Genomic DNA, 56331 nt, shown 5'->3' on the forward strand with positions numbered 1-56331 from the left:
AGTAGTCTTTTTACCACCTGCTTATCCCGAAAGCCGTAGTATTCCGCCACTTCCCGCTGTGTCTTTCCTTCTGCCAGCATGGCCTTGATCTCGGGCAGCAGCGCTTGAATGTGTGTATAATTTCGTTTCTTCATAATAAGACCCCCTGATGTAGTCTATTTTCCTACATCAGGGGGTCTTTTGTCACTGTCCGTTTTTACTGGACCTGTTCACTTCTTCTCCAGGGCTTTTTTATGTTGTTTTCAGATCTCTTCTTTTTTGAAATTGTCGGCATAAAGCAGTTTGCCGTAAAGAAGCATAAAGGAAAAATAGAAACCGGAAGTGACGCTGAAAAGGATGTGTCCGGCCATGACCAGATAGACGGCGCACAGGCCCAGACTGCAAAACACTGCAAAGGCCACCATGGTGCGCTCCTTGATGAATTTCAGCACAAAGCCGAATCCCAGCTTCAGATAGGGCCACAGCATAAAGACCGCACCCACCAGGCCGTAATAGAAGAGCACTTCAAAGACATCCATTTCGATGATGGCCTTCTGGCTGCCGCGGGTGATGCCGAAGAGCCATTTGTAGACCCCGCCTTCCCGGAAGTCCTGGAAAGCCTCTCCCAGCTTGTTCTGCCGGCCGCTGAGCAAAGCGGTGGTGACGCCTTCCCGACGGGCGATGTTGCCGGTGTTGTTCAGAGAGCTGCTGATGTCGGCAAAGAGATTGCCGGAGAAAAGGGCCAGAATGCCCAGCAGGATCAAACAGGCCAGCGCCATGATCACCAAACGGATCAGGGGTGTCTTTTGCTTTTTGGCAATGAGCAGATACAGGGAATAGCCCAACAGGCCTCCGCAGGCCACGCCCACAGCGGCAAAAGCGGTTTTGGTGCCGATGAGGCACAGGGTGGCGATGGTGGCCGCCGGGGTATAGACCTGGTAAATATACCGGACAATGCCGCATTTTTTCCGGTCCAGCAGCAGAAAAGTGCAGATGCACACCGGCAAAAGGACCATCAGCACGGCAGTGATGTCATTGCCCGAATAGAAGAACCCCCGGGTGCCCCGCAGGCCGAACCGGTCGGCATAGGTGGTGTAGCCCATGCCGGCGGCATAGGCCACCAAAATGGAGGTGGACAGCACCGCCAGGGAAAAGGTGATCACACGGTTGATCTGGTGCAGCAGCCGCTCCCGGCTGAGTTTTTTGTGCTGAAAGACCCGCCAGTAGACAAAGAGCACCACCAGATTGTAGCCAAAGCGGGCAATGTACTGCAAATCGGTAAAGGGGCTGAATTGGTCCATTGGCCAGAAGATCTGCCCGGCCACCGAAAGCGCCCACACTACGCCAATGGGCACGATGGTCAAAAGGGCCCGTTTATCCCAGCTGAGCAGGAGATAAAGTCCCAAAAGCACCAGCACCGTCATGCGGATGAGCAGGCTGGGAGTAAAGGCCAGATTGATCTGTTCCCAGGTCCGGTCGTACAGACCTTCCATCACCATGATAAAAAGGCCGTTGCCGATGTCCAGGAAAGGGTTGATGAAGAGGAACAGCCAGAAAAATTCTTCCAGCTTGTTCGTCACTTTCTGCATTGTATCACTCCTAAGATATCACACGCTTGCATTTACACACAGTTTATAGTATTTTAGCATAAAAACGCCATAGATACAATGTCAATTTTGACGAAGGATTTGGAAAGAGAGAAAATTTCGTTGCCAAGAAAGGCAGAGAAGGGTACAATAAAAACATCCAATGCAATGGAAGGAGAAAAACAATATGGAAATCAAGCGCTATGAGGGCACTGGCCGGATGAGCCGGGCCGTCGTCCATGGGGACACCATCTATCTCTGCGGCCAGACCAGCCGGGAGGAAGCCGATGTGCAGGGCCAGACCAAAGCGGTGCTGGGCAAGATCGAGGATCTGCTGGGCAAATATGGTTCGGATAAAGATCATATCCTCAGCGCCACCATCTATCTGAAGGATATGTCCCTGTTTGACAGCATGAATCAGGTGTGGGACGCTTGGGTCAACGATGGCCATGAGCCGGCCCGCTGCTGTGTGGAGGCCAAAATGGCTGCTGACTGCATCCTGGTGGAGATCTCCATCATTGCCGCAGTAAAATAAAAAACGAAAAGACGCCGGTTTGCTCCGGCGTCTTTTTTTATCCGGACTACCGGGGCAGGATCAGGCCGATGAGAAGCAGCATCCCCACCAGCAGGAGGAAGGCCCAGAAGCTGACAGCCAAAAGGCAGATCCAGGGACGGCGCCGGTCGCAGAAGGGGACTTTGCTCCAGATGTTCCGGTAATTGCCCAGCCAGAGGGTTTCAACCAGAAAAATCAGGAAAACGCCCACCTGAAAGACCCGCAGTGTGGCCTTTGTTCCCTCTTCCAACTGGATGGAAGAGCACATGGACAAAAGCAGCAAATACCATAAAACGCCCAGACTGACCCGCCAGACCCGGCCGCTGCGCAGGCCAGGAGGAAGCCAGCTTCGCCAGCCGCTCCGTCCTTCCAGGGGGTGGGGCCACCGGCGGCGCAGGGCCCGGGTCAGTTCTGTTACCGATTGGAAGCGCCGGGAAGGCTCCATGGCCAGGCATTTCTGCATCACCTGGGCCAATGGGCCTTGGTAAGTGGGAGGGGAGGGCAGCTGCCCGGTGAGCATTTCGTGGAGCAGCACCCCCAGGGCATAGATATCCGCCGTAGGCTGGGAGGGCGAAAAGCCGTATTGTTCCGGGGCGGCATAGCCCGCCGTGCCGATGAGCACCGTGTCCTGTCCCTTTCCGGGAGAGACCGCCTTGGCTGCATTGAAATCCACCAGAAAAAGCTGGTTCTGAGAGGTGAGGATCAGGTTGCTGGGTTTGATGTCCCGATGAACAATGGGGGGAGAAAGGGCGTGCAAAGGGCGCAGGATGGCGCACAGCTGGCACAGGATAGAGATGGCCTCATCCCCAGGGAGAGCCCCTTTTTCCTCCAGAATTTCTTTGAGAGAGCGGCCGGAAATATATTCTTCGATGACAAACAGCGGTCCGTCTCCCTGGACCAGCTGGAAAATGCGGGGAATACCTGGCTGGGGATTCTGCTGAAGATAGCGATACACTTGCAGATCGTAAACCTCCAGGGCTTTTTTTACATATATTTTTTGTGTTTCGGTGTGCTGTACCAGCCATACCCGGTGATTCTCATTGAGCAGGGCGATCTCCCGGTAATAAGACAGCTGCAGCTGGCTTTCCAGATCCATCTCTTGACCCATCCTCCAGTCCTTGGTAATATAAAGGGACAAAGCTATGATACCATAAGGGAGGAACGGATGAAAGAGCCAAGAAAGGACAGCACCTCTTCTTTGCTGGAAGTGCTGCGATCGGCCCACCCGGAGGACATTGGCGAATACCATCGCCGGTATCTTCAGGGAAAGGTGCCCACCTTTGCCGGTTGGGTGGATGAGATCCTGGAGAGCAGAGGAATGACCCGGCAGGAGATTTTCCAGCGGGCCGACATCCCTCAGAAATACGGATATAAACTGCTGTCGGGAGAAAAGCACACCACCGACCGGGACAAGCTGCTGCGGCTGTTTTTTGCCATGGAGCTGAAACTTTCCCAGGCTCAGCGGGGCTTGGAGCTTTACGGCCTGGCAGCCCTGTATCCCCGCAAAAAGCGGGATGCCATATTGATCATTGCTTTCAATCGAGGTATATCATGGGTGGATCAGGTGGACGATCTTCTGATCCAGCATGGCGAACCACCTCTTTCCCGGTGCCGGGACTGATTTCCCCCTGTTTGGGGGAAACAGTCCTGGCTTTTTTTGTTATGATGCACATTGCAAAGAGCAAAAAGCACAAAGCAAAGGAAAGGAGGAAGAAAAATGGATGGCAAGACCCTGGCCGGTATCCTGTGGGAAAAGTATCAGGGAGCCAGCCGGAACGAAGCGGCCTGTCAGGTGCATTTGTTCGGCATCCAGTATGCCGAAGCCCTGCGGGAATGTTCCTGGCCTCTGCGGGAGATCGTCAAAGAGTCGGGCATCGGCATGGGGTATCTGTCCGAGGTGAACAAAGGCATCAAGCTGGCCCGGTATGTCCAGCTGAAAGAGGAGGTCGTCTCAGACGATGCTCCCACGCAAAATGGGAAACTGTAAGGGAAAGAGAGGAAAAACAAATGAAAACAGCAAAGCTGATCATCGGCATCATCAGCATCGTTCTCACTTTTTTGGTGCTGTTCCAGTCCTGCGCCGCCGGATTGGGGGACGCCATGATGGATGAAGGAGGCACCAGCGGCTTTTCCGGCCTGCTTGTGGCCATTCTGATGCTCATTGGCGGTATCGTGGCCATTGCGGCCCGCAACAGCCGGGGCGGTGGGATTTTCTGCACCATACTGTATGCCCTGGCCGGACTTCTGGGCATAACGGCTCAGGGGATCTTCGAAGATCTGGTGATTTGGGGTGGATTGTGCCTGATTTTTGCCGTGATCTTCCTGATCTCGGTGATCCGGTGGAAAAAGAACCCCCAGCAGCCGGTGGGAAAAGAGGAAAAGGGGAAAACAGAATGAAGAAAAGATGGATCGCTCTTCTTTTGGCCCTTGGCATGATCTGGACTTTGTCCGCCTGCACCGGGGAAACTCCCTCCCGCAAGCCCATCCAGGAAGATGAAGCCGGCGGTCAGCAGCAGGAACAGGCAGGGAAAGAGGAAGAACAGCCGGAAGAAAAGGAAGAGCAGGGTCTTCCCACGGTGGAAAAGCAGGTGGTTCTGGATCAGGATGGGTTGATGGTCACAGCAGTGGAACTGGCGGAAGATCCCATTTGGGGCATTGGTCTCAAGCTGCTTGTGGAAAACAATTCTCAGCAAAATTATGCTCTCCGGTGCGATACCCTGGCGGTCAATGGCTATATGATGAGCACATCCTTGTTTTCCGCCGATGTGTCTGCGGGAAAAAAGGCTAATGAGACCATGTATTTTTCCGATGGCGATCTGGAAGCAGCAGGGATCGAGACGATCATGGATATCACCGCCCGGTTTACGGCCTATGATCCCGACTCCTATGAGGACCTGTGGGGGCCGGTTGAGGTAACACTTCCCACTTCGGCAGCGGGAAGTGAGAAGCAGCCGGCCATGGACCAGGGAAAAGAGCTGTATCACCAAAATGGTGTGCGCATCGTGGGCAGCTATGTGGAGGAAGATACTTTCTGGGGCGCCGGTGTGGTGCTGTTTGTGGAAAACACCGGGGAAGAGGATGTGGTGATTTCCTGTGATGATATGTCTGTCAATGGCTTTATGGTCACGCCGTATTTTCATTGCCAGGTGAATGCCGCCTGCCGGGCTGTGTCCCATATCACTGTGATGGAAAGTGATATGGAAGCAAACGGAATCCAGGCGGTGGAAAACATTCAGCTGGCCTTCCGGGGATATTCACCGGACAGCTATGATACTCTGTTTGAAACTGATCCCGTGGATTTTTCGGTGGCGCAATAAAACAAAGCCCCAGGTGCTTACCTGGGGCTTTGCCATATAAAAAGGCGGGCACCCGAAGGTGCCCGCCTCATTTTATTTACCTGTTACGGCCGGAGAAAGGGGAGATTAGTCCCAGTTCTCGGTGGCGCGCTTGGTCAGGCGGTTGTACTTCTTCTTGGCTTCTTCCGCAGCCAGGGAGTACATAGCCTCAGCCTTCTCGGGGAAGGAACGGGCCAGAGCGGTGTAACGGACTTCTCTCTTGATGAAGTCTTCGTAGTTGCTCTTGGGCTCCTTGCTGTCCAGCTGGAAGGGGTTCTTGCCCTCGTTCTTCAGTCTGGGATCATAGCGGAACAGATGCCAGTAGCCGGCTTCCACAGCGGCCTTGATCTCCAGCTGGCTGTTGCCCATGCCGCCCTTGATGCCGTGCATCTCGCAGGGAGCATAGCCGATGACCAGGGAGGGACCGTGATAGCTTTCGGCCTCAACCAGAGCACGAACGGTCTGCTGGTAGTTGGCGCCCATACCGATCTGAGCCACATAGATGTAGCCGTAGCTCATGGAGATGGCAGCCAGATCCTTCTTCTTGATGGCCTTGCCGGAAGCGGCAAACTGAGCAACCTGGCCGATCTGAGAGGCCTTGGAAGCCTGGCCGCCGGTGTTGGAGTACACTTCGGTGTCGAAGACCATGATGTTCACATCTTCGCCGGAAGCCAGCACATGGTCCACGCCGCCGTAGCCGATGTCATAGGCCCAGCCGTCGCCGCCGAAGATCCACACGCTTCTCTTGGCCAGGAAGTCCTTGTCCTTCAGGATCTCCTTGGACAGCTCGCAGCCAGCCTCAGCAGCCTTCTCCAGTTCGGGGATCAGGGCATCGGTGGCCTTGCGGGAAGCAGCGCTGCTGGTCTGGGTGTCCAGATAGGTCTGGCAGGCTTCCTTCAGGGAGCCTTCGGCCTTCTCCATCACCTTTTCCACCTTGGCAGCCAGGCGCTCCCGCAGCTGACGGGTGGCAATGGCAATGCCCAGGCCGAACTCGGCGTTGTCTTCAAAGAGGGAGTTAGCCCAGGAAGGACCGCGGCCCTGCTTGTTGACGGTGTAGGGAACAGCAGGTGCGCTGCCGCCCCAGATGGAGGAACAACCAGTGGCGTTGGCAATGCTCATGCGGTCGCCGAACAGCTGAGTGATCAGGCGGGCATAGGCGGTCTCAACGCAGCCGGCGCAGGCGCCGGAGAACTCAAGCAGAGGCTGCTTGAACTGGCTGCCCTTGACAGTTTCCACAGACAGGCCGGTATCCTTCTCGCTGATGTGCTTGACAGCGTAATCGAAGGCTTCCTGCTGATCCATCTGGCTGGCCAGGGGCTTCATCACCAGGGCCTTGTTGGGAGCCGGGCAGATGTTGGCGCAGAGGCCGCAGCCCATGCAGTCCAGAGGATCGACCTGCATAACAAAGGTGTAATTCTCGCAGCCCTTGCCGATCATCTTCTTGCCCTTCATGGAAGCGGGAGCATTCTTCATTTCTTCCTCGCTCACAGCATAGGGACGGATGGTGGCATGGGGGCAGACGAAGGAGCACTGGGTGCACTGGATGCAGTTTTCGGGGATCCACTCGGGAACATCCACTGCAACACCGCGCTTCTCATAGGCGGAAACGCCCATGGGGAAGGTGCCGTCGGCGGCCTTCTCAAAGGTGGAAACAGGCAGCTGGTTGCCCTTCTGCTCGGAGATGGGAACCAGAACATCCTTCACAAAGTCCACCAGCTCGGCCTTGCCCTCGTAGGTCTTTTCCACGGGAGCGTCCACAGCGGTCTTCCAGGACTCGGGCACATTGATCTCGGTGATGGAATCCACACCGGTGTCGATGGCCTTGTAGTTCATCTGAACGATGTCCTCGCCCTTGCGGCCGTAGGTCTTCTTGGCAGCTTCCTTCATGTACTGAACAGCGTCATCGATGGGGATGATGTTGGCCAGCTTGAAGAAGGCGGACTGGAGGATGGTGTTGGTACGCTTGCCCATGCCGATCTCACGGGCCTTGTCGATGGCGTCCACGATGTAGAACTTGATGTTGTTGTTGGCGATGTAGCTCTTCATGGAAGCGGGCAGATGAGCGTCCAGCTCTTCAGGCTTCCACTGGCAGTTGAGCAGGAAAGTGCCGCCGGGCTTGACATCCTGAACGATGTCGTACTTGTCCACATAAGAGGGGTTGTGGCAGGCGACGAAATCCGCACGGCTGACCAGATAGGGAGAGCGGATGGGAGACTTGCCGAAGCGCAGGTGGGAAACGGTCAGACCGCCTGTCTTCTTGGAGTCGTAGTCAAAGTATGCCTGAGCATACATATCGGTGTGGTCACCGATGATCTTGATGGAGTTCTTGTTGGCGCCCACAGTACCGTCGCCGCCCAGGCCCCAGAACTTGCAGGAGATGGTGCCTTCGGGGGTGGTGTCAGGAGCGTTCTCAGGATCCTTCAGGGACAGGTTGGTCACATCATCGGTGATGCCGATGGTGAACTTGCGCTTCATATCCTGGCTGTTCATGTTTTCATAGACAGCGAAGATGTTGCTGCTGGGAGTGTCCTTGCTGCCCAGGCCGTAACGGCCGCCGATCACATCGATGTTCCGGCCGGTCTGCTGCAGAGCAGCCACCACATCCAGATACAGAGGCTCGCCCAGAGAGCCAGGCTCCTTGGTGCGGTCCAGAACGGAGATGGTCTTGACGCTCTCAGGCAGAGCAGCGGCGAACTTCTCGGCCACGAAGGGGCGATACAGACGAACCTTCAGCAGGCCGACCTTCTCGCCGTGAGCCATCTTGTAGTCGATGACTTCTTCGATGGTGTCGCACACAGAGCCCATAGCCACAATGACATGCTCGGCATCGGCAGCGCCATAGTAGTTGAACAGCTGATAGTTGGTGCCGATCTTCTCGTTGACCTTGTTCATGTATTCCTCTACGATGCCGGGGATGGCTTCATAGTAGGGGTTGCAGGCTTCGCGGGCCTGGAAGAAGATGTCGGGGTTCTGAGCGGTGCCCCGCAGAACGGGATGCTCAGGATTGAGGGCGCGGGCACGGAAAGCCTGCACAGCGTCCATATCCACCATTTCCTTCAGGTCTTCGTAATCCCACTGAGCCACCTTCTGGATCTCGTGAGAGGTGCGGAAACCGTCGAAGAAATGCAGGAAGGGAACGCGGCCCTTGATGGCGGACAGATGGGCAACAGCGCCCAGGTCCATGACTTCCTGAGGATTGGTGCTGGCCAGCATGGCAAAGCCGGTCTGACGGCAAGCCATAACGTCCTGATGGTCGCCGAAGATGGACAGAGCGTGGGAAGCCAGAGCACGGGCGGAGCAATGGATGACGCCCGGCAGCAGCTCGCCGGCAATCTTGTACATGTTGGGGATCATCAGCAAAAGGCCCTGGGAGGCGGTGTAGGTGGTGGTCAGCGCACCAGCCGCCAGAGAGCCGTGGACAGCGCCGGCAGCGCCAGCCTCGGACTGCATCTCAACGACGCGGACTTCCTGTCCGAAAATGTTCTTCTGACCATTGGCAGACCACTGGTCGGCCAAGTCAGCCATTACGGACGAGGGAGTGATGGGGTAAATCGCAGCGACATCTGTGAACGCATAGGACACATGAGCCGCAGCGGTGTTACCGTCCATGGATTTCATTTTTCTAGCCATGGGGATCTCCTCCTTCAAAAATATATGAAAGCTACCTAAATAACCGTATCTATTTTAGCAGATTCTTTCCCAAGTGTCCACAAAAGGCGGGTAAAAAAATAAAAAATTCACTGAAGTGAACAGAACACCGGAAATAGTGAAAAAATTTTGGCCCCCTGACGAAAAACCGAAAAGCTGGTGGGAGAAAGGGGAAGCATGGGGGAAAAACCGAAAAAATAGGGTGTTTGACACCGGCGGAGCCCTATTGTATCATGGATGCAGAGAAAATTGGAAGCTTTCGGAAAGGAAGCGGGGAAGGAGAGAAAAAAGATGGTATCCAAGGTCATGGCCGCCGGATTGCGGGGAATCCAGGGAGTGCCGGTTTTGTGCGAATGCGACCTGGCCAACGGCCTGCCCGCCTTTGAGATCGTGGGTTTGCCCGATGCCTCGGTGAAGGAAGCACGGGACCGGGTGCGCTCAGCGGTGAAAAATTGCGGTTTTGATTTCCCCTTGCGGCGCATCACCGTCAACCTGGCTCCCGCCGACCTGAAAAAAGAAGGGCCGGTGTATGATCTTCCCATTTTGCTGGGGATTCTGCGGGCGTCGGGGCAGATCCCGCCGGTGAGTCCCCGGCAGGCCTTTCTGGGAGAACTGAGCCTGGATGGGGCGTTGCGGACGGTGACCGGTGTGCTGCCCATGGCCCTGGCCTTGGGGGAAGAAGGGGTGGATACCCTGTTTGTGCCCCAGGAGAATGGGGCGGAAGCTTCGGTGGCGGCGGGAGTGAAGGTCATTCCCGTGTCCCATGTAAAAGAGCTGGTGGACCATCTGCGGGGAGAAGCAAAGCTCCAGCCCCTGCCGCCTTATGATTATGCCGGGCGGCGGGAAGAGGGGCCGGATTTTTCCGAGGTGATGGGCCAGGAAAGCGTCAAGCGGGCGCTGGAGGTGGCCGCCGCCGGTTCCCACCATGTGCTGCTCATCGGTCCGCCAGGGGCCGGCAAGAGCATGCTGGCCCGGCGTCTGCCCTCTATCCTCCCCGATCTTTCCTATGAAGAAGCCCTGGAGACCACCAAGATCTTTTCGGTGGCCGGGCTGATGGAGCCGGGAGAACCCATGGTGGTCAGCCGTCCTTTCCGTGCGCCCCATCACACCGTCTCGGCCGCCGGTCTGTCGGGCGGCGGGAAAAATCCCCGGCCCGGGGAGATCTCCCTGGCCCATAACGGGGTGCTCTTTCTGGATGAGCTGCCGGAGTTCCGGCGGGATGCCCTGGAGGTGCTTCGCCAGCCCTTGGAGGACGGGGTGGTCACCATCTCCCGGGTGGCGGGAGCCTGTTCCTATCCCAGCCGGTTTATGCTGGTGTGTGCCATGAACCCCTGCAAATGCGGCTATTACGGTCATCCTTCCGGCCGGTGTACCTGTTCGGAACAGTCGGTGCGCCGCTACCGGCAGAAGATCTCCGGGCCATTGCTGGACCGGATCGACATCCATGTGGAGGTGCCCTCGGTGGGCTATGAAGAGCTGCGCCAGCGGAAACCGGCAGAGCCTTCCGCCGGCATCCGGGAGCGGGTCAACAAGGCCCGGCGCATCCAGCAGGAGAGGTACCGGGGATCGGGCATCCATTGCAACAGCCGCCTGACACCGGGGCTGATGGACCGGTATTGCCGGCCGGACCGGGAGGGAGAGCAGCTGTTGCGGGCGGCTTTCCAGACCCTGGGGCTGACGGCCCGCTCTTATGACCGGGTGCTGAAGGTGGCCCGTACCATCGCCGATCTGGCCGGGAGCGAACAGGTGGGAGCCGAGCATATTGCCGAGGCCGTTCAATTCCGCTCCATGGACAAAGAGCGCTTTCATTAAAAAAAGCTTTCATAACATCCTGTTTATACACCGATGGATAGCCTGTTGTGGGCAACAGGGTGTAAACTGTGGACAACTCTGTGGATACTGTGGACAACTTGTTGACAGCACATGATTTCCTCATTTATCCCCAATCTGTGGAAAATGGAAAAAGAAGGGGAAAGAGGTCGGAAATTCAACAAAAAGTAATCAAAACTTTACAAGCAGGCTCTTTTTGTCAAGGAAAAAAGAAAAGAGAGCAAAAAAAGCAAAGTTTGAAGGGAGGAACCCATGGAAGTTTACTTTGGTGTGGACATCGGCACTTCCAGCCTGCGCTGCGGAGCTTTTGACCAAGCGGGGCGGCGGCTGTGGATGAGTCAGCAGGAGCTGAATCTGTTTACCGACAGTCAGGGAGCGGCCCAGCAGGACACGGAAGAAGTGTGGCAGGCTTTTTGCATGGCTTTGAATCAGTGCGCGGCAAAGGGAAAGCCCCGGGGTGTGGGGCTCAGCGTTTATATGCACTCCCTCCTGGCGGTGGACGGGGATTGGAATCCTTTGACCCCGGTTTTCACCTGGGCCGACAGCCGGGCAGCGGGGGAAGGCCGGATGCTGGGAAATCTGCCCCAGACTCCCTCTCTTTACAAAAAGACCGGTTGCCGCTTTTCTCACCCCATGAGTCCGGCGGCCAAAATGCTTTGGCTGAAGAACAACCGGCCCCAGGTGTGGGAAAAAGCCGCTCATTTGGTGACGCTGAAGGAATTTCTGGTGCACCGGCTGTGGGGAGAAAATGTGGTGGATCTGTCCGACGCATCCTCCATGGGGCTGCTTCACATGGGCCGGGGAGAATGGGAGGAAGAGATGCTGGCCCTGGTGGGGGCGGGAAAAGACCGTTTGGGGGCGCTGCGTCCCTGCACCAGCGCTCTTCCGCCTCTGCCTGCCATGATGGCGGAAAAGCTGGGGATTCCGGCAGATACCCCCTTTGTGCTGGGATCCACCGATGGTGTGCTGGCCAATGTGGGAGCGGGGGTCTTTTCGCAAGAAAGAATGACCACCAACATCGGTACCAGCGGCGCTTTGCGCACCATGCTCCCTGTGCCCTATGAGGATGAGGGGCTGAGCCTTTGGTGCTATGCCTTCCGGCCGGAGATGTGGGCGGTGGGAGGCTCCATCAACAATGGAGGGCTGGTGCTCAAATGGCTGCGGGACCGGTTTCTTCTGCCCCTGGGTGGGGATCGGGCGGGGGCCTATGCCCTGTTTGACCGGTGGGCCGAAAAATTGCCGGTGGGATGTGAGGGGCTGGTGATGTCCCCGGCCCTCACCGGTGAGCGCTCCCCCGACTGGAACAGTGCCGTAACTGGCGGGATACACGGCCTGCGTCCCTTCCACGGCATCGAGCATATGGCCCGGGCCGCCATGGAAGGGGTGCTCTTCCGGCTGTACAGCATTTACCGGCTGTTGGGAGAGCGGGGATTTGTCCCGGGAGAACTGGTGGCCGGGGGCGGCTATGCCCGCTCGGAAGTGTGGCTTCAGATGCAGGCCGACCTCTTTGATTGCCCCATCCAGGTGCCTCGGGAGACCGAGTCCACATTGCTGGGAGCGGCCTACTTGGCCATGGAAAATCGGGGAAAAGTGCAGTTCGGTCAGCGGCTACGGGGAATGGAGCCGGTGCGCCGCTATGAGCCACGGAAGGAAAACAGGGGCGTATGGCAGGAGGCCTATGGCCGCTACCAGGAGCTGTATCGCCGTTTGGAACAAGGGAAAGGGGAATGATCATGGAAAGGGAACAAACCTGTCAGGGCGGGCTCATCGGCCTGGGGGTGATGGGCTGGAATCTGGCCCAGCAGCTGGGGGAAAAGGGCGTGTGTCTGGGGATCTATAACCGCACCGGTCAAGTGACCGATGAACGCCTGAAGGGGTATGGTGGAGAAAATCTGCATCCCTTTTACACCCTGGAAGAGCTGTGCAGTGCTTTGGAGCGGCCCCGGAAAATCATTCTGATGGTCAAGGCCGGGCAGGCAGTGGATGGGATTCTGGACAGCCTTCTGTCTTTGCTGGAGCCAGGGGATGTAGTCATCGACGGCGGAAACTCCTATTTCAAGGACACCCAGAACCGGGCAAAGCGGTGCCGGGAGAAAGGGGTCGTCTTTGTGGGAGCCGGGATCTCCGGCGGCGAGGAAGGGGCCAGACACGGGGCGGCCATCATGCCGGGATGCTCTCAGCAGGTGTGGCCGCTGATCGCGCCCTTGCTTCTTCCTGCCGCGGCTCAAGCGGAAGGAGAGCCCTGCTGCACGCCTCTGGAAGGGGACGGCGCCGGCCATTTTGTGAAAATGGTTCACAACGGCATTGAATATGCCGATATGCAGCTGATCGCCGAATGTGTTTATCTGCTGCGCCGGGGGGCAGGCTGGACGCCGGAAAAGCTGGCGCCGCTGTTTGAAGAATGGAATAAGGGAGAGCTGGAAAGCTATCTGGTGGAGATCACCGGTCATATCCTCGCCCAGCGGGACGAAGAGACAGGCAAGCCCATGGTGGATGTGATCCGGGGCCGGGCAGGGAACAAAGGCACCGGCAAATGGACTACCATGGAAGGGCTGGATCTGGGCCAGCCGGTGCCCACCATCGCCCAGGCCGTCTTTGCCCGGTACCTTTCCGCTCAGGAGGAGGAGCGGCAGAAGGCATCCCTGGTGCTGGAAAATGGAACGACTGCTTTTGTGATGAAAGAAGAGCAGGATATGGCGGAAGCCCTGCGCCGGGCTTTGTATTGTGCCAAGGTCTGTGCCTATGCCCAGGGCTTTGCTCTGATGAGCCGGGCTGGGCAGGAATATGGCTGGAAGCTGAAACTGGACCGGGTGGCCGCCATGTTCCGGGGTGGATGCATCATCAGAGCACGGTTTTTGAATGAAATCCGAAAGGCCTATGAGCAGCAGCCGGATCTGTCCAATCTGCTGCTGCATCCGGCTTTTTCCAGGAAGATGGGAGAGTATGTCCTTTCCCTTCGTCAGGTGGTGGCCTGGGGCGCTCTCAGCGGGATCGCCCTGCCTGCCTTTTCCAGTGCCTTGAGCTATTATGACGGCCTGCGGGATCCGGTGGGGTCAGCTTCCCTTATCCAGGCCCAGCGGGATTATTTCGGCGCCCACACCTTCCAGCGGGTGGACAGGGAAGGAATGTTCCATCGCCAGTGGTTTTAACAGAAAAGAGAGCCCCAGGCTGCGGCCTGGGGCTCTCTTTTGCTTGGATCAGGGTACATATTGCTGCTGAATCTGGGTGACTGCGCCTTGCTGGACGGTGATCCAGTAGGGGCTTGCCTGGAAATAATCCTGGCTTTCAAATAACTGGGCAAATTGTGAAAAATCTTCACATTCCCGGCTTTCAAAATTGCCCTCCGGGTCCAGGTAAGTGCAGGTCACCTGGGGACTCACCGAAACACTTTCCCACTGGGTTTCCGGATTGTGGAGATAAAATCCGCCCGGCATATCTTCCAGGGAGATCCCCGCTTTCTCCATTTCCTGGGTGTCGGTATCGGTGATCCACTGGGCCTTGTCCAGGGAGAGAGAGGAAGAGGCAGGGTCTGGCCCGGACAGAAAAGCCAGGTACCGGCCGTCTTCGGCCTGGGCAGAGGGGGAAGACCGGGGGCTGAAGAGAAAAAACAGGCACAGAATCAGAACGCCTGCCGTCAGAAGGGTCAGGATCCAGGCGGCGGGTTTGCGGAAAGAAAGCACTCGCCGGATACGCTTTTGGGGGCTGATCTGTCCGAATGCGGGAGAAAATGGAGTCCGGCCCGGCGCCGACAGCGCCAGCAGGGAAAAAGAATAGCCCTTTTTTTCTTCCGAAGAAAACGAGCGGATGGTTCTTTCGTCGCAGGCCATCTCCATATCCTGGGCAAAGAGGAAAAAGGAAATCCACACCAGGGGATGGAACCAATAAATGCAGGCGGCCAGATAGAATAAGGGTTTGAACACATGATCCAGTCGGGCGATGTGGCTTCTTTCGTGGGCGATGACAAAGGGACGCATGGCTTCCGGTGTGTGGGCAGGAAGAACGATCAAAGGCCGGAAAATTCCAAAGACAAAGGGAGTGGGGATGGGAGAGGAAAGAACCACATTGTCACATAGTTTCTGGGCTCCTTGCAGCCTCTTTTTCAAAGAAAGAAGGGAAAGCAGTCCTTTCAGTAGGAAAAGAGCCAGCCCGATCAGCCAGAGGAGGGACAGCAGGCCCAGCCAATCGAAAGATCCGGCGGCCGGTGCAGCCTGAGGGGAGGCGGTGAGGGCCTGCGGCAGAAGGATGTCCGGTGCGGGGATGGCCGGAAGAGGGCTTGCGGCCTTTGGCAGAGAAAAGGGGCAGAGAAGGCGAAACAGCACACCCAGCCACAAAAGGCAGGTGAGATACTTGGGGAAGGGGCGGAGACAAAGCCGCAGCAGAAGCACAAGGCCTACGGCCACAGCAATCTCCAGCCATCCCTGGCTCAGGGTTAAAAAGAGGGTCTTGATCACAGCGATCACTCCTTCCATTGTCGGATCATCTGTTCCAGGCTTTCGATTTCCTCCGAACTCAATTTTGTGCGGGAAGTGAAGGCGGCGAGAAAATGGGGCAGGGAACCGCCAAAGGTCTCTTTCACAAAATCCTGGCTTTGCAAAGCCAGAAAGTCCTCCCGGCTCATTAGGGGACGCACCTGCCCGTTCCGGTTTTCGAAAAGGCCCTGCTGGCACAAGCGGCGCAGCATGGTGTAAGTGGTGGATTTTTTCCATTGAAAAGCATCGCTGCACAGGGTTACCAGTTGGCCGGAGGGCAGTGGGGCATGGTCCCAGATCAGCTGGGCCAGCCGTTCTTCCATCACGCCCAGTTTCCGTTCCATACAATCACCTCCTTGGTTTAATGGATTTAAACTACAATTTGAGTTTAACATCATTAAACCAAAAAGTCAAGAAAAAACACCCCCATTTCCAGGGTGATTGAAATGGTTGGAAGCCTATATAGTAAAAAACTGTTGGTCCTTCGTTTATCAATTCGTAAAAACCGGCGACCTGTGCGTCGGTTTTTACACTTCTCAAGGGGCCAGTGTACGCCAAAGGCGTGCATGCAGCCCCTTGCAAAAACTCGGAAAAATGGCCTTTGCCACTTTTTCGACACAAAAAACACCCCGGTTCTGGGGTGTTTTTTTATGGATCTTCCTGGCAAAAGCGGCCCAGTTTCAGTAGGTTTTCTTTCAGATCGCCGCCCACCGGCAAAGCCCGATCTCCCAGCTTCTCGGGAGTGGAGGGGTAGTCCCGGTTGAAGCGGATCAGCCGGGCGTTTGGCCATAGCCAGGTGAGGCGCTGGAAATAGTGACGGATCAGGCCAGGGGAGTTGAAACCCACACCCAGTTCCAGAAACAGGGTGGAGGCCTGTTCCGCCTCTTTCATAAAGTCCTCGAAGGGTTGTTTGTTCTTCATGGTTTCCCGGGGGATAAAGCAGTCCGGGCCCCGCAGGTTCTGTACCAGGGGAGCGCCGCAGTGAGGGCAATGAGGGATGTCCTCCGGCGGGCAGGAAAAGGAAACAGGGTCAATATCCCGGGCGATCTGCCGGTAAAAAGGTTCTCCGTCCCACAGGGTATCGCAGCAGGGACGGGAACACTGCAAAAGGGCAATGGAGCCTTGGGGTTCAAAGACACGCCGGGGATCAAAACCCCCTTTGATGAACTGGCCGTCAATGTTGCTGGTGAGGACAAAATAGTCCTTGTCTTTCAGGATGTGGAGCAGATGGGTATAAGCGGGAATCACCGGGTAGTCAAACCGGGCCCAGAGAGCTTCGGCAGCCAGCATGGCCCATTTCTGCTCCTGGGTACGGTCCGGGTCCCACAGAGCTTTCCACAAATGGTCATATCCTCTTTTTGAAAGCTGGGGAAATACCTGTTCCAAAGTTTCATGGCTCATATAGTCCATCCCGCCGGCAGCCGAAAGACCGGCAGCCCCGCCCACCACGATTTTATCTGCTTCTTTGATCCAGCGGGCGGCCTGACGCAGCGTGGGGGTGTTGTCCTGGGAAGCCAGAAGGGCCGCATGACGGGCATAGGCTTCCATTCGCTCTTTGTAAGTGCTCACAGTTTTTCCCCCTTTTCATCGGATAGTAACAGCATACCGTTTTTGGGGACAAAAATCAAACAAAAAAAGAGGGCGGAATGGTTTCCGCCCGAAAAACAAAAACGCAGCAGCCCACAGCTGCCGCTATCATAAAACTGCCGAAGCAGTGGATGACCGCCGGAAGGCCCGGGTTACTTCTGGCTCACATAAGGGGATTCCCCACCGAAGATGAAATCGTCCAGATCGCCCACAGAAATGGCCTTGATGGTATTTGTGGTGTTTTTCATAGGTTCCTCCTTTCTTCCTTATTGCAAATACAGCATAGCGGGAATTTGTGTATTTTCCATAAGGATAATGTAAAAAAATCGCAAATCTGCACAAGCGTCAGCGGGTCCATAAACCATTGTATGCAGTGGGAAGGCAATTAGTACAGAAAACGGAAATTGGCAGATCGGATAGGAGAGAAAAAACAGAGCGATGATTTTTGGGTATCTTGCGACAAAATCCCATCTTCCAGTGAATTGCGATTGACAGGGACGGAAGGGAAAGATACAATATATAGCGGATTGCAAAAAGAGAACATACAATTTGAGGGAATTGCCGGGCCCTTGGGGGCTGCGGCAGGAGGAGTGGAGGAAACCATGAATATCACGGAAAACGCCAAAACGGTGTTGGAAAAACGCTATTTGATCCGGGATGCCCAAGGCAAAGCGCTGGAAACGGTGCCCCAGCTGTTTCAGCGGGTGGCCAGCGCCATCGCCCAGGCCGACCGGAATTACGACCCCCAGGCCGATGTGGAGAAAACGGCCCAGGAATTTTACGATACCATGACCGATCTTCGCTTTTTGCCCAATTCTCCCACCCTGATGAATGCCGGGCGGGATCTGGGACAGCTTTCCGCCTGCTTTGTTTTGCCGGTGGGTGACAGCATGGAGGAAATTTTTGAAGCGGTGAAGCAGGCTGCGCTCATCCATAAATCCGGCGGCGGCACCGGCTTTTCCTTCTCTCGTCTGCGTCCCCGGGGCAGTGTGGTCAACTCCACCGGCGGCGTGGCTTCTGGTCCCATCAGCTTTATGAAGGTGTTCAACACCGCCACCGAAGCGGTGAAGCAGGGCGGTACCCGCCGGGGGGCCAATATGGGCATCCTCCAGGTGGACCATCCCGACATTCTGGATTTTATCTCCTGCAAGAGCGACAACAGCGAGATCAATAATTTCAATATTTCCGTGGCCGTTACCGAAGGCTTTATGCAGGCCGTGCACGCCGGGGAGGATTATCCTCTCATTGACCCCCGCACAAAGCAGGAGGTGGGCCGTCTCAATGCCCGGGAGGTTTATGACAAGATCGTGGATGCCGCCTGGCGCAACGGCGAGCCGGGTATTGTCTTTATCGACCGGCTCAACCGGGACAATGTGGTGCCCTCCCAGGGCCGCATCGAGTCCACAAACCCCTGCGGCGAACAGCCGCTGCTGCCCTATGAATCCTGCAACCTGGGTTCCATCAACCTGGCCCAGATGGTCAAGGGGGAAGGGAAGAAGGAGATCGACTGGGACAAGCTGGGGCAGACAGTGGACACCGCCATCCATTTTCTGGACAATGTGATCGATGTGAACAAATACCCCATCCCGGAGATCGACCGGGTGACAAAGCTCACCCGGAAAGTGGGACTGGGAGTCATGGCTTTTGCCGATTTACTTATGCTGCTGGGCGTACCCTATAACTCCCAGGAGGGCGTGGAGATCGGCCAGCAGGTCATGGGCTTTATCCAGCGGCGGGCCAAGGAACAGAGCTGCCGCCTGGCCGAACAAAGAGGGGCCTTCCCTCTCTTCGGGGAGAGCATCTACAAAGACGAAACTCCCATCCGCAATGCCACCGTCACCACCATCGCCCCCACCGGCACTCTGTCCATCATCGCCGGGGTTTCCGGCGGGGTGGAGCCGGTATTTGCCTTTGCCTTCATCCGCAATGTGATGGATGGGGACGAGCTGATCGAAGTCAATCCCCTTCTCCGCCGGCGCCTGGAGGAGCGGGGCCTTTACAGCGACGAGCTGATGAAAAAGGTCATTGCCCAGGGCTCTTTGCAGCACATCGACGAGATTCCTCAGGACATTAAGGATGTGTTTGTCTGCGCCCACGATGTGTCCCCTCAGTGGCATATCCGGATGCAGGCCGCTTTCCAGAAGCACACCGACAACGCTGTGTCCAAAACGGTGAATTTCCCCCATTCGGCGACAAGGGAAGATGTGGACAAGGTTTATCAGCTGGCCTATGAACTGGGCTGCAAGGGTGTCACCATTTACCGGGATGGCAGCCGCGGCTCCCAGGTGCTCAACATCGGCAAGGTGAGCAAGGAGGCCAAAAGCGATGAGGAGCCTCAGGCCGAACCCAGCTCGGCACAGCAGCAGAACCGTCTGGAACCCCGGCCCCGTCCGGCGGTGACCATGGGCATCACCGAAAAGGTGAAAATTGGCTGCGGCAATCTGTATGTGACGGTAAATTACGATGAAAACGGCATTTGTGAGGTCTTTACCAACACCGGCCGCCACGGAGGATGCCCCAGTCAGTCGGAAGCCACCGCACGCCTGGTGTCCATCGCTCTGCGCAGCGGCATCGATGTGCAGACCATCATCGGTCAGCTGAAGGGCATCCGCTGTCCCTCCACCATCCGCCAGCCGGGGATGAAGGTGACCTCCTGTCCCGATGCCATCGCCCGGGCCATTGAAAAAGTGATGCGCAGCCAGAATGGGGGCCAGATGCCCTCGGCCGTGCAGGAAATGGAGCGGGAGCTGAACCAGGGGGCCAGGGAAGAGGAAGTGGATCACTCCATTGCCGGAATGCGCTTCTGTCCCGAATGCGGCGCACCGGTGGTGCATGAAGGCGGCTGTGTCATCTGCCGTCAGTGCGGCTATTCCAAGTGCGGTTGATTCTTTTTCTCTGTTTACAATTTAGCTATTCATACAGCATAAAAAAGTGGTAAACTAAAAGGACCGGGGAAGATCTTCCCCGGTCCTTTTGCCAAGGCAACAAATGATAAGAAAACACCGCCTTATAGCGGATGGAGGGACAACGATGAAAATTCAGACAACCCGCCTGCTTCTGCGGGATTATCGTCCGGAGGATCTGGACGCTTATTTTGATCTGCATTCCCAGCCCCAGGTGTGGGAGCAGAGCCGGGAGAAGGCTATTTCCCAAAAGGGAGAGGCATCCAAGATGCTGGGAGATCTGATCTCCCACCAGATTTCCAGCGATGTGGGCTATCGGGCTCTGTGCCTGAAGGACGGCACCTACATCGGGGAAGCGGGAATCCTGCAAGTGGAAAAAGAATATGGCCGCTGCCGTCTGGGATGCAATCTCCTGCCGGAATACTGGGGGCAGGGCTATGCCGCAGAGATTACCCAGGCTCTTTTGCATCTGACTTTTGCCATGCTCAAACTGGAGAGGGCAGAAGCCTATGTCCTGTCAGACAATGCCCGGGCCTGCCGGGCCATGGAAAAGGCGGGACTTATGAAAGAAGGGGTATTGCGCCGCTACCATCGGGAAGGAAAAAACTACCGGGATGTGTGCCTTTACGCCATGATCCGGGAAGAATGGAAAGAATAGAAAAAAGAAAAACGCCGCAGAGATTTTCTGCGGCGTTTTGATTGAAAATCGCTTATTTGTTTTTGCTGGCGGCCCGGAGACGCTGGGCCCGATCCAGTTCCCGCTTGCGGATACGCAGGCTCTTGGGGGTGACTTCCAAAAGCTCGTCATCGCTGAGAAATTCCAGGCTGGCGTCCAGGCTGAGAACGGTGGGAGGGGTCAGACGCAAAGCTTCGTCGCTGCCCGAAGCACGCATATTGGTGACATGCTTCTTTTTGCACACATTCACATCCAGGTCCTGGGATTTGGGGGAATACCCCACCACCATGCCGGCGTAGACCGGGGTGCCGGGGGTGATGAACAGAGTGCCCCGTTCCTGGGCATTGTAAAGGCCATAAGTCACCGCTTCGCCGGTTTCAAAGGCGATGAGGGAGCCGGTATTCCGACGGGCGATGTCTCCCTTGTAGGGCTCATAGCCGTGGAAAATGGTGTTCATGATGCCTTCGCCACGGGTGTCGGTGAGGAACTCGCTGCGATAGCCGAAGAGACCCCGGGAGGGGATGAGAAATTCCAGCCGTACCCGGCTGCCCTGGGGGGTCATATGGGTCATTTCCGCCTTGCGGGAGCCCATTTTTTCCATGACAGAGCCCAGAGCATCCTCGGGAATGTCGATGACCAGCTCTTCAATGGGCTCGCACTTGACCCCGTCGATGGTCTTGTAGAGCACCCGCGGGGGGCCTACCTGAAGCTCATATCCTTCCCGGCGCATATTTTCCACCAGAATGGACAGGTGCATTTCGCCCCGGCCCAGCACACGGAAGGCATCGGCTGTGTCGGTCTCTTCCACACGCAGGGATACATCCCGCAGCAGTTCCCGCATCAGACGGTCGCGGATCTGGCGGGAGGTGACAAATTTGCCTTCCCGACCGGCAAAGGGACTGTCGTTGACCGAAAAGACCATTTCCACAGTGGGTTCGGAGATCTTTACAAAAGGCACAGCTTCCACAGCGGCGGGGTCGCACACGGTGTTGCCGATGTTGATGCCGGCAATGCCGGAGAAGGCCACAATGTCTCCGCCGGTGGCCTGGGCCACAGGCACCCGCTGCAAGCCTTCAAACTGGTACATGGATACGATCTTGGCTTTGTAGGATACATCGGGATTGTGATAATCCACCACAGCCACTTCCTGGTTCTGGCGCAGCTGGCCCCGTTCAATGCGGCCAATGGCGATACGGCCCACATAGTCGTTATAGTCGATGGAGGAGACCAGCACCTTGGTGGGGCCTTCCACATATTCCGGAGCATCGATGTGGCTCAGGATAGTTTCAAACAAAGGCACCAGATCGCTGCCGGCGTCGTCGGGAGCCAGGGAGGCGGTGCCCTGACGGCCGGAACAGAAGATGACGGGGGATTCGATCTGCTCTTCTGTGGCGTCCAGATCCAGCAGCAGTTCCAGCACTTCGTCCACCACTTCCAGGGGACGGGCATCGGGGCGGTCTACCTTGTTGACCACAACGATGATCTTGTGGCCCAGTTCCAGCGCCTTTTGCAGGACAAAGCGGGTCTGGGGCATGGGGCCCTCAAAGGCGTCCACCAGCAAAAGGACGCCGTCCACCATTTTCAGCACCCGTTCCACTTCGCCGCCGAAGTCGGCGTGGCCGGGGGTGTCGATGATGTTGATCTTCACATCCTTATAGTGGACAGAGGTGTTCTTGGCCAGAATGGTGATGCCACGCTCCCGTTCGATGGCGTTGTTGTCCATCACCCGGTCCTGCACAGCCTGGTTTTCGCGGAAAGCGCCGCCCTGCTTGAGCATTTCGTCCACCAGGGTGGTTTTGCCGTGGTCGACATGGGCGATAATGGCGATGTTGCGCAAATCGTTTCTCAGCAAGTATGTCACTCCTCAAAAGAGAATAAAATCACAGAAAGGGCGGAGGATGTCCTCCGCGCCATTTTGACAAATTATTATATCACAGCTTCGGGGTGTTTGCATCCCTTTTTTCAAAAAAGTTCTCCAAATCTTTTGCAGGAAAGAGAAACTCGGTAATGGAAAATATTATTGAACAATAATGATTGACAGTTTCGCCTTGAGAAGGTATATTAAATAGTAAAAGAACTGTACAAAATAGGGATAGAAAAAGGATGAGACGAAAATGATGAGATTGACCAAAAGTGAAATGGAAATTATGACCGTTTTGTGGGAAGCGGATCATCCCCTGTCCCGGACAGAAATTCTGGAACATTCCAAGGAAAAGAGCTGGAAGGACAGCTCCATTCATATTCTGCTCAACAGTATGCTGGAAAAGGGCGCTGTGGAAGTGGCCGGATTTGAGAAAATGGGCAGCCATTATGGCCGGACTTATGCACCGGCTCTCAGTGAATCCCAGTATGCGGCCCAGCAGATCAAATCCATGTCTTCTTATAAAAAGTCCCAGGGCCAGGCTATGCGGTGTATTTTCAGTGCTCTGTTGGATGACAGCAATGTGGATGATGACACCCTTCGGGATCTGGAAAAAATGTTGCGGGATCGGCGCACGAAAAACAAGTAACCAATTTTTGCTTTGCACAAGTTGATCTTTCCTATATTGTAATCAAAGCCTCGCTGCGGTATTTCTGCGGCGAGGCTTTTGTTTTGCTTTTTTACATAAAATGAAAGGAAATTTTTCTCACATTCTGTCCATATTCAATATTTCCGAAATGTGATACAATGTTGAAAAATAGTTTAAATGTCTATTATACAAAAATAATTTAAGAAACGAAAAATTAAAAAACACAGATAAGAGAATGAAAATACGCCAAAGGAGGAATCGGGATGAATCAGAGAAAAAGAATGTGGAGTTTGCTGCTGGCCGGACTGGTTTTGCTGTCGGCCTGCCAGAAAAGCGATCCGGCCCCCAAGGAGGACACAGCACCGGAAAAGCAGGAGGAGGAGACTGATCAGAAGGCTTTTGACCCGGCCTCCTACACCAATGCCATGATGTTGGAAGACTATGATTTTTTCTGGACTACTCTGGAAGAGAATTGCGCCACATTGGGATTGATGGAAACAAAAAGGCCTTTGAAAATAGAGCAGCTGAAAGAAGAATACCGGGAGAGAGTGGCTGCGGTGCCGGATGGACAGGCGGAGACCTTTTTGCGCATTATGGATGATTTGAATGGAAAAATACGAACTTTTGCTCATATCCAGGCAGTCAGCCCCATTGTTTATCGCCGGTATCTGGATGGTGATGTATGGGAAAGCGACACCCAAGAAGAATTGTTTGCCTCACCATTGGTGCAGGGGTTTTACAGCTGGGCAGAGTCCCTTCCCAGCGTGAAGAAAGAACTGGAACAGGTGCAGGAGACGGAAACGGTGGAAGACAATAGCGATTACGCGTCCAATGTTCTTTTATCCCGGGAGGGAGACACGGCGATCATTCAGCTGAAAACGCTTGTGTTTTTTGGGGAGGAAGCAAACCAAGCTGTGATAAAAAACTTGAAAGATTTTTGCCTCGAGAACTTGGATGCGCAGGATTTTATCATCGATATCACTGGAAATTCCGGAGGCAACAGCCAGATCTGGGCGGAAGGCTTGGAGCCTTTGTGGGCTGGAAAGACATTCACTCATAGAGAAGTAGCAGCTTACAAACTGGGAGATGTCAATGTTCAGATGTGGGATGGTTGGCCGGAGAACGACCCGGATGTGGAATTGAAATCGGTTTCTGACCTGACTACCATGGACTATCCCAAGCTGGATATGGAATCTTTGAAGGGCTGCGATGGGGTGGCCATCAAGACTGTTGTGGATGATTACACCGATGTGGAGAACCCGGATGGAAAAGAATTTGAAGGTCGGATCTGGATTCTGATTGATGGAGGTGTGGCCTCGTCCTCGGAACTTTTGGTTCACTTTGCAAAAGGAAATGAGCCTTGCACTTTGGTAGGTACTCAAAGTGGAGGTTCGAGCGGCGGCATGACACCGCCCTATAATATGGATGCTGCGATGCCCAACTGCGGCATGTTGGTGCGGTACGATCCTTTCTATTTCATCAATGAAGATGGCGTTTGTTTGGACCTGGAAGGTACCCACCCGGATATCGAGATCGAGTCCGGTGAGACTGCTATGCAGCGGTGCTTGAAGGAGATCAAAAAGCTGCAAAAATAAGAAATATTCCTGCCGCCCGGTTCGGATGGACCGGGCGGTATTTGCTTGTTTACAAGATAACGATTGAAGAAAAGAAAAAAACCTGCCATAATAAAAAATAAAATGAGCGAAACATTGGAAGTGATAATATATTATGGATTCGGTTTGTATCGGGATCCTGGCCCATGTGGACGCGGGGAAAACCACTTTGTCGGAAGGAATGCTGTATCAAAGCGGCCAGTTGAAAAGGCTGGGGCGGGTGGATCACAAGGACGCGTTTCTGGACACCGAGGAACAGGAGCGGCAGCGGGGAATTACCATTTTTTCCAAGCAGGCGGTGCTTCAGCTGGGGGACAGGCCGGTAACTTTGCTGGATACCCCTGGTCATGTGGATTTTTCCAGTGAAATGGAGCGAGTGCTCAGTGTGCTGGATTATGCCGTGCTGGTCATCAGCGGCACCGATGGAGTGCAGAGCCACACCCGCACTCTATGGCGGCTTTTGCGCCGGTATCATATTCCCACATTTTTGTTTATCAATAAAATGGATTTGCCCGGTACTCACCGGCAAAGCCTGATGGAGCAGCTGCGCCGTCAGTTGGACGGCGGCTGTGTGGACTTTGATCCCCATCGTCCGCCGGAAGAGCTGTGGGAAGAAGCGGCAGTGTGCGATGAGGACGCAATGGCCGCCTATCTGGACAGCGGTTGTATGGAGACAGAGGATCTGTCCAGCCTGATTGCCCAGCGGAAGCTGTTTCCCTGTTATTTTGGGTCGGCTCTCCGGCTGCAGGGGGTGACGGAACTTCTGGAAGGGCTGGAGCGGTACACCGCCCCCCGGACCTATGGGCAGGAATTGGCCGCCCGGGTTTATAAAATCGGACGGGACCCCCAAGGCGCCCGCCTGACCTATCTGAAAGTGACAGGGGGTACTTTGCGGGTGAAGGCCCTTCTGTCCGGCAAAGGCCGGGCTGGGGAGGAACCATGGGAAGAGAAAGTGGATCAGATCCGCATTTATTCCGGCGCCCGGTACCGGACCGTAGATCAGGCTACGGCCGGGACGGTGTGCGCCGTTACCGGGTTGAGCCGCACATGGGCCGGAGAAGGTCTGGGGGTCGAAGCGGGAAGCCCCCTGCCGGTGCTGGAACCGGTGCTCACTTACCAGGTGATCCTGCCGCCGGATAAAGACCCCCATACTGCTCTGTCCCAGCTGCGTCAGCTGGAAGAAGAGGATCCCCAGCTTCATCTGGTATGGAATGAGCAGCTGCGGCAGATCCACATCCAACTGATGGGACAGGTGCAGCTGGAAATTCTGCAGAAGGTCATCGCTCAGCGTTTTTCTATGGAAGTGTCTTTCGGTCAGGGGAACATCGTATACAAAGAGACCATCGCAAACAAAGTGGAAGGAGTAGGACATTACGAGCCTCTGCGCCACTACGCCGAAGTCCATCTGATTCTGGAGCCGGGAGAGCGGGGCAGCGGCCTTTGTTTCGATGTCCAGTGCCCGGAAGAGGTGCTGGAGCGTTCCTGGCAGCGGCTGGTGCTCAGCCACCTGGAGGAAAAGACCCATCTGGGAGTGCTCACCGGCTCCCCCATTACCGATATGAAAATCACCCTGGTGGGAGGTCGGGCCCATGAAAAGCACACCGAAGGGGGCGATTTCCGTCAGGCAACCTATCGGGCGGTGCGGCAAGGGTTGATGCAGGCCGAAAGCGTGCTGCTGGAGCCTTGGTATGATCTGCGGCTGGAGCTGCCTCCCGGATCTGTGGGACGGGCCATGGCCGATATCCAGCGGATGGGCGGCGTGGTGTCGCCGCCGGAAAATCAGGGAGAAGAAGCCGTGCTTACCGGCCGGGCGCCGGTATCGGCCTTGGGGGATTACGCCGCCCAGGTGACGGCTTACACCAAAGGCCAGGGCCGCCTGTCTTTGGCATTGGGGGGATATGCTCCCTGCCACGATCAGCAGCAGGTGGTGGAGCAGATGGGTTACGATCCACAGAGGGATCTGGAAAACAGCCCGGATTCGGTGTTCTGTGCCCACGGAGCAGGGTTTGCCGTCAAATGGGATCAGGTACCGGAATATATGCACCTGCCCTCTTTTTTGGAAAAGAAGCGGGAGGAAACCGTAGAAGCAATTCCCGCCGCTCCGGCGGTTTCCCGGTATACCGGCTCTTTGGAAGAGGACAAAGAGCTGATGGCCATCTATGAGCGGACCTACGGGCCCATTCGCCGCCGGGATTTCGAAAGCCGGGCCAAAAAGCCGCCGGAGAAGTCAGAGCAGCCAGAGGAAGAAAAGCCAGCCATGCGGCAGACCCTTTCCGGTCCAGGGCTTTCCCGCCGGGAGGAATATCTGCTGGTGGACGGCTACAACATCATTTTTGCCTGGGACGAGCTGAAGACCATCGCCCAAAAGAGCATGGACACCGCACGGCAGATCCTGATGGATATCCTCAGCAATTACCAGGGCTACCGGGGAAACCATGTGATATTGGTTTTTGACGCCTATAAAGTGCCGGGGAATCTGGGAAGTGTCAGCCGGTATCATAACATCCATGTGGTCTATACCAAGGAAGCGGAGACGGCAGACAGCTATATTGAAAAAACCACCTATTCCATCGCCCGGCACCACAAGGTGCAGGTGGCCACTTCGGACAACCTGGAGCAGGTGATCATTCTGGGTCATGGTGCGCTGCGCATTTCCGCTGCTGAACTGCGCGCCCAGGTGGGACAAGTGAAGCAGCAGATCGACCAGATTCTGGAGGAGAGCCGCCGGGGAAAGAATCAGGCCCTGGGGCATGCTTTGGAAAAGGCCAGGGAAAAATAGAAGAGATAGAAAAGCCGCCCCAAAAGGCGGCTTTTCAGATTGTCGATAAACCGATGTGGCCAGAGGAAAGGGGTTTCTTTACCTCTTATTGATTCGCAAAAACTCGAAAAAGCCGCCCCAAAAGGCGGCTTTTTTCTTTTACAGTTCAAAATCTTCCTTGGTGAATTTTTTCTGGGAAGGGTTTGCAGGGGGGCGGGGGATGCGGCGCAATGGATCGTAGCGGTAATGGCGGCAGCAGAAATCAAAATCCACCGGGCCTTTCAGACTGCAAAGCACCAGCCGGTCATCCAGATCGGAGGAGTGCTCGCAAAAGGCGCAGCAGCGCTTAATCTCAGGGTCAAAAAGCATAGGCTTTTCCTCCTTCCGGTTTGTGTTATCCTACCCTGTCTTTTTTCTATTATACCGGCTTATGAGGGGTGTGACAATGGTTTTTCCCCATTTTCCTTTTCCCAGGCGGGTGAGAAACCAGAGGATCAGGCAAAGCAGGCTGGAAAAGAGAAAAATGGACAGGGGAGACAGGGAAGCGGGACCGGTCTGGAAGAGCAGACCGCCGGCTGCGGCAGTCTGGGCCGGAAGGCGCAGGGCGATAAAATAGGTAAACAGAGCAGACAGCACGCCATGGGTCATTTTCCCCAGAAAATAGGGGACGGCAGAAAGACCGCTGCTGGTCAAAAAAGACAGAGACTGGAAATGGACGCTGAGACCGCCGAAAGCCAGGAGAAAAGCGGCGGCAGAAAGGCGAAGGGGCAAGGCACCGGTCACTTCCGAAAGCCCCCAGATGCCGGTGGTCATTTCCAGGCACCCGGACAGAACCGGCGCGGCAAAATCCTGGGAGACTCCCAGTCTTTCCAATAGCGAGAGAAGAAATCCGGTGATACCCATCTGTTCCAGCAGGCCGATGCACAAACCGAAAAAGAGGACAAAGGCGCACACATTGAGCAAAGAGGACATGGATGAGGTGACGCTTTCCACCAATGCGTGGCTGAAGGGCATGGATTTTTCTGAGGAAAGGGGAGAAAGACGGCGGGGAGAGGAAGAACCATAAAAGCGGAAAATCAGGCCGGTGCAAAGGCTGGCCGCCACATGGCATCCCCAGAGCACAAGTCCGGCCTGGAGACTGTGGAAAACGGCCAGGCCCGCCACGCCCAGGATGAATGCCGGGCCGCAGTTGTTGCAAAATGCCAGAAGACGCTGGGTTTCCTCCCGGGAGCACAGTTTTTGTTCATAAAGGGCACAGGCGGTTTTGGCTCCCACAGGGTATCCACCCAGCAGTCCCAGGGCAAACACCGGGGCGCAGACGCCGGGAAGACGAAAGAGAACTTTCACCGGTTTTTCCAGCAGCCGCCCGCATTTGGCGGCAGCACCGGTGCGCACCATCAGCCCGGAAAATACGAAAAAGGGAAACAGGGAAGGAATGAGCACCTGGGCACAAAGAGAAAGCCCCTGGCGCAGGCTTTCCGAGGCCTCCCGGCCATAGCGCAAAAGGCCATAGGCAAAGAGGCACAGTCCCACATCGGGGAGAATGGAAAGAAGGGGGGAAAGAAGATTTTTTTTCATATCGGCTTCACCTCGCTGAGATATATGAAGGGGACAGGCAAAAATAGCACCTTTGGAGCATAGGAATAGGTGGCAGATAAACAAAAGCGGGGTGAATGGATGAAAAAGAAAAAATGGAAAAAGCCCCGGCCACGGCAGGAGAGCTTGCGGGAGTGCCTGGCCCGTGCAGCGGAAGAGCTGGAGCTGTCCGCTTCGACGGTGCTGGATATTCCGGAACTGGAATGCAGTCCACGGGAGGTGCTGCTGGAGCGCCACCATGGGGTGCTGGAATACACCGATGAGCGCATCCGGGTGGCAGCCCGGGATGTGACGGTGGAGATCCGGGGCATGGAACTGCGTCTGGGGGCTATGAGCCAGGGGGCGCTGCACATCCGGGGCCAGGTGGCCGCGGTGGAATTTATCCGATCGTGAGGGATGACTGATGCTTCTTGGGCTGATCAATTATGTGCGGGGCTGGGTACGGGTGGAGATCCGGGGAGCGGCCATTGAACGCTTCCTCAATCTCTGCGCTCAGAATGATATCGCCTTCTGGGATGTGCGCCGTCTGGCCCCCGATGTGGTGCAGGCCACCGTACACATCCAGGGATTCCGGCAGCTGCGCCATTTCACCCGGCGGATGATGTGTTCGGTGCACATCGTCAAAAAGAGGGGTGTGCCTTTTTACACCCATCGCTTGCTGCCCCGGGTGGCCTTGTGGGGCGGCGCTTTGGTGTGTGCCGGGGCTCTTTTGGCGGCTACCCGGTTTTTGTGGGTGGTGGATGTGACCGGCTGTGATCACACTCTCCAGGCCGAAGCTCTGCGTCTGGCCGAGGAAGCCGGTTTGCGTCCCGGCGTGGGGAAAAACAAGGTGGACAGCGAAGAAGTACGCAGCTATATCATGACAAACAGCGACAATTTTTCTTTTGTGGCGGTAAATATCAATGGAAGTCAGGCCCAGATTTTGGCCTATGGGCGGAAGGAGACACCGGAGATGGTGCCGGTGGATGAACCCTGCGATGTGGTGGCCGACAAGGACGGGATCATCGAGAGCATCCAGATCAAGGCCGGATTGGGAATGAAACAGGCGGGGGATACTGTGGTGCAGGGGGATATCCTGGTCACCGGCACCATGGTCAGCGCCCTGGAGGAAGTGTATGAGGTTCACGCAATGGCCGATGTGACGCTGCGCACCTGGCACACTCTGGAGCAGGTGATGCCTACAACGGTGCAGACAAAGGTACCCACCGGACGGGAAAAGGTGCGCCGTTTTCTGGTGATCGGCTCCCGGCGCATTCAGCTTTCTTTCGTTGAAAAGGAGCCTTTCCCGTGTTATGATATCATTATGGAAGAAAAGCAGCTGAAACTCACCGAAAACACCCCTCTTCCGGTGAAGCTGGTCACCGAGCGGTATGTGGAGTATACCCCAAAGGACTATGTTGTCACGCAGGAGACGGCGGAAAAGGTGATGGAGCAGCGCCTGGAGGAGTTATTGGAGCTGACCTTGCCGGAGGCCCAGGTGGAAAGCCGCCAGTTCCAATGCCAATATGAAGTCCCCTTTGCCCGGAGTTCTTTACAGGTGGAGTGCCGGGAGCAGGCGGGCGTTTTGCAGGAAGTATCGGGCATTTCCCGAAAAACAACGGAGGAAGGCAATGATTGAACAAACCATCAGCATTGAGCGCATGGAAGAGATCGTCAACTTGTTCGGCTCTTTTGATGAAAATATCCGGCTTTTGGAGCAGGAGTATCAGGTGAGCATCGTCTGCCGGGACGATCATCTGAAGATCTGCGGCGAACCCGACGGCGTACTGGGGGCACAGAATGCCATCACCGAGCTTCTGCGCCTGGCGGCCAAGGGCGAGCAGATCACCCCCCAGAATGTGAATTATGTGGTGTCCCTCATCAAGGACGGCCAGCAGGATAAGCTGAGCCAGATGGGTGGCGGGGTCATCTGCGTCACTGCAAAAGGCCGGCCCATCAAGGCCAAGACGGTGGGCCAGCAGACCTATGTGGACTGCATCGAAGAAAACACCATCACCCTGGGGGTGGGGCCCGCCGGCACCGGCAAGACCTATCTGGCGGTGGCCAAGGCGGTGGTGGCCTTCCGGGAAAAGGCCATCAACCGGATCATCCTCACCCGTCCGGCGGTGGAGGCCGGGGAAAAGCTGGGCTTTCTCCCGGGGGATCTGCAAAACAAGGTAGACCCCTATCTGCGCCCTCTTTATGACGCCCTGTTTGATATGCTGGGGCCGGAGACCTTCCAGCGGTATCTGGAGCGGGGCAGCATTGAAGTGGCTCCGCTGGCCTATATGCGTGGACGCACCCTGGACGATTCCTTTATCATTCTGGACGAGGCTCAGAACACCACGCCGGAACAGATGAAGATGTTCCTCACCCGTATGGGTTTCAATTCCAAGGTGGTCATCACCGGCGACATCACCCAGATCGACCTGCCCGATGGGAAAATGAGCGGTCTGAAGGAAGCCATGCGGGTGCTCAAAGGGGTGGAAGGCATCGGCCAGTGCACCTTGACGGCCCGGGATGTGGTGCGCCATGAGCTGGTGCAGAAGATCGTCACCGCCTATGCCAAGTACGAAGAGCAGAAGCAGAAAAGCCGGGAGGGCAAAGAGAAAAACCGGCGGGGATTCAAAAAATAAGAAAAAAGGGAAAGCGCAATCTGCGCTTTCCCTTTTGATTTTTGTTACCAGTTCAGGCTTTGGGCGAAAATAGGGGCCCATTCCGCCAAGGGCATGGTGTAACTGGGGGAAGTCTGGTAGAAGGACACTTTCAGCACGGTTTCTCCTTTCACCATCACCAGAGTGGGGAAAATGGCGGTGTAGCCTGTGACCGAGTCCACTCCCAATTCTGCGGCTGAGGGGGTGGAGAGGGCTTGGTAGTGGGAGGGGCCTTTTTTGTCATACCATTGCAGTTCTTTGGCCAGGAGCCGGGCCAGAAGCGGGGAAACGGTGTGATAATATTCCACATTGATGCCGCCCTGAAGGGTTTTTTCTTCATTTTTTACCGTTCCTGTCTGGCCAAATTCAATAAAGGAAGGGGCCAGCCAGGAAGAGCGGAGGGTGACTTCATTGCCAAAGCCCATATCTCTCAAGGTGAACTGACCCTGGGGCAGCAGGTCGGCCATGGTGGCAAAGGGCACGGGCTCTTTAAAATCCGCAAGGGACACGGTATCCGCTTTGTCGGTATCCCGCTGCCAGGCCGTCAGCACCAATCCGATCCACACAGCCAGCAGGGTAAGAAAAACACCTTTTGCGGCAAAATGCCGCCGGGCGGATTTTTTCCAGTCCTTGTGGTAGTTTGCGGGCAGGCCCTCTTGCAAACGGCGGCTCAGCTTCCGCAGATGGAAAAATTCCCGCAAGGGAGAAAAAATCGTCCACAGGATCAGCAGATGGCCCAGAAGGAAAATGGGAGCGCCCAGGTGAATGGCCCCTCGGAGAATGCCCCCTTTCATGGAGAAAAGGGGATAGATGACCAGCCAGAAAAATGTGGGAAACAGAGTCTGGCGCTGGCGGCGGCGCACCTTTTCCAAGGCCAGGGCCTGGACCTGGGGATCGGTGTTCAATTCAGCGGCCTGGGGGTCGTCGGTGGCAAAGATATAGAAATCTCCCCGGCTGGCGATATACTCCCATCCGGCCAGGCGGCTCAGTTCTTCCGCCTCTTCATCGGGGCGGTCCTGATCGGAAAACAGGCCGGTGGGGTGAGGGGCGGCTTCCAGACGGTAACGGCGCTGTTTTCCCTCTCCCCGGCGGAAGGAGGCAAAACCAAAGAGAAAGCCGTCTTTTTCCAGAAACAGACCTTCTTCCGCCAGATCGGAAAGCCAGCTTTCGGTGCCTTCGATGTCATAGGCCGGACAAGGGGGCAGACGGTATGCGGTAGAGCGTGGGCTTCTTTTCATGGCAGAAAACCTCCTTCGCTTTGGGCATCTGCCAGGCAGCGGCGCAGCCGCTCCACTTCCTCCAGATAGGCCGCACGGCCTTTGGGGGTGATCCGGTAGGTGCGCTTGCGTCCTTCCACCTGGCTGGGAGAGAGATACCCTTCTTTTTCAAACTTGGCCAGCAGAGTGTACAGGGTGGCCGGTCCCAAGCGGAAGCGGCCGCCGGTCTTTTCTTCCACAAAGGCCGCCACTTCCGCCCCGCATTTTTCCTCCCGCCAAAAGGCCATGAGCACATAAAACATGGACTCGGTGAGAATCTCCAGGGACTTTTTCGGCATGGGCTCACCTCCTGATATCGTCAAACGATATCGTTTGACGATATTATAATATTTGGGGATGGTTCTGTCAATATGGGGGCCGGATTGTAATTTTTGGGGAAAGGGAGTATAATAAAACCATATGTGCACCAGAGAAAGGAAGTGAGGCCGGTGAGCAGTCTCAAGATCCGCTTTTCCGGGGACAAGGAGTGCCGGGACAAACAGGCCGAGGAACTGATGAAAAAAAGCTCCCGGGCGGCGCTGAAGAAGGTGGCCCCCGATTGGCATTGTTCGGTGGATATCACTCTGACCAATGATGAGGGCATCTGCCAGATCAACGGGGAGTACCGGGACAAGCCGGTGCCCACCGACATTTTGTCCTTTCCCCTGCTGGATATGGTCAATGGGGAATATGAGGGCGATCTGGAAATGGAAGTGGACCCGGATACCGGCCTGGTGCCTTTGGGAGATATGATTCTGTCGGTGGAGCGGGCCCGGGCCCAGGCGGAGGAATATGGCCATTCCTTTGACCGGGAATGTGCTTATCTCACCGTTCACTCCATGCTCCACCTGCTGGGGTATGACCATGAGCGGGAGGAAGAGGATCGGCGTCTTATGCGGAATCTGGAAGAAGAGATCATGCAGGAGCTGGGGCTTCTGCGGGAGACAGGAGAGAATCTATGATCGAAAAAACCGGCGTCTTTTCGGTGGTGGGCCGGCCCAATGTGGGCAAATCCACCCTGACCAACACCTTGTGCGGGGCCAAGGTGGCCATCGTGAGCAACAAGCCCCAAACCACCCGCAACCGGATTACCGGCGTGCTCAGCCAGGATCCTTATCAGATGGTGTTTTTGGATACCCCCGGTCTGCACAAAGCCAAAAATGCTTTGGGCGACTTCATGGTGAAGGTGGTCAACAAAACGGTGGCCGATGTGGATGCTGCCATTTTGCTGGTGGAGCCGGTGGCCCGCATCGGCATTCCGGAGCAGATGCTCATCGACCGGATCAAAGGGGAGAAGATGCCCTGTATCCTGGTGATCAACAAGATCGACACCGTGGAAAAGGAAGAGCTGCTGGAAGTGATGGCCCTCTATGGCGGAGCCCATGACTTTACCGCCGTCATCCCCCTCAGCGCCCGCACAGGGGAAGGCAAGCAGGAATTGCTCCGGGAGCTGGAAAAGCTGTGCATGCCCTCTCCGGCGCTGTTTCCCGAGGAGATGATTTCCGATCAGCCGGAGCGTCAGCTGGTGGCCGAGATCATCCGGGAAAAGATGCTCCAGAAGCTGGACAAGGAAGTGCCCCACGGTGTGGCGGTGGAGATCGAAAAATGGCAGGAACGGGAGGATGGCCTGGTGGCCATCAACGCGGTGATCTACTGCGAGAGAAAGAGCCACAAGGGCATTATCATCGGCAAAAGCGGGGTCATGCTCAAGGAGATCGGCTCCACAGCCCGTTTTGAGATCCAGAAGCTGCTGGATGCCAAAGTCCATCTGGAACTGTGGGTGAAGGTCAAAGAAGACTGGCGGAACCATCCCAATCAGATCCGGAATTTTGGTTATGAGGATGAATAAAAGAGCATAGCAAAGGCCGGGCCAGTCTTCTTGGGCGCGAAAGCGCCCCGGCCGCAGGCCGTAAGGGTTTTCCTGGCTGTGCCGGGAAAACCTATTGAAATGAAAGGGGACCCTCGAAAAGCCTGCTTTTGGGGAGAGACTGGAGAAATCACCCGAATCAAATCAGAAACTTTGGCTACGAGGACGAATAAAGTCGTCGGGAAAGGTTTTTCGTCCGTTTTTCCGGCGTGGCCATCTTTTTCCATGACTGGCGTCATTTTTCATGTGTTTTTCCCTTGCCTGGGCGGTACACTGAAAACAGGAGGGATGCCCGGTGAAGGAAGAAGAAAACTCTGTCTCTCAGCAGGCCTGGCAGCTTTTTTGCCGCACCGGCCTGCCGGAAGCCTATTTGGTTTATGTGATAGAAAAGGAGCGGGAAGAGCCGTAAAAAGGTTCTTCCCTACATAAGGATTCATGCATTTGACCACAAAAGGTCTGGTCATCCGCACGGTGGACTGGCGGGACAGCGACCGGCTGCTGACGGTGATGACCGAAGATTATGGAAAAATCACGGTAAAAGCCCCGGGTATCCGGCGGAAAAGCAGCCGCATGGGTTGGGCCGGGCAGTTGTTTGCCTATTGCCAGTTTACCCTGTATGAAAAAAATGGCCGTCTCACTTTGCAGGACGCCCAGATGCTGGAGCAGTTTTTTTCCCTTTCCCAGGATTTGGACGCTCTGGCGCTGGGCTCCTATTTCTGCGAGCTGCTGGCCACCGAAGGGGAAGAGGATGTGCCGGCTCCCGGCATGCTTCGCCTGGCTCTCAACAGCCTGTATGCTCTGGCCCATCATCTGTACGATATCCGGCAGATCAAGGCGGCTTTTGAACTGCGTTTTCTGGCCATCGCCGGCTATGAGCCCGATCTGTGGAAGTGTGCCGCCTGCGGCGCCGACCCGGAAGAGCCCATGGTCAATCTGGAGCGGGGGCAGCTTCACTGTGCCGTTTGCCGGGGAGCCATTGGCCGGAGTGTCAGCGCTCCTTTGAGCAGGGCCGCTTTACAGGCGGCCCGGTATGTGCTGCGGTGCGATCTGAAAAAGCTCTTTTCTTTCCGGCTGGAGGAAGGGGATCTGGAGCTGCTGGGGGCTTTTGCCGAAGCCTATTGCCTCACCCGCCTGGAGCGGGGTTTTCAGACGCTGGACTTTTACCGATCCCTGGGAGGGGGAATAAAAGAAATATGACGGAATTGCAGAAAAAATCCTGCCGCACTCTGGAACTGCACAAGGTTCTGGAGCTGCTGGAAAAAGAAGCGGTCTCCCCGAGGGCCAAGGAAATGGCCCGGGCGCTGGAGCCGGAAGACAATCTGGTGGGCTGTGAGCGTTTGCAGCAGCAAACCGAGGACGCTGTCCGTCTGGCAGGGATGCTGGGCAGTCCGTCCTTCTCCGGCGTGCGGGATGTGTCCGCCGGATTGGAACGGGCCAAGGTGGGCGGCAGCCTGAATATGAAGGAGCTGCTGGATATCGGCGCTTTGCTGCGGGCGGCCCGCACTGGAAAAGGGTATCTGGAAAAGGATACGCAGGTGGAAACCGTTTTGGCCGATTACTTCCGCCGCCTCAGCGGAAATAAATACTTAGAGGATAAAATTGAGCAATCTATCCTCTCAGAAGAAGAAATCGCCGATACAGCCAGCTCGGAACTGAGGGAGATCCGGCGTCGTATTCGCACGGCGGCCTCCCGCATCCGGGAGACTCTGAACCGGATCATCTCTTCTCCCAGCTATGCCAAGGTGCTCCAGGACACTGTGGTCACCACCCGGGGCGACCGGTATGTGGTGCCGGTGAAAGCGGAGTTCAAAGGGAGCATCCCCGGCCTGGTGCACGATGTAAGTTCCAGCGGGGCCACGGTGTTTGTGGAGCCCATGCAGGTGGTGGAACTGAACAACACCATAAGAGAAGAGCGTTCCAAGGAGAAAAACGAAATCGACCGGATCCTGATGGAGCTGTCGGCAGAGGTGGGAGCCTTTGCAAGCACCATCCAGCAGGATTATGACATTTTGTGTACCCTGGACTTTATCTTTGCCAAAGCCAAACTGGCCTATAAGATGAAGGCCTGCCGTCCCAAGCTGCTGGAAAAAGGCCAGACCCGCCTGGAGCGGGCCCGGCATCCTTTGCTGCCCCGGGAAACGGCGGTGCCCATCACCTTTACCATCGGCGGCAAGACCGATGCCGTTATTATCACCGGCCCCAACACCGGCGGCAAGACGGTGAGCCTGAAAACCCTGGGCCTTCTTACTTTGATGGCCCAGTGCGGCTTGCAGCTGCCCTGCGGAGACGAGAGCACGGTGCGGGTGTGCAAAAATATTCTGGCCGATATTGGTGACGAGCAGAGCATTGAGCAGTCATTGTCCACCTTCTCTTCCCATATGAAGAATATTGTGGAGATCCTGGAAGAGACGGGAGAAGGCAGCATGGTGCTGATGGATGAGCTGGGAGCCGGTACCGATCCGGTGGAAGGCGCGGCCCTGGCCGTGGCCATCATTGAGCATCTGCGCCAGCAGGGAGTGCTGGTGGCGGCCACCACCCACTATGCAGAACTGAAAACCTATGCCCTGGAGACCCGGGGGGTGGAGAATGCCTCCTGTGAGTTTGATGTGTCCACCCTGAAACCCACCTATAAGCTGGTGTTTGGCATTCCGGGCAAATCCAACGCCTTTGCCATTTCCCAGCGTCTGGGGCTGAGCATGGAGATCATCCAAAAGGCCAAAAGCGGCATGGACAGTCAGAACATCCAGTTTGAAGATGTGATCCGCACCCTGGAAGAAAAACGGCAGCAGATGGAAAACCAGCTGCAGCTGGCACAAAGAGAGCGGCAGAAAGCCCAGGAGGACAAAGAGAAGGCGGAAAAGGCCTATGCTTCCATTGAGGAAGAGCGGAAGAAGCTGCTGGAGGATGCCCGGAAACAGGCCCAGAAGCTAATCGATGAGGCCCGCAAGGCCGCCGATGACACGGTGGAGGAACTGCGCCGCCTGCGGCGGGAGCAAAGCCGGAATCCGGCAGAAGAGAACCTGTCCCAGGCCCGGGCCGTGATGATGGGCCATCTTTCCGAGGCGGAGAAAAAAGCCATCCAGAAAAAGATCAAAAAACAGGCGGCGCCCTTGCCCCGCCCCTTGCAGAAGGGGGATGTGGTGGAGATCGTCTCCAACGGGATGCGCTGCACTGTGGTGGAGACGCCCAAGCCCGGCCAGCCGGTGCAGCTTTCGGCGGGAATTATGAAGCTGACAGCCAAGGAAAAGGAATTGCAGCTGATTTCGGCGGCGCCAGCCCAAAAGAAGGAAAAGGGCAGCGTGCGCACCCAGGCGCCGTCCCAGCCCACCAGGGGCAGCAGCGAGCTGGATCTGCGGGGCATGACGGCAGAAGAAGCCGTGATGGAGCTGGACCGGTTTTTGGATCTGGCCTTCCGGCTGCGCCTGCCCTCGGCCACCATCATTCACGGCAAGGGCACCGGCGTGCTGCGCCAGGCCGTCCATTCCCGGCTGAAAGGAGCCCGGCAGGTGAAATCCTTCCGATTGGGCGCCTATGGCGAAGGGGAAAATGGCGTGACCATTGTACAGATGAATATATAGAGATAAAGGAAGAAGAAAGAGAAGGGAACGGTGGTATGAATGCCCGGATTGGGCACATTGATCAACATGGGAATGATTTTGGCTGGAAGCCTTGTGGGCATGCTCATTGGCAAAGGCGTGCCTGAGCGGTTCAGCAAGATCATTTTTCAGGCCCTGGGAGCGGCCACTTTCCTCATCGGGCTGTCCGGGGTTTTCACCGGAATGCTGCAGGTGGGCGAAACCGGTGCGTTGGAAAGCCAGCACACCTTATTGCTCATCCTCTCTTTGGTGTTGGGCGGCATTGTGGGAGAACTTCTGCGGTTGGACCGGCTGTTTGACAAGGCGGGAGAAGCCATTAAAAACCGCTTTGGCGGAAAAGAAGGCCAGCGGGATGTGGGAGCGGGCTTTGCCAACTGCACCATCCTGTTCTGTGCTGGAGCCATGGCCATTGTGGGAGCGGTGCAGGACGGGCTTCTGGGGGATCCTACCATTCTCATTGCCAAAGGGATTCTGGATGGTATCGTATCGGTGCTCTTTGCCACGGTCTACGGTCTGGGAGTGCCTCTCAGCGCCCTGTCTGTGGGAATTTATCAGGGTGTGGTGACCCTGCTGGCCGTCTTGATCGAACCCTATCTCACCGATCTGGTGGTGCTTCAGATGTCTTTGGTGGGAAGCGCTGTGCTGATGCTCATCGCATTCAACCTGTGGGATGTGAAAAAATTCAATGTGGCCAATCTGATCCCGGCCGCCTTTATGCCGCTGCTCTTTTCCCTTTTTCAGGGAGTGCTGGGCCTCCTTTAAGTTAGGTGTAAATGCCCCTTGCACATTCGTGACGAATCTGTTAAAATAATTACAATAGAAGCATAGAAAGCGGGGTAGCTTAAATGTTTTCCAAAGAAGTTACTGTAAACAATCAGGTGGGCCTGTATGCCAGACCGGCCACTTTCTTTATTCAGAAAGCCAACGAATTTCGCAGCACCATCATGGTGGAAAAAGAGAACCGCAAGGTCAATGCCAAGAGTCTGCTGGGTGTCCTGTCCCTGGGCATCACCAAGGGCACGGTGATCAACATTTCCGCCGAGGGTTCCGATGAGGAAGAGGCTGTCAACGCCCTGTGCACTCTGGTGGCTTCCAACTTCGGAGAATAAGCCTACATACCGGGCAACGGACCCGGGCCGTACACGAATCCATCGCCGGCGCCGCGTGAACATTCATGCGGCGCCCGCTCTTTGTGGGCGTTTTTTTCGCCGGAGGACAGGACTATGTATGAAGAACTGAAGGAAAAAGCCCTTCTGCTCCCTCTTCTGCCTGGGGTTTACATCATGCGGGACGCAGGGGGCGAGATCATCTATATCGGCAAGGCCAAGGCGCTGAAAAACCGGGTGAGCCAGTATTTTTCCAATTTGGCATCCCATACGCCGAAAACCTTGAAAATGGTCTCCCAGGTCCAGGATTTTGAGACCATCATCACCGGAAGCGAGTTTGAGGCTTTGCTTTTGGAGTGCGCCCTGATCAAAAAGCACAAGCCCAAATACAATATTTTGCTGAAGGACGACAAGGGCTATCCTTTCCTGCGCCTGTCCAAGGAGGAATATCCCCGGTTCTCCATCGTTTCCAAACCGGCGGAGGACGGAGCACGGTATTTTGGCCCCTATGGCGGCCGCAGCGGAGCCAAAAAGGCACTGGATACTGCGTTGCTCACCTTCAAACTGCCCACCTGTTCCTTGAAATTTCCCCGGGATATCGGCAAAAGCCGTCCCTGTCTCAATGCTCATATCGGCCGGTGCTGCGCCGTGTGCTCGGGGAAGGTGTCCAAAGGGGAGTACAACCGGCTGATTGGCCAGGTGTGCCGTCTGCTGGAGGGAAAGTATCAGGGATTGGCGGAGGAATTGCGCCAGGAAATGGAGCAGGCCGCCGAAGAGATGCAATTTGAGCGGGCCGCCGCTTTGCGGGACCGGATGCGGGCGGTGGAGCGGCTGGGGAGAGATCAGCTGATCATTTCCGGCGCTCTTTCCGATCTGGATGTGATCGCCTGCCAGGTGCTGGGCAGCCGGGGCTGTGTGGTGATGCTCAACTATATCGGCGGCAATCTTCTGGACAAGAAGAAAGAATTTTTCGACGGTGTCACCCCGGATGACATGGGCGATCTGCTGGAAGGTTTTATCAAGCAGTATTACACCATGACCCAGCGTTCTCCCCGGGTGGTGCTGGTGAATCAGCAGCTGGAAGATCAGGAGATGCTTTCCCAATGGCTTGGTACATTGCGGAAGGGAAAGGTCTATGTGCAGGTGCCCCAGCGGGGAGAAAAGCGGAAGCAGATAGAGTTGGCCATGGAAAATGCCTGCCAGGAACTGGAACTTCTGGACAAGCGGGAGCAAAAGACCTCCCGGTCCCTGGAACTGCTGGCGGAGATCCTGGGCCTTCCGGCCCCGCCCCAGCGAATCGAAGGGTACGACATCTCCAATCTGGCGGGAACCGGCACGGTGGCGGCTATGGCAGTGATGGAAAAGGGCCGGTTTCACAAAAGTGCCTATCGCCGCTTCCAGATCAAAGAAGCGCTGGGGGGAGACGACTATGGATCCCTGGCCGAGACCATGGACCGGCGTCTCAAACGGGCCGAAGAAGGAGACAAAGGCTTCTTGCCCCTGCCTGACCTGCTGCTCATCGACGGCGGACAGGGCCAGGTGAACGCAGTGCATCAGGTGCTCAGGGAGCATGGGCAGAACATCCCGGTGTTCGGCATGGTGAAAGATGACCACCACCGCACCAGGGCGCTGGTGGACGGCGATGGGAACGAGTTTGGCATCCGCACAAAGCCTGCGGTGTTCTCCCTGGTGGGCAATTTGCAGGAGGAGACCCATCGGTTTGCCATTGAGTATCAGAAGAATCTGCGGGGACGCAGCGTGAAGGAGAGTACCTTGTCCCGCATCCCCGGCCTGGGAGAGCAGCGCATCCGGGCGCTGCGGAAGAAATTCGGCACCCTGGCCGCCATCCGCCAGTGCAGCGAGGAAGAACTGGCCCAGGTTTTGCCCCGGAATGTGGCAAAACAGGTGCGGGAATATTTTGACGCCCAAGGGGCGAAGGAGGAAAAACCATGAGAGTGATCACCGGCACGGCCCGGGGGCGGAAGCTGGAGGCGCCCAAAGGGCGCAGTACCCGTCCTACCACCGATCGGGTGAAAGAATCCATCTTCAATATCATCCAGTTTGATATCGAAGGCCGCCGGGTGCTGGACCTGTTTGCAGGTTCGGGGCAAATGGGCATCGAATGCCTTTCCCGGGGGGCAGAAAGCTGTGTGTTTGTGGAAAGCGACCCTGCCGCCCAGAAGGTGGTGGAGCGGAATATTGCCGCCACCGGCTTTGAGGGCTCCAGCCGCCTGATCCGGGGGGATGCCTTCGGCGCCCTTTCCAGCCTGCGGGGACAGAAATTCGGGTTGATCCTGCTGGATCCGCCCTATGGTGGTGAATTGCTCAACCAGGCGCTTCGGCAGATAGCGGAAATTGACATCCTGCAAACAGGTGGTATAATAGTATGCGAAAGCGCCCGGGAGGATCTGATCCAGCCTTTGGAGGAGCCTTATCGGGTGAAAAAGCAGTACCGCTATGGCGCCATTGCCATCACCACCTTCACCCGGGAGGAAGCAGAATGAGCCTGGCCATCATCCCCGGAAGCTATGATCCGCCTACATTGGGTCATGTGGAGCTGATCCGCCGGGCGGCCCGTTTGTTTGACCGGGTCATTGCCCTGGTGATGGTCAACGACCAGAAGCAGGCTCTCTTTTCTCTGGAGGAGCGGTTTTCTCTGGTGAAGGAGAGCGTGGCAGATATTCCTGGGGCGGAAGCCGATTTTTTCGGCGGCATGACCTATGACTATATCAAAGACCATGGGGTCAACGCCATCGTCAAGGGACTGCGCAATGCACAAGATTTTGTTTATGAATGTGAGATCGCCCGATTCAACCAGCTTCATGCCCCTCAGGCCGAGACTTTGTTTTTATATGCCGAACCCCGCTGGGATCATGTGAGTTCCAGTCGTGTGAAGGAGGCATTTCTGGCCGGGGAGGATGTGAGCGGCTGGGTGACGCCGTCTGTAAGGCAGGCTCTGGAACAGAAATTGGGCGAACAGCGTCACAACCACCGACAATAAAGATAGGGGAATGGAACAATGCCGGCAAACACAATCGACGAAATGGTAACTACGCTGTACGAAATGATCCAGGACGCAGGGGGAATTCCTTTGATGGGTGACCGGTGCGTCATTGAGCGGGAAAAGGCTTTGGATATTCTGGATGAGATCCGGGCCAATATTCCCTCTGATCTGAAAATGGCCCGGGAGATCGTGGAAAAGCGCAACGAGATGATCACTGCGGGAAAACGGGAGGCTGAGGTCATCCGCAAGCAGGCGGAAGAGCTGGCCCGGCAGAAGGTCAACGACAATGACATCACCAACGAAGCCCGCCGCCGCAGCGCTGAGATCATCAGCACAGCAGAGAAGCGGGCCAAGGAGCTGATGGGTGCCGCCAATGCCTATTGCGATGACGCGATGAAGCGCACCGAAGAAGCCATTGCCCAGGCTTTGGAGGAAGTGCGTTCTTCCCGGGTGAAATTCCGTCAGGCGGCCCGGGCAGAGAGTCGGACGGCGGAAGAGGCTCCCCAGGAATAAAAAGAAGCAGCAGAGCCATTTTGGATGGGTTTTCTATGAACCCCCGGCGCCGGAATTGTTACCGGCGCCGGGGGTATTTTTTGCTTTTTGCAGAATTTGAAATATTTTTGCTGAAACGGTAGAAATGAGATATTATTTTTGGAAAATGACGGAAAGAAAACAAAATGCGGGCTTTACACCACTGAAGCGATGTGATACACTATAAGTACCTTTCTCAAGGTTTTTCCCGTTTGAAATTTGGAGAAAATAAAAGACAAAGGAGACTGGGAAAATGCATGTGAGACCGAAAGAAGAAAGCATGGACGAGCTGTTCCGGGCCATTTTGATGCTGAAAGATCTGGATGAGTGCCGGGCTTTTTTTGACGATCTGTGCACCGTCACCGAGCTGATGGCCATGCAGCAGCGTCTTATTGTGGCCAAGCTCTTGAAAAAAGGCTGCATTTACAGCGATATCGTGGAAAAGACAGGGGCCAGCACCGCTACCATCAGCCGGGTCAACCGGGCTCTCAGCTATGGCAAGGGCGGCTATAACATCATTCTGGAGCAGCTGGAGAAATGATCGCCTATTCCGCTTTGGCGGCGGTGTATGATGCCCTGACCGGGGATGTGCCCTATGAGCAGTGGGCCGTTTTTGCCCAAAAGGCCTTTGCCAAGGCAAAAAAACCGGTGAAATTGGTGTTGGAGCTGGCCTGTGGCACCGGCAGCCTGACCCGGCTTTTGGGTCAGGCCGGCTATGAGATGATCGCCTGCGATCTGTCTGCCGATATGTTGGCTGTGGCCCGGGAAAAGTGCGGGGAGCTTTCCTGCCCGCCGGTGTTTCTCTGCCAGGATATGTGTCAGCTGGATCTGTACGGCACCATCGATGCCGCTGTTTGCTGCCTGGACAGCATCAACTATCTCACTGAGCTTCGGCAGCTGAAACAGGCTTTCGCCCGGGTTTCCTTGTTTTTGGAACCGGGGGGCCTGTTTTTGTTTGATGTGAAAACACCGCTGGCTTTTGAGGAGATGGGCGGCCTTTCCAGCGTGGAAGAGCTGGATGAGGCCTTTTGCGCCTGGCAGTATGGCTATGACCGGAAAAGCCATCGGGCCCAGCATCAGGTGGATGTGTTCCTTCAGGAAGAAGACGGAACCTGGAGCCGGAATACCGAGTGGCATGAGCAGCGGGCCTATACCCGTGAGCAGCTGGAGCAGGCCCTTTTGCAGGCTGGGCTGCGGGTGCGCCATGCCTATGGCTCACCAGGAGGGCAGCGGGCGGGGGAACAGACCCGGCGTCTCTTTTTTGTAGCAGAAAAACTCTGATGTTTTGCAGAAAATCACCATTCCATGGAGGAAATATGACAGATTACTTGATTCGCGGTATGACGAAAGACGGCTTCGTGTCGGTGAGCGCAGTGGAATGCACCGGCCTGGTGGAGCGGGCCCGTCAGATTCACCACACCCTGCCCCTGGCCACGGCGGCCCTGGGGCGTACGCTGGCTGCGGCGTCCATGATGGGCGATGGCCTGAAAAGCGATAATGGTTCGGTGACAGTACAGATCAGGGGCGGCGGTCCGCTGGGGGCTATCACCGCGGTGGCCGATCACAAGGGCAATGTGCGTGGTTATCTTCAGAACCCGGCTGTGGATCTGCCCTTGCGTGCCGATGGCAAGCTGGATGTAGGGTTTGGCGTGGGACGCCAGGGGCTGCTTACGGTCATCAAAGACATCGGCGCCCGGGAGCCCTTTTCCGGGAAAGTGGCTCTCCGCTCGGGAGAGATTGCGGAAGACATCGCCGGCTATTATGCCGAAAGCGAACAGACGCCCACGGTGTGTGCGCTGGGTGTGCTGGTGGGACGGGATCAGCAGGTAACGGCTGCCGGCGGTTACCTGGTGCAGCTGCTGCCCGGTGCACCGGACAGCTTGGTGGATCAGCTGGAAAAAAACTTTACTTCCATGCCCAGTGTTACAAGCCTGCTCAGCCAGGGCAAAACAATGGAAGAGATCATGGACCAGGCTCTGGAAGGACTTTTGTTCCATGTGCTGGAGAAGCATCCGGTGGCCTATGAGTGCCATTGTTCCCGGCAGAAGGTGGAGCAGGCCCTGATCAGCATGGGAGAAAAAGAACTGCGGGAGCTGCGGGACAGTGGCGAGGATGCTCACATCACCTGTCAGTTCTGTGACGCCGAATATGTGTTTTCCACAGAGGATCTGACAGCCCTTTTAAAGCAGGCCAAACGGCCTTGAGAGATAAAGAAAAAGGGGGCGCTGCCCCCTTTTTAAAAAATCTCAAGGAAAAATCAAAAAAAGGTTGACAGATGGAGCTCTAGCCGGTATAATAATTATCGTCGCCGCAAGGTGTGTGACAGAAAAAAGAATGAAAAAACTTTTTTCTTGACAAACACCGTTCTCTCTGTTAGAATAGAGAAGCTCGCTGCGAATGAGGGAGCATAGCTCAGCTGGGAGAGCATCTGCCTTACAAGCAGAGGGTCACAGGTTCGAGCCCTGTTGTTCCCACCAATTTATGGCCGTGTAGTTCAGTTGGTTAGAACGCTAGCCTGTCACGCTAGAGGTCGACGGTTCGAGCCCGTTCACGGTCGCCAATTTGCCTCTGTAGCTCAGTTGGTAGAGCAGGGGACTGAAAATCCCCGTGTCGCTGGTTCGATTCCGGCCGGAGGCACCACTTGCGGATGTAGCTCATCTGGTAGAGCGCCACCTTGCCAAGGTGGAGGTAGCGAGTTCGAGCCTCGTCATCCGCTCCAAAATATGGCAGGAATGTGTTTTGCATTCCTGCCATATATCTAAACTGTATATGGTATGGCGCCATAGCCAAGCGGTAAGGCAGAGGTCTGCAAAACCTTTATTCCCCAGTTCGATTCTGGGTGGCGCCTCCAAAAAAAGACTACACCATCAGGTGTAGTCTTTTTTCTTTTTCTCAGCGCTGCTCTCTGTGGGAGTATTCCGAAGAGCCGGATGGTGCGATAGGATCCCAGGGAGGAGACAGGCGAAAGTGCAGATGCCAGCAAGGGGCAGAAAAAGGAAGAAAAGAGCGGATTTCCACATCCACAGAGTCTGTGGGCTCCATCAGCTTGTAGGACAGATGGATGTGCACTTGTTCCCCTGTGTTCAAAGGGCGAAAAGCCGTATTGGCATAAAAAAGAGGTTGGCCGGACACCAGACCGGGAGCCAACGGTGTTCCTTGCTGAAATGCACGGCACAGAACAGAAGAAGCAAAACTTTCCCCATCCGGGCCTGCGTGGGTGTATTCCAGAGCGATCCATAGCAAAAAGGAACCCTGTTTTTCACGGCATGGGCGCCAGAACAGCAGGTGGATCGGATCTTTTTCAAAAGCTTCCATATGGTGTGGCCTCCTGGAAGAAAATATGCTTTTAGTCATCTTTACGGTAAGACTACCAAATGACTGTGATAAAGTCAAGAAAAATAGTCATCTTTATGGTAGAGGATTGCCGTGAAAATTTATGATTACCAGGGCAGAAGCAATATCTGCGGAAAACAGATCCGCCGCTTTCGCCGGGAACGGAAGCTGTCCCAGGGAGAATTGGCGGCCAAGCTGCAGCTCCAGGAGGTGCAGCTGGATCAGAAGGCGGTAAGCCGGGTGGAAATGGGAGAGCGGTTTGTGGCGGATTTTGAGCTGGTGGCCTTTTCCCGGGCGCTGCGGGTATCCTTGGAAGAACTTCTGGGGATATCAGGCTTTTCAGAAAAAGGCGGCGGTGATACAATAGGATAAAAAGCAGGAAGGAGATGGGGGAATGCAACAATCCCTTTTTGCCCCCAAAGACCTGAGCCAACCCTTGGCCGACCGGCTGCGTCCCCAGACGCTGGAGGAATATGTGGGACAGGAGCATCTTCTGGGGCCGGGGAAGGTGCTGCGGCAGATGATAGAGCAAGATGAGGTGCCTTCCATGATCTTCTGGGGCCCGCCGGGGGTGGGTAAGACCACTCTGGCCCGGATCATTGCCCGGCATACCAAGGCGGAGTTTGTCAATTTCAGTGCTGTGACCAGCGGCATCAAAGAGCTGCGCCAGGTGATGGTCCAGGCGGAAACTACCCGGCTTCTGGGCCAGAAAACCATTTTGTTCATTGACGAGATCCATCGATTCAACAAAGCCCAGCAGGATGCATTCCTTCCCTATGTGGAAAAAGGAAGTATCGTTCTCATTGGCGCTACCACAGAAAACCCCTCTTTTGAGATCAACTCGGCGCTGCTATCCCGATGCAAGGTATTTGTGCTGCAAGCTCTCAGCGGGGAGGATCTGTTGAAGATGCTCCAGCGGGCGGTGACTTCTCCAAAGGGATTGGGAGCGCAGAATGTACATATTCACACGGCTCTTTTGGAGAAGATTGCCCTGTTTGCCAATGGAGATGCCCGGGTGGCCCTCAATACATTGGAGATGGTGGCCCTCAACGGGGAAAAAACACCGGGGGGAGTGTTGGTCACAGAGGATATCCTGAATCAGTGCATTGGTCAGCGCTCCCTGCTTTATGACAAGAATGGAGAGGAACACTACAACCTGATTTCCGCTTTGCACAAATCCATGCGCAACAGTGATCCGGATGCCGCTATGTATTGGCTGGCCCGGATGCTGGAAGCAGGGGAGGACCCTCTGTATGTGGCACGAAGACTGATCCGTTTTGCCAGTGAGGATGTGGGTTTGGCGGACAGCCGGGCGCTGTCTCTGGCGGTGGAAGTCTATCAGGCCTGTCATTTTATCGGCGTTCCGGAATGCAATGTGATTCTGGCTCAGGCCGTGGTCTATCTTTCCTTGGCTCCTCGTTCCAATGCCCTGTATGTGGGGTATGAGCAGGCCAAGCGGGATGCGCTCAAGCAGCTGGCCCAGCCGGTGCCGCTCCATCTGCGCAACAGCCCTACTCAGCTTATGCGGGAGCTCCACTATGGAGAGGGCTATCAATATGCCCACGATACCCAGGAAAAGCTCACGGATATGGAATGTCTGCCCGAATCTCTTCGGGGAAAGCGATACTACAATCCCACAGAACAAGGTCTGGAAAAGCGTTTCAAAGAGCGATTGGAACAAATCCGGCAGTGGAAAAAACACCGGCAAACATAGCAAAAAGGCCCTTTGGGGCCTTTTTCAGACTGTCGTAAAACATATCTGGCTAGGGGGAACTGTTGACCCTACCCTTTATCAATCCGCAAAAAGCTGCGACCTGTGCGTGGCTTTTTGCACTTCTCAAGGGGCCAGTGTACGCCAAAGGCGTGCATGCAGCCCCTTGCAAAAACTCGACAAAGTGGCTTTGCCACTTTGTCGACATGTTTAAAAAGGCCCTTTGGGGCCTTTTTGTTTTATTGACAGAACGGAGTCGCTGTGATATACTCCAAAAGCACTGAATAAGTAATTTACTAATTTACTGCATACAGGAGGAAATTATGAAGATCCCAACCACGCTGAAGCACAAACCGGTGGTCGTGGTAGAAAACTACGAAGAAGTGGATGGCCGCATGGCCTATCACAGCGATGCCAAAGGTCTTTCTCTGGGCCTGGCCCAATGGAACGATCGGGGCAAGGTGGATATTTCCGCCAAGGTATGGCGCTATACCGGGGAGAAGTGGTCCCGTCAGTCGGAGGAACTGCCTCTTCACCGGGCGCTGGATCTGGCGATCCTCATCAGTCAGGCCCGGCTGTATTTCCGGGAGGCCTATCGTTTTCCCAAGCTCTATGAAGAAGAAGGGGGGCCGGTGGCCCGGGTCGGGCTGCAGGGAGATGCCATGACAGTGGATATCTGCCGGGAGAATCCCCATATTGATGAGGATATTGCGCTATTCTATCAGGCTCTGGCCCAGGATGACGAAATGCTGGGTGAGCGCTTTCGGGTGCTGGCCCGTATCCTGCGGGAAATGGGCTATTAAAAAGGCCGCCCCTATGACGGGGCGGCATAAATGGTCATCCGGCCATAATCAATTCGCAAAAAGCCGCGACCGGTGCGTGGCTTTTTGCACCTCTCAAGGGGCTAGTGTACGCAGAAGCGTGCACGCAGACCCTTGCAAAAACTCGACAAAGTGGCTTGAGCCACTTTGTCGGTCTTAGACCGCCCCTATGACGGGGCGGCGTGGATCATTGATAAAGCTGTACATCGTCGGGCATGGCCAGCCGCTCGTCCAAAAGCCGGTTGATGTTGCTTAAAAACACGGCGCTGGTCAGAATGGCGCAGAGCAGGTCGGTGACAGGCTCTGCGAAAAAGGTGGCCTGGGCTCCCAGAAAGTGGGGAAGTGCCAGGGTGAAAACCAGAAAGACCCCTTTGCGGATCAGGGACAGGCTGAGGGCTCCCCGGGCGATGCCCAGGGCGGTAAAGGTGTCCACAAACTCATACTGGAAGGCCAGAGGGATCACCGAGAAGGTGAACACCCGGATGGCCCAGGAGGACAGACGAAGCAGTTCTTCGTTGCGGGTGAAGATCATGGCGAAATAATAACCGGCCAGCTGGCTGATCAGGAACATAATGCCGGTGAAAATCAGACATAGTGTGAGCACTTTGCGGATGGCCAGGCGGATGCGGTCCACATTTTTTGCACCGTAATTGAAGCTGTGAATGGGTTGGGTTCCGCCGGTGATGCCGCCCAGGGGCATGGTGATCAGCTGCATATAACTGAGCACAATGGTGGCCACGGTGATATAGGTGTCCCCCATCTGAGCGCCGCCGTAGTGCTGGAGTACGCTGTTGAGAGCGATGAGCAGCACACTGTCGGTGGCGATGATGGTAAAAGGAGACAGTCCGAACAGCAGGATCCGCCGCATGATGGAAGGGGAGTAGCCCCCCAACGTGAGGGAGATCTGGGGTTTGCGGCTGCGGAGGAACCAAAGCACAAAAAAGCAGCTGACAGCCTGGGAGATCACGGTGGCCAAGGCGGCTCCACGCACACCCAATCCCAGCAGGAAGATGAACACCGGATCCAGCAGCACATTCAGGATTGCGCCGATGATCACCGTAGCCATTCCTATGGCAGAATAGCCCTGGCAGATGATGTACTGGTTCAGTCCCACAGATAAAATGGCAAACAGAGTGCCCAGCACATAGATGGTCATATAGTCATTGGCATAGCCGTAAGTGGCGCCGCTGGCGCCAAAGGCCATGAGCATGGGCTTTTTCAGCAAAAGAGCGGCGCCAGTCAGCAAAAGAGCCAGAGCACACAGCAGCAGAAAGGCATTGGCCAGGATTTTCTGAGCGCCTTCTTTGTTTTTTTCACCCAGACGGATGGCCATCAGCGGCGCCCCGCCCAAGCCCGCCAAAAAGGAAAAAGAAGAGATCAGGGTGACAATGGGACCGCAGACACCCACGCCGGCCAGCGCCAGATCACCCACATGGGGAATGTGGCCAATGTACATTCGGTCCACAATACCGTAAAACACATTGACAAATTGGGCCAGCATTGAGGGAATCGCCAGTTTGAGAACCAGTTTTCCAATAGGGTCTCTGCCCAGATCGTTGGTCTTTGACATAGTTTGCGCCCTGCTTTCCATAATGGTTGCGGTCTGTCCCAAGGACAGCCTTATATAGACTACTCTGGGGAGCGCTGAATTGCAAGGGAAAAGAAGAAATTTTCAGATTTTCCAAAAAATATTTGAAAAAAGGAAGGAGAATGGGCGATGGAATCCATCAAAGGGCGGTTTGCCCCCAGCCCTACAGGGCGGATGCATCTGGGCAATGCCTTTTGCGCCCTTTTGGCCTGGCTTTCGGCCCGCAGCCAGGGAGGAAGCCTTTTGCTGCGCATGGAGGATCTGGATCCCCAGCGCAGCCGGGAAAGCTATGCCCGCTTGCTGATGGAAGACCTTCGGTGGCTGGGGCTGGATTGGGATGAAGGCGCCGGCGTTTCTGGAGAGCAGGAGGAATTGTACTGGCAGAGCCGCCGGAAAGAGGAATATGAAAAAGCTTTGGCCATGCTGAAGCAGCAGGAGCTGCTGTATCCCTGTTTTTGCACCCGGGCAGAGCTGCACGCCGCAGAAGCCCCCCATGCCTCCGATGGACAGGTGATTTACAGTGGCCGCTGCCGGGGACTGACGCCGCAGGAGCGGCAGGCAAAGGAAAAACACCGCCGGCCGGCCATTCGCATTGCCGTGCCGGAAGAAGTGATCTCCTTCACCGATGGATGCCGGGGCGTATACGCAGAGAACCTGGCCCGGGACTGTGGAGATTTTATCCTGCGGCGCTCCGATGGGGTCTTTGCCTATCAGTTGGCGGTAACCTGGGATGATGGAGTGATGGGAGTGAGTCAGGTGGTGCGGGGCAGCGACCTTCTTTCCTCCACCCCACGGCAGATCTGGCTTCAGCGTTTGTGGGGGTTTCCTCAGCCCCAGTATTATCATGTGCCCCTGCTTCTGGCCCCGGATGGCCGCCGTCTGTCCAAACGGGATGGAGATCTGGATCTGGGAGCTTTGCGCAGCCGGATCGGACCGGAAGAGCTGATAGGAAAACTGGCCTTTTGGGCAGGGATTTTGCCCAAAGAAGAAGCGGTCGCCCCCCGGGAGCTTACTTCTTTGTTTGGCTGGGAAAAAGTGAGAAAACAGGATATTTTGCTGGATGGGTCCATGTTGGATTTTTAAAAGGAAAAAAGCCGCCTGCAGGGGCGGCTTTTTTCATAAGGCTATTGCAAGGCCAGGATCAGCCGCTGCCGGTGGCGGGAGCAGCGCATGGCCAGGCACAGATGACGGTTGAGTTTGCGGCACAGAGAAAGCAGGCGGCGGCTTCGGAAACTGTCTGGCGCAGGAAGGCCGGGCAGCAGCCAAAGGTTCCCCCATAGCTGATAGAGCCGGATGAGCCCATGGTGCCACAGGGTGAGCAGTCGATAAGCGAACAGTTGGAGAGTGTGTTTCATTGCAGGAGTCCTCTTTCTTGTGGTTTCCGTAAGTGATGCGATCCCGATGCTCCTATTATACATAGGATATATGGAGGAAGGTGTCGAATTTTCGGGAGAAAAAAAGATTTTCTATTTTTGTTGCCGAAGAGGGAGGAAGAGGGAAGAAAAAGAAAAAAGAAGCGCTGTTTTGAAAAAACAGACGCTTCTTTTGTGCTTTTTTGGCTGCGGGGCGCGGTACAGCCGCCTGCGCCCGCCCGTTGGCAGCGCCCCCCGCAAAGGATATGGTATCACAGAGACATGGTCGGAAACCGTCGCAGCAGGGCGTTTTTATTCCAGATTGAGCTTGCGGGACAAAATGTAATTTGTGATGGCGAAAAAGCCTGCCAGGAAAAACAGTTCCACCACGATGCTCAGCAGCAGAGCCACATTCAATGCCCATCTGCTGGACATGGGGAAGACCCACTGCACAGCCAGGTTCCCCAGCACACCCATCAGGATCTGCACCAGGAAGTTCAGGGCCAGGAAGGCGCCGAAGGAGGTGAGCAGCCGCTTGTTGGCGTTCAGCTGCCCCAGGGCCATGCTGGCATAGAGCATCATGGTGAAGGCCAGTATGCCGAGGGCAGCGAACAGGAAAAACTCTCCACAGGCTGTGAGGATCTGGGCGTTCAGGCTGCCCCGGCGGATGAGGGTGACGATGGCCTTGAAAAAGTCTCCCAGCATCCCCTTTTCATAGGCCAGGATGACAAAGGCCAGGATGGCGGCAATGCTGCTGAAAATGTACCAAACCAGAGAGGTGAGGGATTTGCACAAGATGTGCTGCCAGGGCCGTACCGGCAAGGTCATGGACAGATACCCTTCTTCGCCCAGCAGGTTTTTGTAAAACCGCTGGAGAGAGACCACCAGAGTGAGGATGCATACCGCCATAAGCAAGAAGCCGAACAAAGAGGAGATCACCACCTGGAAGAGACTCAGAAAGAAGGAATTGGAGAAGTCCTTGTTGAAGACAAAGAGCCGGGTAAGGAAAGAGGTGATCAGCAGGGCGCCATAGACGGGCAGAAAGGTGCGCCCTGTGGACTTAAATTCGTATTTCAGCAGTTTATTTAGCATTTGTATACCTCCCGGAACAAAGCGTCCACAGATTTTCCGTTTTTCTCCCGGATCTCGTCCACCGAGGACACCAGGGCCACCCGGCCCTCGGCCAGGAAGATCACATCGTCCAGCACTTTTTCGATGTCGGCGATCAGATGGGTAGAAAGGACGATGCTGGCCTGTTCGTCGTAATTTGTAATGATGGTATTGAGAATGTAATCCCGGGCCGCCGGGTCCACGCCGCCGATGGGTTCATCCAGCAGATAAAGCTGGGCTTTGCGGCTCATCACCAAAATCAACTGCACCTTTTCTTTTGTGCCCTTGGACAAAGCCTTCAGCCGTTGTCTTTCGTCGATATCCAGACGGCGGAGCATATCCCGGGCCCGGCTGGCGTCAAAATTCTGATAGAAATCGGAAAAATAGCTGATGATATCCGATACCCGCATCCAGTCGTTGAGATAATTTTTGTCCGGCAGATAGGATACCGCCAGATGGCTTTCCACTCCCGGACGCTTGCCGCATACCAATATTTCGCCGGCGGTGGGGGTCAAAAGACCGTTGGCCAGCTTGATCAAAGTACTCTTTCCGCTGCCATTGGGCCCCAGAAGCCCTACGATCCGGCCAGGGGAAATGGTCAGGTCCACATTGGACAGCGCCGGTTTTCTGCCATAGGATTTGGTCAGATTGCGGCATTCCAGTAAAGCGTTCATCGTTTTTCTCCCTCCACATGAATTTGTAGTTGCTCCAAAGCCTGCTGGGGGGTGAATCCCAAACCGGTCATGCTTTGGATGAAATTTTCCAAAATACCTTGGCACAGCTGTTGTCGAAGGCGCTGAATGACTTCGTCATCCTCGGTGACAAAGCGGCCCGCTGTGCGCTGGGTGAAAAGCAGCCCGTCGGTCTCCAGCTCAGCCAGGGCTTTCTGCATGGTATTGGGGTTGACCGCCGCCTGGGCCGCCAGGTCCCGTACGGAGGGCAGCTTGCTGCCTGGGGGATAGGCTCCGGAAAGAATCAGCCGCTTTATCTGCTCCACCAGCTGGGCATAGATGGGGCGGTCGCTGTCAAATTGCCAGGCCATAGGCTTACACTCCTTTTTGTATCATTGTATTAAGAACATAGTACAATAATACAGTTGACCGTTTGCTTTGTCAAGAGGGAATTTTCAAAAAAAGAAAAAGCCACCCGAAGGCGGCTGAAGGAGCGTTTCCTGACAGATGCTCAGAGGAAATCCTCCCAGGACAGAGAGTGTTCTGGTTCCACGACCAGGAATTGTTCATCCCACCGGCCGGACACCAGCTTTTCCAATATGCGGACGCTGCCCGGGACATGGCGTACAGCGCATTGGGTCAGAGCAGCATCCCGCTGCACCTGGCGCAGATGGGCGGGGGAATAGCTGTCATAGGTTCCGGTGTCGATGATATCGATATGGGTAAACCAATCAAACCAGTGGTGGAAAAGCGCCCGGCCCTGGGATTCTCCATGGCTTTGGCAAAGGCGTTTTTCCATACTTTCAAGGGAAATATTTCCGGCATCCGGTTCCCGGAAATAAAAATGGCCCTTTTGTTTTAAGTTGGAGGCCTTTCGGTCATCGGTGTGAAGCAGCAGGGTAATGCAGTCATCCACACAGGGAATCACAATACGCTGTCGGGCCGTGAGATCCCCCCAGGAGCCGCCGCAAAAGCCCATGGCCACCAAAACGGTGTCCACCGACTGATCCAGTGAGTCCAGCGTCTTTTGAATCTGACGGCGCATTTCTTTGGGATCTGCATGGTATTTTCTGTCCAGCCAGATCATCGGATGGCTGGTGTGCATTCTTTCCTGGGCGGCCTCCACATCTTTGGTCAGAGAAGAGCAGGCCAGCAAAACAGCTTTCAAGAAAAGCCCTCCTTTGCGAAAGAAAAGACCGCCGGAGAAAGTCCGGCGGTCTCCAGGGGAAGTGTAGCACCGGGAGGAAGGCGTGTCAAGGGAGAGGGGAAGATCAAAAAGCGATGGTGGTATCCGGGGTGTGTGGATTGGAGAGCACATCCATGGGCAGACGGTCCAGCCAATCCTCTCCCCATTTTTTCCGGGTCTCCAGCACCAGTTCGGTTCCCACAGAGGTGAGCTGCCGGCGGGTTTTGTCCGGGCTGGCGGTCATGGAGGGAGCCGCGCCGGAATAATAACCGCCGCAGGAGCGGGGCGAGCGGCCATAGCGCTGGGCAAACACCGAAATATCCGCTGCCGTCACGCTGCCGCCCTGGCGGTAGACTTCCTCCAGAATGGCGGCCCGGCGCACTTCTCCCACCGTTGCGGTGATCGGCTCATTTTGCTCTTCCCGTTCCAATGCCTGGATCAATCCGTTCACCTGCGCCTGGATCTCTTTCAACTGATGCAGAATTTCTTGCTGTGTCATGGTCTATTCTCCTTTTGAATTTCGTAAATTGAATCGTTCTTCGAAAACTATCATGAAAGAATTGTACCACAAGAAAGTTCGTAAGTCAATATCGTAATACGAAATGATTAACGAGAGCCCGCGGCAGGGATGGATGAGAAACTTGACGAAAAACTTGCAATGTTTTTATAATAGAATTAAATAAAAAAACGAAAGGAGAGGTGCTTTGTGGCAAGGAAAAGACAAAGCAAAGAGCGTCTCGGGAAGGAGGGGCGCTATGACTGAGGAAAAATGGAATTTGCGAGGGTATCTGGGAGACAGGGATTTTTATAAGAATGTGGTGCGGATCGCCATTCCTGTTTCCTTGCAGCAGCTGATCACGGTGGGGATCAATCTGATGGATACCATCATGCTCAGCAGCATGGGAGATGCCCAGCTTTCGGCCTCGGCTCTGGCCGGGCAGTTTATCAATCTGTTTCAAATCTTCTGCATGGGCATCGGCATGGGAGCTTCTGTGCTCACTTCCCGGTTCTGGGGAATGCAGGACAAGGAGGGACTGCGGAAAGCCATTACCATCATGCTTCGCATCTGCCTGGCTTTTGCCGCTGTATTCACCCTGGCCACTCTGATCAGCCCTCAGATGGTCATGCGGATCTATACATCGGAAAAGGTGACAGTGGATTATGGTGTGCTCTATCTCCGCTGGCTGCTGCCCACTTATTTCTGTATGGGCCTGTCTTTGACCTGCACCATCGTGCTGCGCAGCGTCAGCCAGGTTCGTTTGCCGCTGTTCTGCTCGATTCTGGCCTTTTTTATCAACATCTTTTTCAACTGGGTGTTTATTTTCGGCCATCTGGGTGCGCCCCGGATGGAAATCGCCGGCGCAGCATTGGGAACGCTGATTTCCCGTGTGTTTGAGCTGGTGTTCATTTGCGGTTATTTCTTTTTCAGGGATCAGAAGATCGGCTACCGCGTGGGTCATTTGTTTATGAAGTGCCGGGATCTTCTGAGTGAATATCTGCGCATCAGTATTCCTGTGTTGATC

The 56331-nt window shown here is 55.6% G+C and carries 53 protein-coding genes, 5 tRNA genes and 1 pseudogene (1 of these 59 only partly in view); 40 read left to right on the forward strand and 19 right to left on the reverse strand.

Annotation, left to right across the window (positions count from 1 at the left end; all coding sequences use genetic code 11):
* Window positions 1-242: 242 nt before the first annotated feature.
* Window positions 243-1568: an O-antigen ligase family protein gene (locus tag H6A25_RS06040; RefSeq protein ID WP_204751086.1), complete on the reverse strand. Its 1326-nt coding sequence runs from the start codon at window positions 1566-1568 to the stop codon at window positions 243-245.
* A 184-nt stretch (window positions 1569-1752) separates the two neighbouring features.
* Here H6A25_RS06040 and H6A25_RS06045 point away from each other — a divergent pair, with 184 nt between their 5' ends.
* A complete protein-coding gene (locus H6A25_RS06045; protein ID WP_118426237.1) occupies window positions 1753-2100 on the forward strand; it encodes a RidA family protein in 348 nt (115 codons plus the stop codon).
* Between the two features lie 46 nt (window positions 2101-2146).
* Here H6A25_RS06045 and H6A25_RS06050 read toward each other — a convergent pair whose 3' ends face one another.
* On the reverse strand, window positions 2147-3214 hold the full coding sequence (locus H6A25_RS06050) for a serine/threonine protein kinase (RefSeq protein ID WP_204751087.1): 1068 nt from the start codon (window positions 3212-3214) through the stop codon (window positions 2147-2149).
* Window positions 3215-3283: 69 nt separating this feature from the next.
* On the opposite strand from H6A25_RS06050, the gene H6A25_RS06055 reads away from it, so the two are divergent.
* From H6A25_RS06055 to H6A25_RS06070, 4 genes are all read left to right on the forward strand, one after another.
* Complete coding sequence (locus H6A25_RS06055) at window positions 3284-3739, forward strand: hypothetical protein (protein WP_204751088.1); 456 nt, start codon at window positions 3284-3286, stop codon at window positions 3737-3739.
* A gap of 96 nt (window positions 3740-3835) precedes the next feature.
* Window positions 3836-4105 (forward strand): HTH-like domain-containing protein, encoded by a 270-nt coding sequence (locus H6A25_RS06060; RefSeq protein ID WP_204751089.1) that lies wholly within the window; start codon window positions 3836-3838, stop codon window positions 4103-4105.
* Between the two features lie 20 nt (window positions 4106-4125).
* Window positions 4126-4515 carry a hypothetical protein gene (locus H6A25_RS06065; RefSeq protein ID WP_204751090.1) on the forward strand — a complete coding sequence of 130 codons (390 nt, stop codon included), beginning with the start codon at window positions 4126-4128 and terminating at the stop codon, window positions 4513-4515.
* Window positions 4512-5435, forward strand: coding sequence for a hypothetical protein (locus H6A25_RS06070; protein WP_204751091.1), 924 nt, complete (start codon window positions 4512-4514; stop codon window positions 5433-5435). Before H6A25_RS06065 ends, H6A25_RS06070 begins: the two co-directional genes overlap by 4 nt.
* A gap of 105 nt (window positions 5436-5540) precedes the next feature.
* Here H6A25_RS06070 and nifJ read toward each other — a convergent pair whose 3' ends face one another.
* Complete coding sequence (gene nifJ / locus H6A25_RS06075; RefSeq protein ID WP_204751092.1) at window positions 5541-9083, reverse strand: pyruvate:ferredoxin (flavodoxin) oxidoreductase; 3543 nt, start codon at window positions 9081-9083, stop codon at window positions 5541-5543.
* 309 nt (window positions 9084-9392) lie between these two features.
* Here nifJ and H6A25_RS06080 point away from each other — a divergent pair, with 309 nt between their 5' ends.
* The 3 genes from H6A25_RS06080 to gndA all read left to right on the forward strand — a co-directional run bounded on the left by H6A25_RS06080 (window position 9393) and on the right by gndA (window position 14080).
* Window positions 9393-10913, forward strand: coding sequence for a YifB family Mg chelatase-like AAA ATPase (locus tag H6A25_RS06080; RefSeq protein ID WP_204751093.1), 1521 nt, complete (start codon window positions 9393-9395; stop codon window positions 10911-10913).
* Window positions 10914-11183: 270 nt separating this feature from the next.
* Window positions 11184-12662 (forward strand): gluconokinase, encoded by a 1479-nt coding sequence (locus H6A25_RS06085; protein ID WP_204751094.1) that lies wholly within the window; start codon window positions 11184-11186, stop codon window positions 12660-12662.
* Window positions 12663-12664: 2 nt separating this feature from the next.
* Window positions 12665-14080: an NADP-dependent phosphogluconate dehydrogenase gene (gene gndA, locus H6A25_RS06090; protein ID WP_204751095.1), complete on the forward strand. Its 1416-nt coding sequence runs from the start codon at window positions 12665-12667 to the stop codon at window positions 14078-14080.
* A 48-nt stretch (window positions 14081-14128) separates the two neighbouring features.
* Here gndA and H6A25_RS06095 read toward each other — a convergent pair whose 3' ends face one another.
* From H6A25_RS06095 to H6A25_RS06105, 3 genes are all read right to left on the reverse strand, one after another.
* The gene (locus H6A25_RS06095) at window positions 14129-15400 is read right to left on the reverse strand and encodes a M56 family metallopeptidase (protein ID WP_204751096.1); all 1272 of its coding nucleotides are present in this window, start codon (window positions 15398-15400) and stop codon (window positions 14129-14131) included.
* Window positions 15388-15744, reverse strand: coding sequence for a BlaI/MecI/CopY family transcriptional regulator (locus tag H6A25_RS06100; protein ID WP_204751097.1), 357 nt, complete (start codon window positions 15742-15744; stop codon window positions 15388-15390). The genes H6A25_RS06095 and H6A25_RS06100 overlap by 13 nt, the downstream gene beginning before the upstream one ends.
* Window positions 15745-16048: 304 nt before the next feature.
* The gene (locus tag H6A25_RS06105) at window positions 16049-16969 is read right to left on the reverse strand and encodes a hypothetical protein (RefSeq protein ID WP_204751098.1); all 921 of its coding nucleotides are present in this window, start codon (window positions 16967-16969) and stop codon (window positions 16049-16051) included.
* A gap of 620 nt (window positions 16970-17589) precedes the next feature.
* Between H6A25_RS06105 and H6A25_RS06110 the strand changes: the two genes are divergently transcribed.
* Together H6A25_RS06110 and H6A25_RS06115 are read left to right on the forward strand one after the other, a co-directional pair.
* Window positions 17590-19872: a vitamin B12-dependent ribonucleotide reductase gene (locus H6A25_RS06110; RefSeq protein WP_204751099.1), complete on the forward strand. Its 2283-nt coding sequence runs from the start codon at window positions 17590-17592 to the stop codon at window positions 19870-19872.
* 145 nt (window positions 19873-20017) lie between these two features.
* Entirely contained in the window at window positions 20018-20548 is a 531-nt protein-coding gene (locus H6A25_RS06115) for a GNAT family N-acetyltransferase (protein WP_204751100.1), read from the forward strand.
* Between the two features lie 52 nt (window positions 20549-20600).
* On the opposite strand, the gene typA is transcribed toward H6A25_RS06115, so the two are convergent.
* Window positions 20601-22418 (reverse strand): translational GTPase TypA, encoded by a 1818-nt coding sequence (gene typA, locus H6A25_RS06120; RefSeq protein ID WP_204751101.1) that lies wholly within the window; start codon window positions 22416-22418, stop codon window positions 20601-20603.
* Between the two features lie 262 nt (window positions 22419-22680).
* On the opposite strand from typA, the gene H6A25_RS06125 reads away from it, so the two are divergent.
* From H6A25_RS06125 to H6A25_RS13170, 4 genes and pseudogenes are all read left to right on the forward strand, one after another.
* Window positions 22681-23076 (forward strand): BlaI/MecI/CopY family transcriptional regulator, encoded by a 396-nt coding sequence (locus H6A25_RS06125; RefSeq protein WP_204751102.1) that lies wholly within the window; start codon window positions 22681-22683, stop codon window positions 23074-23076.
* A gap of 263 nt (window positions 23077-23339) precedes the next feature.
* The gene (locus H6A25_RS06130; RefSeq protein WP_204751103.1) at window positions 23340-24671 is read left to right on the forward strand and encodes a S41 family peptidase; all 1332 of its coding nucleotides are present in this window, start codon (window positions 23340-23342) and stop codon (window positions 24669-24671) included.
* A gap of 133 nt (window positions 24672-24804) precedes the next feature.
* Window positions 24805-25464 (forward strand): annotated as a pseudogene (locus H6A25_RS13165) (GTP-binding protein); the annotation flags it as partial.
* A gap of 330 nt (window positions 25465-25794) precedes the next feature.
* A complete protein-coding gene (locus H6A25_RS13170; RefSeq protein ID WP_430651163.1) occupies window positions 25795-27468 on the forward strand; it encodes an NYN domain-containing protein in 1674 nt (557 codons plus the stop codon).
* 138 nt (window positions 27469-27606) lie between these two features.
* Here H6A25_RS13170 and H6A25_RS06140 read toward each other — a convergent pair whose 3' ends face one another.
* Both H6A25_RS06140 and H6A25_RS06145 read right to left on the reverse strand, forming a co-directional pair.
* Window positions 27607-27816, reverse strand: coding sequence for a hypothetical protein (locus H6A25_RS06140; protein ID WP_118426215.1), 210 nt, complete (start codon window positions 27814-27816; stop codon window positions 27607-27609).
* A gap of 30 nt (window positions 27817-27846) precedes the next feature.
* A complete protein-coding gene (locus H6A25_RS06145) occupies window positions 27847-29025 on the reverse strand; it encodes a nucleoside recognition domain-containing protein (protein ID WP_204751105.1) in 1179 nt (392 codons plus the stop codon).
* Window positions 29026-29124: 99 nt separating this feature from the next.
* Here H6A25_RS06145 and H6A25_RS06150 point away from each other — a divergent pair, with 99 nt between their 5' ends.
* From H6A25_RS06150 to H6A25_RS06160, 3 genes are read left to right on the forward strand one after another with little or no spacing between them, the layout of a single operon-like run.
* A complete protein-coding gene (locus tag H6A25_RS06150) occupies window positions 29125-29436 on the forward strand; it encodes a YabP/YqfC family sporulation protein (protein WP_204751106.1) in 312 nt (103 codons plus the stop codon).
* A gap of 10 nt (window positions 29437-29446) precedes the next feature.
* Window positions 29447-30661, forward strand: a complete 1215-nt coding sequence (gene yqfD, locus H6A25_RS06155; protein ID WP_204751107.1) for a sporulation protein YqfD — start codon at window positions 29447-29449, stop codon at window positions 30659-30661.
* On the forward strand, window positions 30654-31658 hold the full coding sequence (locus H6A25_RS06160) for a PhoH family protein (protein WP_204751108.1): 1005 nt from the start codon (window positions 30654-30656) through the stop codon (window positions 31656-31658). The genes yqfD and H6A25_RS06160 overlap by 8 nt, the downstream gene beginning before the upstream one ends.
* A 44-nt stretch (window positions 31659-31702) precedes the next feature.
* Here the strand turns inward: H6A25_RS06160 and H6A25_RS06165 are convergent, their stop codons facing one another.
* Together H6A25_RS06165 and H6A25_RS06170 are read right to left on the reverse strand one after the other, a co-directional pair.
* On the reverse strand, window positions 31703-32914 hold the full coding sequence (locus H6A25_RS06165) for a DUF2812 domain-containing protein (protein WP_204751109.1): 1212 nt from the start codon (window positions 32912-32914) through the stop codon (window positions 31703-31705).
* Entirely contained in the window at window positions 32911-33231 is a 321-nt protein-coding gene (locus H6A25_RS06170) for a PadR family transcriptional regulator (RefSeq protein ID WP_204751110.1), read from the reverse strand. The genes H6A25_RS06165 and H6A25_RS06170 overlap by 4 nt, the downstream gene beginning before the upstream one ends.
* Window positions 33232-33381: 150 nt before the next feature.
* On the opposite strand from H6A25_RS06170, the gene ybeY reads away from it, so the two are divergent.
* The 18 genes from ybeY to H6A25_RS06260 all read left to right on the forward strand — a co-directional run bounded on the left by ybeY (window position 33382) and on the right by H6A25_RS06260 (window position 45887).
* Window positions 33382-33894: an rRNA maturation RNase YbeY gene (gene ybeY, locus H6A25_RS06175; protein ID WP_345941587.1), complete on the forward strand. Its 513-nt coding sequence runs from the start codon at window positions 33382-33384 to the stop codon at window positions 33892-33894.
* A complete protein-coding gene (gene era / locus H6A25_RS06180) occupies window positions 33891-34781 on the forward strand; it encodes a GTPase Era (protein ID WP_204751111.1) in 891 nt (296 codons plus the stop codon). The genes ybeY and era overlap by 4 nt, the downstream gene beginning before the upstream one ends.
* Window positions 34782-35240: 459 nt before the next feature.
* The gene (gene recO / locus H6A25_RS06185; RefSeq protein ID WP_204751112.1) at window positions 35241-35996 is read left to right on the forward strand and encodes a DNA repair protein RecO; all 756 of its coding nucleotides are present in this window, start codon (window positions 35241-35243) and stop codon (window positions 35994-35996) included.
* The gene (locus H6A25_RS06190; protein WP_204751113.1) at window positions 35993-38377 is read left to right on the forward strand and encodes an endonuclease MutS2; all 2385 of its coding nucleotides are present in this window, start codon (window positions 35993-35995) and stop codon (window positions 38375-38377) included. Before recO ends, H6A25_RS06190 begins: the two co-directional genes overlap by 4 nt.
* A 39-nt stretch (window positions 38378-38416) precedes the next feature.
* Window positions 38417-39157, forward strand: coding sequence for a DUF554 domain-containing protein (locus H6A25_RS06195; RefSeq protein WP_204751114.1), 741 nt, complete (start codon window positions 38417-38419; stop codon window positions 39155-39157).
* A gap of 83 nt (window positions 39158-39240) precedes the next feature.
* Window positions 39241-39504 (forward strand): HPr family phosphocarrier protein, encoded by a 264-nt coding sequence (locus tag H6A25_RS06200; protein WP_118426203.1) that lies wholly within the window; start codon window positions 39241-39243, stop codon window positions 39502-39504.
* A gap of 114 nt (window positions 39505-39618) precedes the next feature.
* Window positions 39619-41454: an excinuclease ABC subunit UvrC gene (gene uvrC / locus H6A25_RS06205; RefSeq protein WP_204751115.1), complete on the forward strand. Its 1836-nt coding sequence runs from the start codon at window positions 39619-39621 to the stop codon at window positions 41452-41454.
* Window positions 41451-42005 (forward strand): 16S rRNA (guanine(966)-N(2))-methyltransferase RsmD, encoded by a 555-nt coding sequence (gene rsmD, locus H6A25_RS06210; RefSeq protein ID WP_204751116.1) that lies wholly within the window; start codon window positions 41451-41453, stop codon window positions 42003-42005. Before uvrC ends, rsmD begins: the two co-directional genes overlap by 4 nt.
* A complete protein-coding gene (coaD, locus tag H6A25_RS06215; protein WP_204751117.1) occupies window positions 42002-42502 on the forward strand; it encodes a pantetheine-phosphate adenylyltransferase in 501 nt (166 codons plus the stop codon). Before rsmD ends, coaD begins: the two co-directional genes overlap by 4 nt.
* 18 nt (window positions 42503-42520) lie before the next feature.
* Window positions 42521-43018 (forward strand): hypothetical protein, encoded by a 498-nt coding sequence (locus tag H6A25_RS06220; protein WP_204751118.1) that lies wholly within the window; start codon window positions 42521-42523, stop codon window positions 43016-43018.
* Between the two features lie 271 nt (window positions 43019-43289).
* Window positions 43290-43577 carry a YerC/YecD family TrpR-related protein gene (locus H6A25_RS06225; protein ID WP_118426198.1) on the forward strand — a complete coding sequence of 96 codons (288 nt, stop codon included), beginning with the start codon at window positions 43290-43292 and terminating at the stop codon, window positions 43575-43577.
* Complete coding sequence (locus H6A25_RS06230) at window positions 43574-44317, forward strand: class I SAM-dependent DNA methyltransferase (protein WP_204751119.1); 744 nt, start codon at window positions 43574-43576, stop codon at window positions 44315-44317. Before H6A25_RS06225 ends, H6A25_RS06230 begins: the two co-directional genes overlap by 4 nt.
* 35 nt (window positions 44318-44352) lie before the next feature.
* Window positions 44353-45240, forward strand: a complete 888-nt coding sequence (gene hslO / locus H6A25_RS06235; protein WP_204751120.1) for an Hsp33 family molecular chaperone HslO — start codon at window positions 44353-44355, stop codon at window positions 45238-45240.
* Window positions 45241-45437: 197 nt separating this feature from the next.
* Window positions 45438-45513: transfer RNA gene (locus H6A25_RS06240), tRNA-Val, on the forward strand.
* 6 nt (window positions 45514-45519) lie between these two features.
* A tRNA-Asp gene (locus H6A25_RS06245) sits at window positions 45520-45596 on the forward strand.
* Window positions 45597-45600: 4 nt separating this feature from the next.
* Window positions 45601-45676 (forward strand) — tRNA-Phe (locus tag H6A25_RS06250).
* Window positions 45677-45679: 3 nt separating this feature from the next.
* Window positions 45680-45755 (forward strand) — tRNA-Gly (locus H6A25_RS06255).
* Between the two features lie 57 nt (window positions 45756-45812).
* Window positions 45813-45887 (forward strand) — tRNA-Cys (locus tag H6A25_RS06260).
* A gap of 41 nt (window positions 45888-45928) precedes the next feature.
* Here H6A25_RS06260 and H6A25_RS06265 read toward each other — a convergent pair.
* On the reverse strand, window positions 45929-46351 hold the full coding sequence (locus H6A25_RS06265; protein ID WP_204751121.1) for a hypothetical protein: 423 nt from the start codon (window positions 46349-46351) through the stop codon (window positions 45929-45931).
* 111 nt (window positions 46352-46462) lie between these two features.
* Here H6A25_RS06265 and H6A25_RS06270 point away from each other — a divergent pair, with 111 nt between their 5' ends.
* The 3 genes from H6A25_RS06270 (at window position 46463) to H6A25_RS06280 (ending at window position 48883) form a co-directional block, all read left to right on the forward strand.
* On the forward strand, window positions 46463-46741 hold the full coding sequence (locus H6A25_RS06270; protein ID WP_204751122.1) for a helix-turn-helix domain-containing protein: 279 nt from the start codon (window positions 46463-46465) through the stop codon (window positions 46739-46741).
* Between the two features lie 22 nt (window positions 46742-46763).
* Window positions 46764-48083, forward strand: a complete 1320-nt coding sequence (locus H6A25_RS06275) for a replication-associated recombination protein A (RefSeq protein WP_204751123.1) — start codon at window positions 46764-46766, stop codon at window positions 48081-48083.
* Between the two features lie 320 nt (window positions 48084-48403).
* Window positions 48404-48883: a DUF6530 family protein gene (locus tag H6A25_RS06280; RefSeq protein WP_118746934.1), complete on the forward strand. Its 480-nt coding sequence runs from the start codon at window positions 48404-48406 to the stop codon at window positions 48881-48883.
* 205 nt (window positions 48884-49088) lie between these two features.
* On the opposite strand, the gene H6A25_RS06285 is transcribed toward H6A25_RS06280, so the two are convergent.
* The gene (locus H6A25_RS06285; protein ID WP_204751124.1) at window positions 49089-50471 is read right to left on the reverse strand and encodes an MATE family efflux transporter; all 1383 of its coding nucleotides are present in this window, start codon (window positions 50469-50471) and stop codon (window positions 49089-49091) included.
* Between the two features lie 147 nt (window positions 50472-50618).
* On the opposite strand from H6A25_RS06285, the gene gluQRS reads away from it, so the two are divergent.
* Window positions 50619-51572, forward strand: a complete 954-nt coding sequence (gluQRS, locus tag H6A25_RS06290) for a tRNA glutamyl-Q(34) synthetase GluQRS (RefSeq protein ID WP_204751125.1) — start codon at window positions 50619-50621, stop codon at window positions 51570-51572.
* A 41-nt stretch (window positions 51573-51613) separates the two neighbouring features.
* Here the strand turns inward: gluQRS and H6A25_RS06295 are convergent, their stop codons facing one another.
* The 6 genes from H6A25_RS06295 to H6A25_RS06320 form a co-directional block, all read right to left on the reverse strand.
* Entirely contained in the window at window positions 51614-51844 is a 231-nt protein-coding gene (locus H6A25_RS06295; protein WP_204751126.1) for a hypothetical protein, read from the reverse strand.
* Window positions 51845-52153: 309 nt separating this feature from the next.
* Entirely contained in the window at window positions 52154-52933 is a 780-nt protein-coding gene (locus tag H6A25_RS06300; RefSeq protein ID WP_204751127.1) for a hypothetical protein, read from the reverse strand.
* Entirely contained in the window at window positions 52927-53625 is a 699-nt protein-coding gene (locus tag H6A25_RS06305; RefSeq protein ID WP_204751128.1) for an ABC transporter ATP-binding protein, read from the reverse strand. The genes H6A25_RS06300 and H6A25_RS06305 overlap by 7 nt, the downstream gene beginning before the upstream one ends.
* On the reverse strand, window positions 53622-53993 hold the full coding sequence (locus H6A25_RS06310; RefSeq protein ID WP_204751129.1) for a GntR family transcriptional regulator: 372 nt from the start codon (window positions 53991-53993) through the stop codon (window positions 53622-53624). The genes H6A25_RS06305 and H6A25_RS06310 overlap by 4 nt, the downstream gene beginning before the upstream one ends.
* Before the next feature lie 140 nt (window positions 53994-54133).
* On the reverse strand, window positions 54134-54790 hold the full coding sequence (locus tag H6A25_RS06315; RefSeq protein ID WP_204751130.1) for a DUF1638 domain-containing protein: 657 nt from the start codon (window positions 54788-54790) through the stop codon (window positions 54134-54136).
* 103 nt (window positions 54791-54893) lie between these two features.
* Complete coding sequence (locus H6A25_RS06320) at window positions 54894-55307, reverse strand: hypothetical protein (RefSeq protein WP_204751131.1); 414 nt, start codon at window positions 55305-55307, stop codon at window positions 54894-54896.
* Window positions 55308-55563: 256 nt separating this feature from the next.
* Here H6A25_RS06320 and H6A25_RS06325 point away from each other — a divergent pair, with 256 nt between their 5' ends.
* Window positions 55564-56331, forward strand: the 5' portion of a protein-coding gene (locus H6A25_RS06325; RefSeq protein ID WP_204751132.1) for an MATE family efflux transporter. Its footprint extends 615 nt past the window's final position; only the first 768 of its 1383 coding nucleotides appear in the window; its start codon is at window positions 55564-55566; the stop codon falls past the right edge of the window.

This window comes from Intestinimonas butyriciproducens (genome assembly GCF_016901775.1).
In the GTDB taxonomy this organism is placed as follows: Bacteria; Bacillota; Clostridia; order Oscillospirales; family Butyricicoccaceae; genus Pseudobutyricicoccus.

Excerpts from the sequence above, each read along its gene's own strand:
- H6A25_RS06200 (WP_118426203.1), top strand. The coding sequence starts at position 39,241 with ATGTTTTCCAAAGAAGTTACTGTAAACAATCAGGTGGGCCTGTATGCC.
- H6A25_RS06230 (WP_204751119.1), top strand. The coding sequence starts at position 43,574 with ATGATCGCCTATTCCGCTTTGGCGGCGGTGTATGATGCCCTGACCGGG.
- H6A25_RS06295 (WP_204751126.1), bottom strand. The coding sequence starts at position 51,844 with ATGAAACACACTCTCCAACTGTTCGCTTATCGACTGCTCACCCTGTGG.
- H6A25_RS06100 (WP_204751097.1), bottom strand. The coding sequence starts at position 15,744 with ATGGAACGGAAACTGGGCGTGATGGAAGAACGGCTGGCCCAGCTGATC.
- H6A25_RS06040 (WP_204751086.1), bottom strand. The coding sequence starts at position 1,568 with ATGCAGAAAGTGACGAACAAGCTGGAAGAATTTTTCTGGCTGTTCCTC.
- H6A25_RS06065 (WP_204751090.1), top strand. The coding sequence starts at position 4,126 with ATGAAAACAGCAAAGCTGATCATCGGCATCATCAGCATCGTTCTCACT.
- H6A25_RS06110 (WP_204751099.1), top strand. The coding sequence starts at position 17,590 with ATGAATATCACGGAAAACGCCAAAACGGTGTTGGAAAAACGCTATTTG.
- H6A25_RS06310 (WP_204751129.1), bottom strand. The coding sequence starts at position 53,993 with ATGGCCTGGCAATTTGACAGCGACCGCCCCATCTATGCCCAGCTGGTG.
- era (WP_204751111.1), top strand. The coding sequence starts at position 33,891 with ATGATCGAAAAAACCGGCGTCTTTTCGGTGGTGGGCCGGCCCAATGTG.
- H6A25_RS06060 (WP_204751089.1), top strand. The coding sequence starts at position 3,836 with ATGGATGGCAAGACCCTGGCCGGTATCCTGTGGGAAAAGTATCAGGGA.
- H6A25_RS06265 (WP_204751121.1), bottom strand. The coding sequence starts at position 46,351 with ATGGAAGCTTTTGAAAAAGATCCGATCCACCTGCTGTTCTGGCGCCCA.
- H6A25_RS06305 (WP_204751128.1), bottom strand. The coding sequence starts at position 53,625 with ATGAACGCTTTACTGGAATGCCGCAATCTGACCAAATCCTATGGCAGA.
- H6A25_RS06145 (WP_204751105.1), bottom strand. The coding sequence starts at position 29,025 with ATGAAAAAAAATCTTCTTTCCCCCCTTCTTTCCATTCTCCCCGATGTG.
- rsmD (WP_204751116.1), top strand. The coding sequence starts at position 41,451 with ATGAGAGTGATCACCGGCACGGCCCGGGGGCGGAAGCTGGAGGCGCCC.
- H6A25_RS06125 (WP_204751102.1), top strand. The coding sequence starts at position 22,681 with ATGATGAGATTGACCAAAAGTGAAATGGAAATTATGACCGTTTTGTGG.
- H6A25_RS06165 (WP_204751109.1), bottom strand. The coding sequence starts at position 32,914 with ATGAAAAGAAGCCCACGCTCTACCGCATACCGTCTGCCCCCTTGTCCG.
- H6A25_RS06300 (WP_204751127.1), bottom strand. The coding sequence starts at position 52,933 with ATGCTAAATAAACTGCTGAAATACGAATTTAAGTCCACAGGGCGCACC.
- H6A25_RS06275 (WP_204751123.1), top strand. The coding sequence starts at position 46,764 with ATGCAACAATCCCTTTTTGCCCCCAAAGACCTGAGCCAACCCTTGGCC.
- H6A25_RS06170 (WP_204751110.1), bottom strand. The coding sequence starts at position 33,231 with ATGCCGAAAAAGTCCCTGGAGATTCTCACCGAGTCCATGTTTTATGTG.
- H6A25_RS06045 (WP_118426237.1), top strand. The coding sequence starts at position 1,753 with ATGGAAATCAAGCGCTATGAGGGCACTGGCCGGATGAGCCGGGCCGTC.
- H6A25_RS06115 (WP_204751100.1), top strand. The coding sequence starts at position 20,018 with ATGAAAATTCAGACAACCCGCCTGCTTCTGCGGGATTATCGTCCGGAG.
- hslO (WP_204751120.1), top strand. The coding sequence starts at position 44,353 with ATGACAGATTACTTGATTCGCGGTATGACGAAAGACGGCTTCGTGTCG.
- uvrC (WP_204751115.1), top strand. The coding sequence starts at position 39,619 with ATGTATGAAGAACTGAAGGAAAAAGCCCTTCTGCTCCCTCTTCTGCCT.
- H6A25_RS06050 (WP_204751087.1), bottom strand. The coding sequence starts at position 3,214 with ATGGATCTGGAAAGCCAGCTGCAGCTGTCTTATTACCGGGAGATCGCC.
- H6A25_RS06160 (WP_204751108.1), top strand. The coding sequence starts at position 30,654 with ATGATTGAACAAACCATCAGCATTGAGCGCATGGAAGAGATCGTCAAC.
- yqfD (WP_204751107.1), top strand. The coding sequence starts at position 29,447 with ATGCTTCTTGGGCTGATCAATTATGTGCGGGGCTGGGTACGGGTGGAG.
- gluQRS (WP_204751125.1), top strand. The coding sequence starts at position 50,619 with ATGGAATCCATCAAAGGGCGGTTTGCCCCCAGCCCTACAGGGCGGATG.
- H6A25_RS06140 (WP_118426215.1), bottom strand. The coding sequence starts at position 27,816 with ATGCTTTTTGACCCTGAGATTAAGCGCTGCTGCGCCTTTTGCGAGCAC.
- H6A25_RS06225 (WP_118426198.1), top strand. The coding sequence starts at position 43,290 with ATGCATGTGAGACCGAAAGAAGAAAGCATGGACGAGCTGTTCCGGGCC.
- H6A25_RS06130 (WP_204751103.1), top strand. The coding sequence starts at position 23,340 with ATGAATCAGAGAAAAAGAATGTGGAGTTTGCTGCTGGCCGGACTGGTT.
- H6A25_RS06195 (WP_204751114.1), top strand. The coding sequence starts at position 38,417 with ATGCCCGGATTGGGCACATTGATCAACATGGGAATGATTTTGGCTGGA.
- H6A25_RS06080 (WP_204751093.1), top strand. The coding sequence starts at position 9,393 with ATGGTATCCAAGGTCATGGCCGCCGGATTGCGGGGAATCCAGGGAGTG.
- H6A25_RS06220 (WP_204751118.1), top strand. The coding sequence starts at position 42,521 with ATGCCGGCAAACACAATCGACGAAATGGTAACTACGCTGTACGAAATG.
- H6A25_RS06055 (WP_204751088.1), top strand. The coding sequence starts at position 3,284 with ATGAAAGAGCCAAGAAAGGACAGCACCTCTTCTTTGCTGGAAGTGCTG.
- H6A25_RS06320 (WP_204751131.1), bottom strand. The coding sequence starts at position 55,307 with ATGACACAGCAAGAAATTCTGCATCAGTTGAAAGAGATCCAGGCGCAG.
- coaD (WP_204751117.1), top strand. The coding sequence starts at position 42,002 with ATGAGCCTGGCCATCATCCCCGGAAGCTATGATCCGCCTACATTGGGT.
- H6A25_RS06070 (WP_204751091.1), top strand. The coding sequence starts at position 4,512 with ATGAAGAAAAGATGGATCGCTCTTCTTTTGGCCCTTGGCATGATCTGG.
- H6A25_RS06190 (WP_204751113.1), top strand. The coding sequence starts at position 35,993 with ATGACGGAATTGCAGAAAAAATCCTGCCGCACTCTGGAACTGCACAAG.
- H6A25_RS06280 (WP_118746934.1), top strand. The coding sequence starts at position 48,404 with ATGAAGATCCCAACCACGCTGAAGCACAAACCGGTGGTCGTGGTAGAA.
- H6A25_RS06095 (WP_204751096.1), bottom strand. The coding sequence starts at position 15,400 with ATGGAAGGAGTGATCGCTGTGATCAAGACCCTCTTTTTAACCCTGAGC.
- nifJ (WP_204751092.1), bottom strand. The coding sequence starts at position 9,083 with ATGGCTAGAAAAATGAAATCCATGGACGGTAACACCGCTGCGGCTCAT.
- H6A25_RS06285 (WP_204751124.1), bottom strand. The coding sequence starts at position 50,471 with ATGTCAAAGACCAACGATCTGGGCAGAGACCCTATTGGAAAACTGGTT.
- H6A25_RS06150 (WP_204751106.1), top strand. The coding sequence starts at position 29,125 with ATGAAAAAGAAAAAATGGAAAAAGCCCCGGCCACGGCAGGAGAGCTTG.
- H6A25_RS06085 (WP_204751094.1), top strand. The coding sequence starts at position 11,184 with ATGGAAGTTTACTTTGGTGTGGACATCGGCACTTCCAGCCTGCGCTGC.
- gndA (WP_204751095.1), top strand. The coding sequence starts at position 12,665 with ATGGAAAGGGAACAAACCTGTCAGGGCGGGCTCATCGGCCTGGGGGTG.